Raw genomic sequence first — 55,365 nt, forward strand, 5'->3', positions numbered from 1 at the left:
GAGCTTTCGTTATATCGAACTCACGTTATTTAAGGAAGCTGAGATCTGCCTCGCTTTTCTGTAGGTTTTCGTTTTCCTTTGCGAGCCCATAGGCGGTCTCCCCTAAGGAAGTAGTAAGCGCTTTGTTGGCACCTTTGTCTATAAGGAGCTTTAGTAGGGAGGTGTCTTTGGCAGTAAGAGCCGCTTTGATAAGGGGCGTTTCCCCCTCTTCGTTCTGTGCATTGATATCTATAGATGGCCAAGAGCATATTTTCTCTACAAGCTTAAGGTTTCCCTTTACCACAGCCATATGTAGGGCAGTATCTCCGTGAGCATTGGCACCTTGTAGTGCAACCAAATACTGTTTCAAGAGGGCGGCTTTTTGATCAAAATCTTCATCATTACCCTTCTTTCGGGGATTATAGCTGGCAAGAAGCGCCTCTATTACATTGACCCCTTTCTTACTTACCGCACGAGTATCAGCCCCTTGAGCTAATAATAGCGCAACTACTTCACTACTGCTGCGTTGTAGGGCGATAAGCAGAGCAGTTTCTCCTTTTCCATTGGCCTTGTTGATGTGTTCTTTGCCCTTAAGCAAGAGTTTTACCAGCTCTAAGTTGTTCCCATAGCAAGCGTTCATCAGGCAGGTATTACCGTCCTTGTCTGTAGCCTCTATGTTAGCCCCATTCTCTATAAGATACTGGGCAGTGGGCAGGTCTTGGCGACGCGCTAAGTAGTGCAAGGCAGTCCCCCCTTTGTAGTCGGTGGCAGTGGCGGGGATCTTTTGGTTTTCAATCAGGTATTGATATACCTCTATAGGATTGTTGGGCTGTCGTATTACCCCTTCGGCGGCCATAGGCAAGGCTTGGTGGGTAGGTTTTACTTTCTTGCGCAAGGTCTTGAGCAGGTTTACATTGCCCTTTCGGCTAGCATAGTCAAAGGCGGTAGCGCCACTAAGGCTCGTCTGCTTGAGCTTGAGTCCCTTGCTGATAAAGTATTGGGTAAGTGGTAGTTGTTCGCTATCGAAGGCGATGGTCTTGAGAAGGAGACTCTCCCCTTGGTCATAGGTAGCCTTAGGGTCTATACCTGCACGGAAGAAAGCCTCATACACTTTGGGATTGGTATTGCCAAAGAGAGCGGCAAAGGTGACAGGGATATAGCCCTTGGTGTCCTTGGCATAGATATCACTGCCTTGCTCTAATAGGTAGTGGATAAGAGCTACATTTCCACTACTTGCAGCCCAAAAGAGGTAAGTGCGTCCGTCATGGGTGGTTTTGGTGATGCTATTCCCCTCTTGTTCTATCAAGTAGATAGCCGTTGGGGTAGGCGCATTACCTAAAATGGCCAGAGAAGGCGCATCAAAGGCAGCTTCATTGAGTGCTGAAGGACTATTGCCTGCCTCTATAGCGGTTTTTACTTGGCTAACAGAGGTGTTTTCATTCCAAAAACTACGGTCAAAGAATACATTTTGCTGGCTCATGGCGGATATGCTTGCCAAAAGTGTTATGACAGAGAACAGTTTTTTCATAAGTGAAAAGTTAATAGGCCGAATTCAAGTTACAAATGCAACTTTTCAGTTAGACATTGATTTGATTTTGCAAAGTTATTAGAAAAGAATTCTAATGGTGTTAGGTAACCGAGTCTTTTTCTCGGTCTGTTATTTAGTTTATCCTGTATCATTTTGACATCTTCCTCTGTTAGATCCTCAAATGAACTGCCTTTGGGTATAAACTGCCTTATAAGACCGTTCAGGTTCTCATTTGATCCTCATTCCCAACTATGATATGGACGGGCAAAATATACATCTATTTTAAGGGAAGAAGCAATCTGCTGGTGATCTGAGAACTCTTTCCCATTGTCAGCCGTTGCTGTATGTAGCAAGTCTTTAATAGGGCTAAGTATATCCACCATAGCTTTGGTAAGCGGTTTGGCTTCTTTCCCTTCAAGTAATGCCAACCAACATATTCCAGTTGCCCTATCGTTTATCGTAAGCAAGGCTCCTTTATGGTTCTTTCCAATCATGGTATCAATTTCTAAATCCTCAAAACGGCTTCTTTGCTCCACTATAGCTGGGCGATTTTCTATGCCTACTCTATTACTGATGATGCCTCTATTGTCCCTGGAAGCACCACATTTTCGATACCGCCTACCTTTGCGTCGCAGGTGAGTATATAGGTCTCCGCCACGCTTCTTATCCTCCCATATATGCTGATAGATACGCTCATGGCTAATACATTCCAATCCTTCCAATTCGCATCTTCCAGCGATCTGTTCTGGACTGAAGTCCTCTCTGAGTAATTCTTCAACACGTTCACGTACAGCTTGAGTAAAGTGGATTTTTTTTGGTTTTTTTGCATTCGCTTCTGGTATTTTCGCTGTGCCAAATCAACATTGTATTGCCCGCTTCGCTTGTCACAATTACGTTTAAGCTCACGGCTAACAACGGATTTGTCTTTACCTATGGCAGAGGCTATAAAATTAATTTTACAACCTTGTTGCTTCATCACAAAAATTGTGTACCTTTGCTCTTTGGTTAAATGACCCATTCTTTTGAACTTTTGGACGGAGGCAAAGATAGTCATTTTCCCCTGCTCAGACAAAGGGAGGATCTATTTTTTTCCTCTCTTTTGTTTGAGTAAAGTTTTTTATTTACTTCCTACCTCCGAAAAAGTTGCATTTATTAGTTGAATTTAGGCAATCTAAAACAATGCTTACCCTCATATTCATTCCTATTGCCATAGGGGTAGCTCAGAAAAACGGGTATCCGATTATGAGTCTTGCTTTCCCGGTGGCAATGCTTGTGGGACATGTGTATGTACTGCCTTTTAACAGTAAACCTGCTGACCTACTGTACACTACCAATCAATACAGCTGGAGCGACACCTTCAAGTTTGGTATTACGATGATGTTTATCAGTTGGTTGATGATACTCTTGTGGGGCGAAACGGTATTGCGGTGGTATGGGTTTACCAATAGAGTATTCTTTTAATACCACAAAGCCAATAATGCCAATTACTTGAAGATAAAAGATAAGATAAAGATAACTCTTAAAAAGAGTGCTGGATATTGAACGTAGGCGCGTCAATTATAAAATCATAATATACCTCCAAAGAGTATTTAATTCTTTGGAGGTATTTTCTGCAAAAAAGCACTATAGCTCTGTAATCATAGGTATAACTATAGACTTGTGCCAGTGGTATTTTGCTAATTTGCTGTTATTTCGTAGCTTCTTTCACTTCTTTTTCGAGGTCTTCTATGCGGTTCTTTAAATCATCTGATAACTTTTGAGCAGAACCTTTTAACTTTTTCAGATTGAACGAAAGTATTACAGATGAAATACCTGTGAAGATAAATGCTAAACCTGTGAATACTACTAATGAGATACCTGTAAAGATAGGATTAGCAATCAAAATGAACGAGAGGATAATACTCAATACGCTCACTATGGCTAAGTTCCCCCAATTCAGTACGCCTGCTTCTTTTTCTTCGAAGGCAAAACCAAGTAGCTGAAACGAACGGAATAGCAACGTAAAACCTACTACCAATGGTAATATAAACATTGATAGGGCAGGATACATAAGTAAAAAGATACCCATTATCAATGAAATAAGTCCGCTTACCAAATACCAACCCCAACCATTGAGATTTTTAGTATTCTGTAGAGCAAAGAAGGATTCAGTTATCCCCGATACTAAGAACGAAAGACTAAAGAGTATTGAAAGGGTAAGATAAGAAGCTTGTGGTGATATAATTACCCCTATACCACAAAGAATGAACAAAATCCCTAAAATAAGGTGAATGTACCAGTGTTTTACTGATCTTCTGATGGATTTGAAAAAATACAACATAACTTTATCATTTAAAAATTAACGACGCAAAGGTAAGGATATTTTTTTGATTAGCAGAATATTTATAAATAAAAATGCGAGTTCGGGATAAGAAAAGGCTTGTAAAAGTTGGTAATCTCGTCAAAAATTCGTATCTTTATAGATGAAAATCAATAGATTACGAGATTTTTGAACGATGATTACCAAGGACAAAGTTACTGAAATTTACTGTATAATCGACGAGTTTGATAAGAATTTGAGTGCCGAATTTGCGAAAAACCTGCGTCTACCGTCCCATAACTGTGACGGCAAACGCTACCGCAACCGCAAGGGTAGGCTCTCGGAAAGTGAGATTATGACCATTTTGGTATGCTATCATTTCGGCGCATATCGCAATTTCAAGGAGTATTATTTGAATTGGGTCAAAGGGGTAATGCGTCAGGATTTTCCCGACGCGGTTTCCTATAACCGCTTCGTTGAACTCATGCCAAGAGTGTTCTTTAAGATGATGCTGTTCATGAAGCTCTATGCCTTCGGCAAGTGTACGGGTATAACATTCGTTGACAGCACAATGATACCCATATGTCAGAACGTACGACGATATTATAACAAGGTCTTTACCGGCCTTGCCAAGGACGGAAAGGGTACCATGGGCTGGTGTCATGGATTCAAGCTGCACCTGCTATGCAATGATTCTGGTGAAGTGATAACATTCTGTCTTACAGGAGCAAATGTGGATGACAGGGATAGCAGGGTATGGACGGTGTTTGCAAAGGTCTTGTATGGGAAGGTCTTTGCTGATAGAGGATACATCAAGCAGGAACTCTTTGAGAGCCTGTTCGGTCAAGGTATCCAACTCGTTCATGGGCTCAAGGCTAAGATGAAGAACAAATTGATGCCTATGTGGGACAAGATCATGCTGAGGAGAAGATACATCATCGAGTGCATTAACGAACTACTCAAGAACAAGGCCAACCTTGTTCACTCAAGACACCGCTCGATACACAACTTTATCATGAACTTGTGTTCTGCCCTTACAGCATACTGCTTCTTTGAGAACAAACCAGAGGCACTGCCAGTGTATGTGCAAAAATCAAGGCAGTTGGAACTTTTTTCATGCTAAACTTATCCCGAACTCAAGTATCTATTGCACAAGCAGTAGGTAATATGGCAAATACAGCCATAAATGCAGCCGAAGAAATCATTTCCGCAGCAGGCGGGTTCATCAACCCACAGACACATGATGATGATTATGCCGAGACTGCATGGCAGCACAGGCTCAGAAACCAAGCCAAGAAAAAGAAGAAAAGAGGGAGAGGATTGTAACCACTTTTCTCTATTCCCAATCTCTATCCCAAAACGAAGACAAAGCAAAAGAGAGAAATCTTCATCAAAAACGCTTATTATTCAAAGCAAATGATTATCTTTGCAAATAGAATAACAAGCGTTCTTTGTTAATGCAGAAACCCGCGACTAAAAGCAGTTCGCTCGTTTCCAAATCGTTACCTGTTTAGTTTATGCAATAAGGTAACTTCTTTATTCTCAATTAGATACGTTTTGAAAATTGTCTTAACTTGTATCTAAATAATACTATTTTTAACAATTAATGCCAACAATGAATCATTAATCATTGCTGGCATTAACCATAGACAATTAAAACTCTGGTCGTATAGCGAATCTCACCCCGAAATACGGGTTGTCTAGTCCGTTATGTGAAGAGAAAGCGTTGCGCCAGATGAAATCCACACGGATAGGGCGGAGGTTCTTGATACCAATGTTTTCTATACCAAAGCCATATTCCCAATATATTTTTTCAGGTGGGTTATAAGCAATATTGGATGCGCTAACGGCTCTATTCTCTTCGCTGAGCGTACCATAGGCCATTCTAGCTAAGATAAGGCTACGCCATTTGGTCTTTTTCAGCAGGGGAATTCGGTTGAATATCAGTCCGTTAAAATGGTGTTCCAAATACACATTTATATAAGCATCGGTAACGAAGTCGTAGTAGTTAAGTAGTTGGAAGGTTCTATTGAGCGCAAATCGGGAAGTTCCATAGGCCTGGTTGGCAGGGGTAGGGGTTAGGAAGGGGAGGGGCACAGTGCCGAATACCTTTCCGACCTCTATCATAGGGTGGAAAATTCCTATGTTCCACAAGGGGATAGGGTGGTGTACGAAAGCCTCCAGACGGCTATAGTCAAAGATACTGTTGCGAATGCCAGAGAAGGCTTGGGTGTATTTGATACGATAGGTAGGGAATATATTTTTCCCGAAGAACTGTTCTACTCCGTAGCCATAGACGTTTCGTCTGGGGGTATAGGTAAGCGAAAGGGAAGCATAGGCATCGGAATACTGGTGGAGAACCTCACCCGAAGGCATGCGATAACCAATAGAAAAGCGTTCAGGGTCGGCCGATTTCATCTGTTGGTAGCTGCCAGAAAGCGTTAGGTGTAGGTTGCTCTTCATAAGGCCGAAATCTACCATACCCAATACTCGTTTGTTACGGGTTACAAAGTAGTTTTCCCCTCTGGAGAAAAGGAAGTTGGAGGCGTTTTTTAGATCCATTTCGGCCTCATTGCTCTGGAGATAGGTGCCTAATTGCACATAGTCGTCTTGGTATAAACCTCCTATAGTCATGCGTATCTTAGGAATGACCAAGTATTGCCCGCTGATACCTCCTTTGAATTTCTTATCTTTGATTCCATACGCTCCATAGAGATAGGTACGGAAGCGGTCATCATTGCTCATAAAGGAGCGTGCTCCCATTCGGCGAAAACGGTTGCCCTCTATATCATTGTTAGAGAAAGATTCCCATATGGAACCTATCTGGAAGTAGCGCCCTACGGGGATATAGCCAGAGGATAGGATATTTAGCCCATTGGAAATCCCCTTGATACGCTTGTTATCACTGACTTTCTTAATCAGCTCTTGGGTTTCACCAAGGGAGGAATGCGTCTGGGAGAGGTCGTCCCAATAGGGTTTGTCTTGGGCAAATTGGTTAGACTTGTATTTCTCTACCTTCGTCAGGTAAAAAGCCTCCTCCTTGGGCTGGTCAAGTACAAAATCCGAATAGAGAATCCGTTTTTTTACATAAAGTCCCTTTTCTTCATCACTCTTACTCAAGGCAGTAAAGTCACCTTCGTAATAGTCGCTCTTAGGTAAGATAAGGCTATCGTTAACGGTAAAGTTCTTTTCAATGGAGAGATTGCGTACAAAGTTCAGAGAGGCTTCCTTGATGGTGAACATCTGTATAGAGGCGATGGCATAGGTCTGGCTATCCACTGAGAAGTTCCCTTTGAAGAGCAGGTCTTGGTCTTCCTTTGGGAAGAAGTAAATAGAATAGAGCTTGCGGCCGTCGCGCACTATAGAGTCGTTGAGCACATAGGCATATACTCCATAACCATATTCGGACAGCGGACTTACAAAAGCCTTGTCCAAGAAATAGAACGAGTTGTCATAGATATCAAAGTCCCGAAAGTTGCGGGTGAAGCGCTCCATACCGAAGCCTGTCTGCATCACCCCTTGGGTGCGTTCGCCCTCAATATCGGTACGGGTAAGCGAATGGGTGTTGTCCCCATATACCTTTGAGACTTCTTCTCTAAGGAACATAGGTAGTGAGTAGTGGTCACCTATCTCTCTGGAGGAGAGTAGCTCACGTATATTCCCATATTCTTTCTTCATGGATTTCTTGAGGAAGACCGTATCTAGGTTGTTCAGCCCCATTTCCACAGACTCATAGCGCTTGTATTCGTAGGATTTGGAAGTGGTAAGGCTATTTTTGTGTTTGTTAGCCCATATTTTTTGCAGAATAGGATAGGCAGGATTCTCTTTTTTGGAAAGGAACTTGGTAGGTTTTTGTACGATGACCACTTCTTCAAGCATCTCCCCTTCGGTAAGGACGATCTTAAGGCCGGTACTTTCTCGCTTGAGTAGCGTAATTTCCTTGGTTGTGAAGCCAACGGAGGAGACTTCCAGCGTGTTGTAGTTCTTCTGAGTGTAGAGGGAAAACTTACCATTTTCGTCGCAGGCAGTACCTACTTTGGTGTTTTTGAAAAGGACACTAGCAAAGGGAACTGGTTCCCCTTGTTCGTCTACTACTTGTCCCGATACACGTGTTTGGGCATAGCTCCAACTGCTTATAAAAAGTAGTGAGAGCATACATAGCCTTTTGAATAACTCTATCATTTAGTATATTTCTCAAGGGGCAAAGATAAACAATTTTTATGAAAAATACTTATCATAAGGATAATTTTTCAAGTGTATTTTCTATAGGAGTGTAAGAAAAAGGCAGTGTGTGGGTAATCTTGCTGCCATTATAATAGGTTCTGTGCTGTAGGGTGTGCAACATCTTGCCAGTTAGGAGCCTTCTTTTGCCAAAGAGGGAGAGCAAGGCTTCTCCATAGCTTAGCATACGTAGAGCAGTGGGGGAAATAAGTTTCTTTTTAGGGAGTGTAGGATGGCTCTTTCGTAAGCGCTCGAAGAACTCGGCATAACTCAGGTTCGCGCCATTGAGTATAAAGCCTTCATTCTCAATGGGAGATTCCATAAGCAATTGCATAGCCCTTGCTACATCTTGGGCAGCGACAAAGCCTGTGCCGCCAGAGGTTACATAAGGGCTGCGGCAGAGCTGTTTTACGTTCATAGCAGGGTGCGACTCTACCCCTACGCCTATGATGACCGACGGATAAACTACCACAGCAGGAAGACCTTCTTGTACGCCGCGCCAAACCTCCATCTCGGCACTATACTTGCTCAGGGCATATTCGTTGTCCCGATCACGACTTGGCTCCTGCTCGGTCTGCTCACTGACTTCTGCCCCTTCCTTGGGAGAGAAAGTGGCAATACTGCTTACATAACAAAGCTTTTTCACGCCTAAGTGTAAGGCCATATTCACAACATTGGCCGTACCTTCTATATTAGTTTTTAGTAGTAATTCTGCTTCACCAGGGGTAAAGGAAACTTTGGCCGCACAGTGATAAACATGTGTAGCATCTCTGAAAGCCTCCTCAAGAGCTGGTATGTCCAAAATATCAGCCTTGACCCACTCTATACGAGAGAGGAGGTCTCTTTCAGTAGGGTTATAGATTTGGAAAAGGCGTTCTAAGAGGGAAGTATCCTCTCGGCGGTAGAGGGCGCGGATCGTGTCAGAGGTGTGACAAAGTAGCTGGTAGAGCAGGTGTGCCCCCACAAGCCCTGTGCCTCCTGTAACAACAATCATAGCAATACGTATTTGGTAAAGATTTCTTTTTCGGAAACGCCCTCAAAGATTTCAAAAAGTAGTTTTTGAAGATCAACGATTTGCACCGTTGTAAAGACACATAGGTACTTGCCCCCGCAGAAGGTAAGAATCTCTATACCAAGTTCGGAGTAATCAAAATGGGAGGTGAGGTCTATGGCTTGTACCTTGCCGCGAAACTCTAACAACTCACAGAAGCGAAGCTCCAAAGTCTGTTCGGGCATCTCTACATAAAACCTGCGATCTCCTGGTTTTTGATAGATAGTATAATATTTTGAAGTTCCTATGATTTTCACAAGGGCAAAATTAAGGCTTTTCTGTGACATATGAAAGAGAAAGGCAAAATAAGTTATTAACAATTTTTGGTAAAAACAGTTTTTCCTTGTCTCCTATAGTGCATTACAAGCGATAATGCCTTTTGAGCAGTCGCTCAAAGCACTTGCTGGGAAGTATTTTTTTTAGAAATACTGACAGGCGTTCGAGGGCTTTTCCCTTTATATAATGTACCTTGGGGTGCTTTTTTTGCAAAAGAGAGTAGATAGCTTGGGCTAAGTCTTGGGCGGGCAGGCCATTATCCACATCGGTGTTCATAAGGGGGAGGGCTTCGGCGTATTGCTTGTAGGGAGATCCCTCGAGGGTAGGGGTGTGGAAGCGCCGTGAGGCTATGTCGGTAGCTACATCACCGGGGGCTAAGGTGCAAAAACAGATACCAAACTGCTCGGTCTCCATGCGTAGGCTCTCTGAGAGTAACTGTAAGGCACCCTTGCTTGCCGAATAGCCCCCCCTAAAGGGCAATCCCATATAGGCCGCCACAGAGGTGATATTGATAACCTTGCCTTTTTGCTGGGCGCGCATATGTGGTAGTACCGCTTGGATGACGCGTATAGCTCCAAACACATTGGTCTGAAAAGCGTTCTCCAAGGCCTCTATTGGGGTTTCCTCTATAGCACCTGTGATGCCCACTCCTGCATTGTTGATAAGCACATCTATACGCTTTTCTAGAGCGATGATCCGCTCCACTGCTTGGGCGACGGAAGCCGTGTCCCTTACGTCCATCGTAAGTAGGGTATAGCCTTCGGGCTGAGCTTGTATATGGCGGGCAGTGCCATATACCCTATAGCCTTTTTGGGATAAAAGTTCAGCCGTGGCACGGCCGATGCCTGAAGTAGCACCTGTGATGAGAACCACATCTTTCATAAAGGGATATTTAAGGACTGCAAAAATAAGGTTTAATAGGTAGATATGCAAACTTTTTTCTTTTTTCTCTTTACTTTCTCCGTGAAAAGTCGTAATTTTGTACGATATTATAAAGATAAAAAATTGTAAAACAATATGAATATACATCTCTCCGATCGTGTCAATAATATGGCACTTTCTGCTACTTTGGCTATGGCCGCCAAAGCACGCGAGCTAAAGGCACAAGGCAAGGATATTATTAGCTTGAGCTTGGGCGAACCTGATTTTGCAGTACCTGACTTTGTAAAGAAAGCAGCCATTGAGGCTATTGAGCAGAATTATAACAAATATTCTCCAGTGGACGGTTATTTGGAACTGAAAGAGGCCATCTGTGAGAAATTCAAGAAGGATAATGGACTGACCTATACGCCCTCTCAGGTGATTGTCTCCACAGGGGCTAAGCAGTGCTTGTCCAATGTAGCCCTGGTGATGCTCAACCCTGGCGATGAGGTAATCCTTCCCACTCCCTATTGGGTAAGCTATTCCGATATTACTAAGATTGCAGGAGGGGTACCCGTGGAACTACCTACTTCGCTAGAAACGAATTTTAAGATTACTCCAGAGCAGTTAGAAAAAGCCATTACCCCACGTACCAAAATGATATGGCTAAGTAACCCTGGTAACCCCAGTGGTATGATCTATTCCAAAGAAGAATTGGAAGCGCTGGCAGAGGTCTTGAGAAGGCACCCTAATATCTTTTTCCTCGCCGATGAGATATATGAGCACATTAACTATACAGGTATGCCAACTTCCATGGCCTCTATAGAAGGAATGTATGAGCGTACCATCACTGTCAATGGACTATCAAAGGCTTTTGCGATGCCAGGCTGGCGTATGGGCTATATGGGAGCTCCTGAATGGATTACCAAGGCTTGCAGCAAAATGCAAGGGCAAATCACCAGTGGAGCCAATACCATCGCACAGCGAGCAAGTATCACTGCACTAAGAGCCCCTTTGAGCCAGATACAATATATGTTTGATGCCTATCGCAAGCGTAGAGACCTTGTGCATGAACTGCTCACCCAGATAGAAGGTTTTAAGACCAATCTCCCTGAGGGAGCATTCTACTTCTTCCCCGATGTGTCCTACTATTTTGGAAAGACACTCCGTGGGAAAAAGATAGAAACAGCCAGCGACCTTTCCCTCTATCTCTTAGAAGAAGCCCATGTAGCGACAGTAACAGGAGAGGCTTTTGGTAATAAGAATTGTATCCGCCTTTCCTATGCCACCAGTGAGGAGGCGCTTCGTGAGGCCTTGCGCCGAATCAAGGAGGCAGTAACTTGTTAATCAATTATATATGGCAGAAATAATACATGTTGCTCCTAAGGAGGCTTTTGCCCTTAGTCAGCAAGGGGTCTTATTGGTAGATGTACGTGAGGCCGATGAAGTGGCTCAAAAACGCTATGAGGTAGCTCACTACCTACATCTCCCTCTTTCCAAGTTGGCCGAAACATATGGTCAACTACCTGTAGGACAAAAACTTATTATAGCTTGCCTTTCGGGCGGACGCAGCCAAAAGGCTATAGCTTTTCTTCAGAGTAAAGGCTATGATGACCTACTTAATCTAGATGGAGGAATAAAAGCATGGGAAGCCGCAGGTCTCCCCGTATACAGTGCTATTTGATTACATAAATGATTTTAGAGTATTGAGCTACCCTAAAAGCACCTAAGGGATTTTCCTGAGGGTTGGCACGATTAACAATGTTGCCTCTTACTCGGTTGGGTATGCTAAACAGACCTGCATTGTTGGAGGTGTTGTTCGAGAGTACCCGAATATAGTTCATATAGGTTTCACTCACACGGAAGAGGGTAATTTCAACAGTATCACCTGGCTTGAATTTCTCCTCTTCCTTGTTACTACGGCTAAGGATTTTGCTAGAGAAACGACCGTCAGGAAAATAGCGATCATTAAACCCATAGATGCGAGTTACGCCATCGGAAGAGGCCTTGATGCGTAGAACAAAATTATTTCGCTCATTAGGATTGGCATCAAAGCGGAGGGTGAGCATGATCTGATCACCAGTGAATCCTCCATCATTGCTTTGCGTGATATTATCCTCAGTCAGTTGAGGTACTTCCTTTAGGATATCCGAAGCTACATATTCTTTCCCTTGATATTGTACTATAAGTGCATACCTTCTTCCTAAGGCAGGGGTGAAGTTGACATTTTTGTAAGTGCCTGCTATGTGCTCTACAAATGGGAAGATATTTCCTTGGTTATCAGCCACTAATACAGTAGCTCCTGAAGCGCCTTCGGGAGCTTCTTGGCTATAATAAGGTTGGGTATAGCTCAGCAGAATAGTCTGCTCTTGCCCTGTAGCGCCTTTCTCCCAATCAATATGGGCATCAATCACCAATTCTTTCTCTTGGGTGTCTAAATCCAGTTCTATTACCTTTTCACAGGCGGTGAAAAGGGGAAATGCCATAATAAGGAATGATATAGAGTAAAGTAAAGTTGCTTTTTTCATCGTTTAAAAAGAAAAATTATAGGTGAGACTTGGGACTATACCAAAGATAGAGAGTTTAACGGCTTCGCTCTGTTGGGTTTCTCGGTTGTTTCTAAAATAAATAGAGGCAGCATTGTAGCGGTTGTATAGGTTATATACACCGAATACCCATTCCGATTTCCATTTTCTTTCAGGGTGAGGGGTATAGGAGAGCGATACATCTAAGCGGTGATATACAGGCAGGCGATAAGCATTGCGGGCGCTATAATTGGAGATGGATACACCAAAATAGCTGTATTTACCTATGGGAAAATTGGCAGGAATCCCCGATTGTAGGGTGAATACAGCACTTGCATTCCATTTCTTATTGAAAGTATAGGTGCCCGTAAGCGATAGGTTATGAGGCTTGTCATAAGCAGAGGCATACCACTGGCCATTGTTGATACCTGTTTCATAATCAGTTCTTCCTGGAGTCTGTTGCTGAGATTTGGAATAGGTATAGGAGAGCCAACCGGTGAATTTACCCGTGTTCTTTCTCAGTAGGACTTCCCAGCCATAAGCACGCGTATGTCCTGCAAGCACTTCCCGCTCTATGGATTCGTTGGCAACAAGGTTGGCACCATCTATATAATCCAAGCGGTTTTGTACTGTCTTGTAAAAGACTTCAGTCTCTAGGCTATAATCACCGCCCTTGAGGTTGGTAGTGTAGCCCAAGGCTACTTGGTCAGAATATTGAGGCTTGAGATAGCGATCGCTGGGAGTCCATATGTCCAAGGGGGTAGGGGAGGCAGTGTTGGAAATCAGGTGCAGGTATTGTGTCATACGGGCATAGCTAGCCTTGATAGAACGATGGTCATCAAAGGCATAAGCAAGACTTAGGCGTGGTTCGAGGTGTGCATATACATCTATCAGTTCACCGGCCTTGTAGCTCTTTTGTCCTATAGGAATGCCGCGCTCATAGATACGCTGTAAAGGATTGAATATCACCGCTTGGTCAGCGTAATACTTGTCCATAGTGCGCTTGCCTAAGTGGTAGAAGTTACTCCAGCGAAGGCCATAGGAGAGCGTCAGTGGCTCGCTGAGTTTGTGTTCGGCCTCCGCATAAAGTCCCAATTCTACAGCGTATTTGTGTGCTAAGGCCTTATAACTAATAGTAGATTCGCCTATAGGGGTGATCTTGCCGGGGTTAAAATCGTAATAAGTACCTTGCAGGCCATAACCTACCTTAAAGCGGTCAGAGAAATAATGCTTGAAGTCATACATTAGGTTCAGATTCCTCACCCACGAATCCCACTTAAAGCCTGAAAGGGGTACATTTAGCCCATAATAATAGTCACTATAGATAAGTGATAAGTTGGAAAAAAGTTGGTCAGAGAATAGGTGATTCCATCTGAGATTTACCAGCGCATTCCCATAGCTATTACTAATGGTCTGCGATAGGTCAAAGACATCTCGGCCGAAGTAGCCCGAAAGGTAGAGGCTATTTTGGTCATCTATCTTGGTGTTGAGCTTGGTATTGAGATCATAGAAGTAGGCAGAGTTGTTATTATCTGTTAGTTTCAAGAACAGATGTGCATAGGAAGCACGTCCGCCAATAAGGAAAGAGGACTTATCTTTTACAATAGGCCCTTCGGCCAAAAGGCGGGAGGAGAGTACCCCTATCCCTCCTGTGGCATGAAACTGAGTATTATTTCCATCTTTCTGATATACGTCCAAAACCGAGGAAATACGTCCGCCATAGCGAGCAGGCATGCCCCCCTTGTAGAGCTTCATATCACGAATAGCATCGGCATTGTAGATACTTAAGAAACCAAAGAGGTGAGAAGCGTTGAAGATAGTGGCCTGATCCAGCATGATAAGGTTCTGGTCAGCGGCACCTCCACGTACATTGAAGCCTGAAGAGGCTTCCCCTGCATTGCTTACCCCTGGGAGCTGTTGTAAGGACTTGATGATATCCACTTCACCCACTAGCACGGGCAGTTTCTTGATGGTCTGTATGGGGATACTGGCTACACTCATCTGGGGGGTGCGGATATCTACCTTTGGGGTACTATGGGCGGTGATTTCTATTCCCTCAAGGGCTATATCTTCCTCCAAGAGCTTGTAGTTGCGACGCAGGTTGCCCTTTAGGTGTAGGGTTTCTTCTATGGTCTTGAAACCCAAATACGCCACTTGTAGGGTATAGTCCCCTTGGGGTAGGGTTAGGGAGTAGAAGCCATAGGCATTGGTAGTAGCACCCTTTTGGGTACCTTTTATAATAACATTCACTCCAAGGAGTTTTTCCCCGCTGGTACCATCGGTAATAGTACCACTGAGGGTATATTTGCGCTGTGCCCATAGGGGGGAGAGGCAGAGCACAGATAGGAGTAAGAGAAGGTGTTTATTCATCAAGCAAAAGGTTGTATCTCAAGGCACAAAGATACAAAAAAGTAAAGAGAGAAGCGTGGAAAGAGAAAAGTTTTTATCTCTTAATAGATTATTCTTGACTTTGCCTTGAAAATATCGTATTTTTGCACAACTAATTAGCAGATTAAGCTTATGAAATATTATTTGTATGCAACCGCAAGTCTGGTTTTTGCCTTGATAGGCTGTAATCACAAGCAGCAGAACAGCCCAGAGGCTGCTGTAGAAGGATTTATTACAGCGGTGAATAAGAATGATTTTGCCCAAGCCAAGCTTTATGGTGATAGTACTGTCATTGCCCGAATGACCCAAATAGAAGAGATGTTAGGGGTCTATAAAGGGGAAATCCCTCAAAATCCGAAAATAGACTTTAAGATCATAGAAGTAACCCCTACCGACCCGCAGAGTGCCATAGTAACCTATAGTATCTCTGCAGAGGAGACCTATAAGCAACTCAAGGTACGCCAAATAGAGGGGCAGTGGAAAGTTACGCTAGACCTACAAGAAGCAGCTCCGACCCAGCCTTAGCGAGAGGTTTGGTAAGTACCGAAGTTAAAATTTTGATCTACCAATCGCTCACCATTCTCGTTGGTGAGCACAAGGTCGCGAATACGAATTAGGTGGTTGTACTTGACCGTTCCAGCAACAGTATCTCTGACCTCACGGGTGGTGATAATCACCGTACCGCCTTGGGCTTGTATCTCTGAGGTAACCTTAGGGGTTGTCTGTGGGGGAGAGGTACAGAAGTAGGTGGCTGTAGGAGCACTATCAAAGGTACGGTATAGTAGTGTATAGCCATTGCCTATGTTGCCAGAGATAGAATCTACCTTGTTCTTCAGTAGGTTGGCTCTGAACTGTAGGATAAGAGCTTCATTTCCTTGAGTCTTATAGAGGAAAGTAGTGGTGGTATCTTGGGTACAAGAGTGAGCCTCTGTACCAGTGAAAGTGATACGTTCTACTGTATAATCGCCGTCATTGCAGCCTATAAGTAGCCCTAAACAGAGGGATATAAATAAGAGATAAGTGCGCATGTTTTCTTCAAAATATGCGGCAAAGGTACAAATAAATAATGATTTTTTTCTAAATGATGTGGGAATATTTTCGTCGTAATAAAAATTAATTCGTACATTTGTGCCTAAAAAATCACAGCATGAGTGGAGAAAAAAAAGTCTATTTTGACAATGCGGCCACAACTCCTATGCGAGAAGAGGTCAAGCAGGCAATGATGGCATCGCTTGACAGCTTTGGAAATCCGTCCTCTATACATAGTTTTGGCCGTGCCAGCAAGGTACTTATTGAAAAAGCACGCAAGAATATAGCCAAGGAATTGGGCGTTACTGCCTCGGAAATTATCTTTACCTCTGGCGGTACGGAGGCAATCAATATGATTCTCAAGGGAGCCGTACGAGACTTGGGCATCACCCAGATTATCACTTCCCCTACGGAGCATCATGCGGTATTACATACAGTGCAATCTATTGAAAACGAATATGGTATACAGGTCTCCATGGTGGAGCTGGAGCCTAGTGGCACCCCAGATATAGAGGACTTGAACAAGCTCCTCTCTCAGTTCCTTCCCGATGAGAAAGTGCTAGTTTCCCTCATGTACGTCAATAATGAGATCGGCAATATACTCCCTGTGGCCAAGGTAGCCGAGATATGCAAGAAGCATAAAGCATATTTTCACTGTGATACGGTACAAGCGGTAGGACACTTCCCTATAGACCTCTCTTCTGTTCCGATAGACTTTATTTCGGTCTCTGCTCATAAGTTCTACGGACCTAAGGGAGTAGGATTTGCTTTTATTCGCAAGGGAGTGAATGTCAAGTCATTACTCTTTGGAGGCGAACAAGAACGCGGCCGGCGTGCAGGCACCGAATGTATCCATAATATAGTGGGTATGGAGGAGGCTTTCTCTTTGGCCTATCAGTATATGGATAAGGAACGCGCCTATGTGGAGGGGATTAAGAAGTATTTCATACAGCAGATTACCCAAGAGATTCCCCAAGTACATTTCAATGGCCTGAGTGCCAACTTACAGGAAAGTTCTTATGCGATAGTGAATATTTCTTTTCCGATAGAGCTGAAGAAGACCGAGGTGCTGATGCTTTTTTTGGATATGCGAGGGATTGCCTGTAGTCAGGGCAGTGCCTGCCAAAGTGGTAGTGCTCAGGGTTCCCATGTACTCAGGGCGATACTCCCCGAAGAGCAGTGGCCAGAGGCACATATACGCTTTTCTTTCTCTATCTATAACACAAAAGAAGAGGTAGATTATGTCATAGAAACACTTAAAGAATTCTTAGCATGAATTTGAATAATTTATTTCGCATCGCTTGGCGAGCTATATTGCTGAACAAGACCCGTACCTTGCTCACTATGTTGGGGATTATCATCGGGGTAGGTTCAGTAATTACCATGCTTGCCATAGGAGAGGGCTCAAAGAAGAGCATCAAAGAGAATATCTCCAAAATGGGCACCAACATGCTCAATATACGTCCAGGAGCGGGTATGTTTGGCGGGGTGCGCAATAATACCGATATGCAGTCGCTCAAGATGACCGACTACTTAGCCCTAAGGAATGAAGCCACGCTACTTAAGTATATTACCCCTGTGGTCAGTGGTAATGGGCAGGCCATTGTAGGGGCAAATAACTGGCCAACTTCTATCTATGGGGTCAATACGGAATATCTCCCTATCCGAGAGTGGGCAGTGGAGGAAGGTGCTATGTTTGGCCAAGATGAGATAGACAACCTATCGAAGGTAGCAGTTATAGGACGTACGATCCAGAAAAATCTCTTTCCTGAAGGGGATTCGCCTATTGGGCAGACGATTCGTTTTAAGAATATTCCTTTCAAAATCATAGGGATATTGTCCGCCAAGGGTGAAAGCAACTTTGGTCAAGACCAAGACGATATCATCATTGCTCCCTATACTACAGTACAGAAGCGCGTTCTGGCTCAGACCTATTTACAGTCTATCGTCGCCTCAGTAATTACAGAAGACCAAGCTGAAAATGCCGTTAATCAGGTGAAGACCATACTGGAGCGTACCCATAATATTGCTGCTGACCAGGAAAATAATTTCAATGTATTTTCCCAACAGGAGCTCATTTCTACTTTTTCCTCAACTTCTGAGATGCTTACCATACTCTTGGTAGCTATAGCAAGTATTTCGCTGATTGTAGGAGGGATAGGAATTATGAACATTATGTATGTATCGGTCAAAGAGCGTACCAAGGAGATAGGTTTGCGCATGGCCATCGGGGCTAAGGGTAAGGATATTTTGGCGCAGTTTTTGATAGAGTCTGTATTGATCAGCATCACTGGTGGGGTAGTAGGAGTAGTGATTGGGCTTTTAGCTACCTATGTAGTAAATACCTTTATCGGCTGGCCTGTGAGTATCACTTTTTACTCTATAGTACTGTCCTTTTTGGTTTGTACCGTTACAGGGGTATTCTTTGGTTGGTATCCAGCCCGCAAAGCCTCTGATTTGGAGCCAATTACTGCACTAAGATACGAGTGATAATGACAAATGACAAATGACAAATGACAAATGACAACAGTAGAACAAAATATAGTAAATACTTATGCTCGTTTGTTTGAGGGACTTAGTAGGTTTGCTCGTTTAGAACTTATTGAGCGGATTACCTTATCTCTTAAGGAGGAAGATAGAGCAGCACATAAAGAAGATAAAAAGGCAAAAGAAGACACGGATTTCTTTAATCTCTTTGGCGCTTTTCCTGATGATAAAACCACAAGATTTGAAGACTAACTGCTGAAAATTGGATTGTAAAAGAAGAATAACAATTAACAATTGATAATTGACAATTAAAACATGGATTTATCAACTTATTATAAGCAACACCCAGAAGAACGTTACGAACATATTCGCCGTATGGGTGAGATACTTAGCCGAGTGGAACAGACCCTTGCTAAGGCCGAAGCTGTCTTGGAGGAATGGAAGGCCTTACAGGACGATTTTAAAACCTTGGTAACCTACTATGATAGCCCCCTATGGCGAGACGATTATTTTGACAGCAATGATGGGAAAATACCCGATGAGGTGCCCCAATGGGTACTGACCCAAGATGCTATCTTCGACGCTATAGGCACTGAGTTTGACTTGGCTGATGGCTATAAAGAACTTATACAAGCCATTGATGATAAAAAATGGAAAGAATAAACTTAAAAAACATATGAATAAAAAGAAATTAGGTCTACTTATTATTGCTGCTATTATGATGCAAGCCTGCGGAAACCAAACCTCTCAAAAAACTGAAGATGCCTCAGCCGAACCTGCTGTTTCAGCTGAGCAACCTGCACCTATCCCTCCCCTTGATGGACAGTGGAAGGCCGACTATATCAAGGGAGTAAAACTTATAGAGAATACCCAGAGTATCTATCTGAATATTGATTTGAATAAAAAAACGATATCAGGAAGTGATAGCTGTAACCTCCTTTCAGCTCCTATAGCGACCCTTACCGATAAGGAGCTTTCTTTCGGAGAGATAGCCTCTACTCTTAGATACTGCCCAGAGATAGAGTACCAAGAAGCTTTCCAATCAGCCTTGCGTGAAGTAGCCTCCTATAAGTTAGACGGAGAACACCTACACCTATTCGACAAACAAGGAGAGAAGCTCTTAATCCTTGACAAAGGAACAAGACAATAACAGCAGTCAGTGGTTGGGAACTGACCACTGACTATTTATCACTCATTACTTATGAAATACCTATTGCCACTACTTTTATTTTCTTGTACTGCTACACAGCAAATGGAAAAGGAAAAAGATACCCCCTTGCAGATACAAGGAGAATGGACTTTACAGACCCTACGAGGAGTAGCCCCTGCTACTTCTATTCCCTTGCCTAGTTTACAGATAGATCTTAAGGAAAATCGCATTTCAGGTAATGGAGGCTGTAATAACTATTTTGCCTCCATAGAGCATTATTCCTCTACAGCACTCTCCTTTTCTGCAATTGGAGCTACTCGAATGCTCTGCCTATCGGATAATATAGAAAATGCTTACTTCCAAACCCTACAAGAAGTAGCTACCTATAAAATACAGGAAAATTCCTTATCGTTGCTCAACGAACAAGGCGAGGAAGTCGTAAAGATGATTAAAAAACAATAAAGATTAATACCGTTAAACAGCGGATAACGAACAAAATAACTCATGAAAAGATTATTCTTGGCTGTAATAGCCCTTTCCTTGCCCATAATAGCGCAGGAGAAACCAACCTTTACCCAAGCGAAGATAAAGCAGGCAACTGTCTATTTTACTGGGGCAGCACTTACCCATACCGCTTCGGCTAATATTCCTAAAGGAACGAGTGAATTGGTGATTAAGAATGTGGCCAACGCACTCTCGGAAGAGACGATCCGTGTATTGGCGCCCTCCAGCGTAACGGTACTCTCCGCACAATTTACCAACCAATATATGGAGGAATACGATACCGAAAGATACGCTCCTGCCCTCAGGCGGGTACAAGATAGCTTGACCCTCCTAGATAACCAACTTAAAAAATGTCGTAACGAACGCTATTCCAAGGAGAAGACCATTAGTTTCTTGGACGGTAATAATGCCCTACAAGGTAATCAAGATGGTATTGCTCTCTCTGATATTCCCAAAGTGATGGACTACTATACCTCCAAGCGTATAGAGCTGCTCAATAGCATAGATGAAATCAAGACAAAGGAAGAAACACTCTCAGCTGCCATAACTAAGCTCAATGCCAAGTTGGATACCAATCTCTCCAAGCAAGAGCATCTCTCCAATGGGAAGATTATTCTCCAGCTGATGTCGCCTGTGGCACAAAAGGCTGATTTCCAAGTGAGCTATATCTCTACACAGGCTACTTGGTATCCCTCCTATGAACTACGTGGAGAAAAGCTCGCCGAGCCTATTCACCTGCTCTACAAAGGGCAAATCGCCCAAAACACAGGGGTAGATTGGAAAGGGATCAAGCTCTCCCTCTCCAGCGGCAACCCTAACAAAAGCAACCAATTTCCTGTGCTAAAAACTTGGTTTGTACAGACTGGACGTCCTCGTGATTTCAGTAATGCTAGAATGGAATTGCGCTCTAATGCGGCTCCTTTGGCTGACCTCTCTAGAAAGAAAATTGCCAAAGATGAAGAGGTTAATATGGAAGAATCCACTATGGCACACTATACAGCACTTTCAGAAAACCAACTCAATATTTCCTTTGATATAGATACGCCTTACGATATCCTTTCCAATGGTAAGGTACATAGTATCTCCCTACAAGAGTTACAGCTCAAAGCTGCCTATAAGTACTATACTGCCCCACGAGTGGATAAGGAAGTGTATCTAGTGGCTGCGATAGAGGATTATTCTAAGTATAATCTCTTGCCAGGGGAGGCAAATATTGTCTTTGAGGGCTTATATGTAGGAAAAACCTATATAGACCCCAATCAAACCACCGAAACGCTCAACATCACCATGGGTAATGATAAAAAAGTGAGTGTAAAACGAGAGAAAGTAGCCGAAAAATCCCAGACTAAGTTTATTTCAACTAACAAAGAACAGATATTTACCTATGATATTATCTTGCGTAACAACAAGAAAGAGCCTGTAAATCTTGTTCTCAAAGACCAATATCCAGTTTCTATTGAAAAAAGTATAGAGGTAGAACTTTTAGAAAGTTCTCATGCTTCTGTAGCTGAAGAAACCCATATCCTCACATGGGAGGTCTCTCTCAAGCCCAATGAGACCAAAACTTTCCGAATCAGCTATAAGCTAAAATACCCTAAGGATATGATAGTGAATTAGTCAGGGATAAAGTCGGCGAAGCAAAGTAGGTGAGACAATTTGCCCTTATATAGAATTAGTCGTCAGTGAGTATTGACCACTGACGACTAATTTTTAATATGAAAAAAACAGCCCTTTTTTTCCATGTTAGTTTTATCATTTATACGAAATCATGTTTTTGCATAAATGAGAAAGGTGTCATTTATACGAAATAGGGTTTTTGCATAAATGAGAAAGGTGTCATTTATACGAAAAGGCGTTTTTGCATAAATGAGAAAGGTGTCATTTATATAAAATGGCGTTTTTGCATAAATGAGAATTTATATTTTGCATTACCAAAATTTCAAAAAGAGTATGATAAAGGCACTGATAAAGGTGGCGATCAGCACACCCTTGGCACGGGAATCTTGTCTTAGGCGGATAAAGGCAAAGAAGGCTAAAAGGTTCAAAAAAGCACCCAAACCTATGATAGCCCCTAGCATACCTTCCTCATAGGCATAGACAAACGTGGACTCTAAGTCCGATTTGGAGAAGAATAGCCACCAAAGGAGCATTCCTAAGACATTGACAATCAGTCCTACAGCAATACCGATGAGGACATCTTTCTGGCTTCTATGATATTTCATTGAGTTTCCATGTGTTAAGTTGTTCTACAGTAGGGTAATGGGTAAGGTCGGCATGAATGGGTACAACTGAGATGTAGCCGTGATCCAGTGCCCATACATCAGTGTCAGTGCCTTCGTCTTCACAGACGAACTTGCCTGTAAGCCAATAATAATTGCGGCCATGCGGACTGACGCGATGGTCAAAGCGCTCTTCCCAGTGGGCACGCGCTTGGCGGCATACCTTCACTCCCTTGATCTCTTCACGCTTGAGCTTGGGAATATTTACATTGAGCACTACCCCATGAGGCAGGCCATTTTGGAGTACATTTAGGGTAATATCGCGTACAAAATCAGTACATTGGGAGAAATCTGCATTCCAATTCATGTCCAATAGGGAGAAGCCAATGGCGGGAATCCCCCCCACGCCTGCCTCTACCGCTGCACTCATGGTGCCAGAGTAGATCACATTGATAGAGGAGTTTGAACCATGATTGATGCCACTGACGCATAGGTCGGGGGTACGCTTAAGCAGTTCGTGCTTGGCTATCTTCACACAATCCACAGGGGTACCACTACAACGGTATTCTAAAGGAGCGCCACTTTGGGTATGTACCTGTTCGCAGAATAGGGCAGAGGTAGTTGTAATAGCATGTCCCATACCACTCTGTGGTGAGTCGGGTGCTACTACTACTACCTCTCCTAAAGGAAGCATCACCTGAATAAGGGCACGGATACCAGGGGCAGTAATGCCATCGTCATTGGTGATAAGAATTAAGGGCTTTTGCATATCATCTTAAAAATAATGGTGCAAAAGTACAAAATTAATGTTTAATGCCAATAATGATTAATGATTAATTTTTATCATAGGTCATTGCCCTTAGTTGTTTTTGCTTTTCTTTACAAACCCTATAATAGCCCCAACGATCAGGCCTCCTATAGCACCGCCAATAATACTATAGATGAAAGTTGCCACAACAGAGGGTTTTGCCTTAAGCATCTCTTCGTGCATGATAGCTACCTGATCTTCAGACATGTTCTCAAGCATTGGGCCTAACTTCTCAGTAGCTAAAGCCATTACTTGTTCATAGTAATCAGGAGCAATGACAGTGGTATAGAGAACATTGTAGACACCTAGTAGTACCCCTGCAATAACTCCTACAACAGCTCCTACTTTTAGACCATCAACTACAGTGAGTTGGTCGTTGTTAGAGGCTTTGTATTGGCCTACTGCCACAAAGATAAAATAGGCATAAATAGCTACACTGACCAGCCATAAGAGGATACTCAAGCCTGTATTGCTTGTATAGAGAATCCCTGTGGCATACTTGATAAGCTCAAAGGCGATTAAGGCAGCACCTAAGAAAAGCCCATTTTTGATAACGATGTTTTTGAATGCTGTATCCATAAATTATAAATTTTACAGCACAAATATACGAATTATTTTTGAATACCAAATAATGTCATGAATAAAGTTTGATAATTAATACTAATTAACTCAAGTTTCGTAAGTCCTATAACCTAAATAGTTACTTAACTTGCGAAACTTGAGTAATTAATCATTAACCATTAATCATTGATTCCAGTCTATTTTTCTAGAGGCATACATCACCACTGCCAAGATAGCAAAAAGCCCTAAACTACCTACCAATAAGGCATAGTTTTCTAGCTGGATAATCACATAGATAAATCCGTACAAGGCGGCTAAAGAAATACCAATGAAGGCTGGAAACCTCTTATTCTTGAGAATCGCTACCGAATACAGAGAGATAAGCCCAATGGTCATCACCGAAGAGATGAGGTACGCCAAGGCGAAACTACTATGTTCGGTAAAGGAAATGAGCAAGGTATAGAAAAGCACTAAGGCTAGGCCTATCATGGCATATTGGAAAATATGAATCTTTATCTTACTGATACTCTGCAATAAGAAGAAGATAAGGAAAGTCAGCCCAATGACTAAAAAGCCATATTTGGCAGCTCGCTCATTCTGCTGGTACTCATCAACAGGGATTACAAAATTTACCTGATAGGCATATTCGCTGATTTGGGGTAGCTCTCCGAAAGCCTGCTGGGAGAAGGGACGGTTCAGATATAGTACACGCCAAGAAGCACTAAAGCCTTGGGACGTGATCTGCTTCTCATAGGGAAGGAAGTTTCCTACAAAACTCGGATTCTGCCAATTGGACGAGATAGTTCCTTCGGTCGTCTTGCCTATAGGGGCAATAGCGATGTGCTTACTACCATCATAGGTGATAGAAAGTGAGAAATCTAATGGTTTGTCTAACTCTCCCATAGAAATAGAGGTGGTCTGTAAGGAGGAGATACGACTACTTTGGCCTTCGTAGTACTCGTTGTCATCTCCTCGGTAGGACATGGAGTTTCTCCAAAGGTAGTGTTCAGGGTTCTCTTGGTCATAGATAGGCTCAAAGGGATAAGGCTTTCCCGCCAAGGTGATCGTTACGATGTTCTTGATACTGCTTAGGTTAGTTGTGCGAATAAGAATGGTAGCTTTGTCCCACTCTATATCCTCCTGAGCGATTCCTTTGGAAGAAAAATCAGGGGCTACATAGCGACCAGTAAAATCCATAGTAGCATTGAAAACCGAGGATTCATAGTTACTACGCTTCTTCACTTCGGTTTTTACCTGAGCGTGGCTCTTGAGTTCTTCAGGGAAGAAGTAGGCATAGGAAGTGGTGTAGGTAGTGTGTTTTGCATCCAAATAGGCCTTGTAGGGAACCTTTAGGATAGGCCCATAGAAGTAGATCGCACCGCCCCATTTTTCGTCAATTTCCTCTATGACACGCTCTTGGCGGTCGTTTCTCTCTCGCACCAAGTCCTTGACAAAGGATAGTGGAATGAGCAATAAGAGGGCTAAGGTTCCAATAAGGAACATACGGAAGGTGTTGGATTGCAATAGGTTTGCAAAAGTTGATTTCTGAGTGTTCATTTTTATAAAGAATTTTAGTTAGTTACAAGTCATTAGTCGTTAGTCATTAGTCGTTAGTCATTAGTCGTTAGTCATTAGTCATTAGTCATTATTAAAAAGCGCTTTGTATTTCAAAGTAAAAACCTAAAAAAATAATAGGAGCAGTTCGTCACTAATCACTCGTCGTTAGTCACTATCACTGGTCACTACAATGATTTTCTCAAGGGCTTCTAAGTGTTCTTGGAAGGCTTGGCGGCCTTTGGCGGTAGCTTTGTAACGGGTATTGGTTTTGCGACCGATAAAAGTTTTTTCCACGGTGATATACTCCTCATTCTCAAGGGCACGGGTATGGCTGGCCAAGTTGCCGTCCGTAACGCCCAAGAGTTCCTTGAGGGTGTTAAAGTCGGCACTTTCATTGACCATTAGTACAGACATGATTGCCAAGCGAATACGATGGTCAAAAGCCTTATTGATATGTGCTAAAAGAGACTTCAATTTATGGTGTCTTAACTAATTCCTTTTTGGTTTGATATAGAAATTCTTATCACTTAAGATATTGGTAATCATGTATTTTCCTTGACTGTTTTTCTTCAATTGATAATCTACGCAAGTTTTCTTCTTTTCCCAGTCAGAAAGCAAAAAACATACTCTATATCTATCATTACCTAAAGAGGTAATTTTCAAACTGCGATTAAGAGTTTTTGCTTCATAGTCTTGTGCTTGTATAAAAGGGTCATATTCTGGTGAATTATCTTCGCGAGAGGGAGGAAATACTTTATTGAACAATTCCTTAGATACATATTTTAAAAATTGCTCTTCTTTCCATGAATTATCATCATATATTACTTTGTAAAACTCCTTCAAAGTAGCGATAGCCTTTTGGGTATCTGTATCATTGGTTTGTGCTCTTAGGGCTACTCCTCCCATGAGAAATAATAGAGTTGTGATAAAAATTTTCATAATATATTTATTATCCGTCCCATCCTATGTGGGTAATTTCTTTTCCTTCAAAGTCTATATCTAACAAATGATCAGGGGTAAAAATATCCCCAGCACTTATATGAGCAGCAACTCCTGTACTCCCAATATACATATGACCGCTATATACCTCCAAAGTATTATACCAATTATCATCAGCCTGAGGGGTATATTCCCTACAATGCTCATTGTAGTAGTTAATGAGTGTCATTTTAGCATCCGAAAGCCATTCTAAATACTTATTTATACTATGCAAACAACTTTCTAAAGGAGTTTCTTTATTTATAAAGAAAGAAAAATCCTCTCCTTCTACCTCTTTGCCCAAAATAACTACTTTCTTCGTTGAGAGCACATATTCGCATTCTGACTCAAAATCTTCTACTTTCTCAAAATCAGCCACTTTAAGAGTTTTCTGCTTTTTCTTTGCTTTCAATTTGCGAATGTCCTTGATACAAAAAGTATTTTTATGCGTTTTGGCTTTGTCTTCCAAAACTAATAGTTTGCTTTTCTCCTTATAATTGGTAGGGTCAGCAATGCGTAAGAAAGTCTCATAAGCCGATAGATGGTATCCTAGTAAAGAGTAAGTGTCAGTAAGGATACGCTCCTCTTCCTTAGTACGTTCTTCTTTGGCTTGCAAGTCATATAACAAGTCGTAAAGAGCTATCGCTCCTTCATGATAGTCTGTTGCTTTGCGGAAAGCATTAGAAGCATCAATATAGCGCTTTAAAACTTCTGTCATTACTTTATTTCTTTCTATTACGTTCGTATTTGAAGTGCATAATACCTCCATAAAGGATATGGCATAGGCCAAAACCTAAAGTCCAGAACAAAAGTCCATAACCAGGGAAATATGCAGCTAATAAACCTAATACGATTTCAGTAATCCCAAGGTAATGCACATCACCAAAGGTGTATTTGCTTACATTCACGCACGCCAATCCATAGAATATCAGGGTCATAGGAGCGAGCAAACCATAATGGCCATTCCTTAGAAGCAGCACACAGAGTACGCCTCCGGTGAGCAGCGGAAGAGCAAAGTTATATAAGGCACGCTTGGAAGTGGTATTGACCAGAGTTTCCCCATTGCGTTTGGCCTTGTAGGAGGAAAACAAATAAGCGGTAACTATGGAAGCGATAAGTACCCCCAAGGCAATCGCTATCAATTTCTTAAAGGTGTAGCTCTCCAAAATCACATAAGGCTCCTGTAGGTGGTGTGCTTCCAAAATCTTAAAAGCAGAACCAGCCCCAATAAGTGCATACACTCCTGCCAATACCCCAGAGAGTCCGCTCAAGGAGAGAAATTGGGTGGAGCGACGCATCATCTGGCGTATTTCCTTCAGATCATCTAAGTATTTATGCTCTTCCATAAGAAAGTACTTTGAGCTGCAAAGTAACGATAAATAATTGATATAACCAAATGTTTTTTGATTTTTTTATTTATCAAAATTTGAGGCGATTCTTTGGAGTTCTTCCTCGACATGCGAGGGAGTTAGTAGCGTGGCATTTACTATAGAAGTACTTTTACGGATAAATACATTTCCTTCTCGGGGTTGGTAAAGTGTTTCTTGCACACTATTTTCATAGTTAGGAGGAAAGTGAATATGACGTAATCGGACAAACATCTCTCGGATATCGGTAGCGGAAGGAGGAAAACTTATTATCATGGCTTTTCGTTCAAGTACTTTTCTTATGTGGGTATAGAGAAATAAATCAAGAGTTTGGCTTAGAGCAATAAGACAATTGGCTTCCAATCGATTGTATTTGTAGCAAGTTATCCTGATGATGGGTAGTTGTGCCTCCTTAAGAAGCCGTTCTAAGGAGGAAAGCCTTGCCTTTAAACTTTCTTTTATGAGGTCTTCAAGAAGTCGGTTAGGGGTACTGAACATATCTAAATGTAATAAGGGTTTCATAAGCTCAATGTTTTTCGGCAAAGATAAGGTAAGTAAAATATCATTCTTTGACACCCGATTTAAAACTATAAAAATTTGTTTATCTCCTTATAAAAACCTAATTTTGCGCTCAAATATAAAAAGAAGTATAATATACTTCTCGCAAAGACAGAAGATAGTACTATGGACGAACTTAAGTGTATAGAAATCAATAACTTTACTACCCTGTTGGGGAAAGAATATCCTTGCTTGGAACTGACCTATCAACTTTTTGGGCAGCCTTTGGGTAAGGCTCCTGTAATTGTAGTGAATCATGCCCTTACAGGAAACTCTCAGGTCATCGGTAAGGAGGGCTGGTGGAACCAAACGGTAGGGGAGGGGAAGCCTTTTGATACGCTTACCCATACGGTGATTTGCTTTAATATCCCTGGTAATGGCTATCGCAATGGGGCGCTGATTGCCGACTATAAGCTATGGACAGCCCGCGATGTGGCGCGGATCTTCCTCTTGGGCTTGCAGCAACTGGGAGTGGCGCATGTGGATATCCTTTCGGGGAGTTCCTTAGGGGGCGGTATTGCTTGGGAGATGCTGGCCTTGGCACCCCAATATATAACCCACTTCTTCGCGGTGGCTACCGACTGGAAAACTACGGACTGGGTAATAGCCAACTGTCTTGTCCAAGAACGACTCTTGGAGGGCAACAATCCCTTGCATGATGCCCGTATGCACGCTATGCTCTGCTATCGTACCCCTGCTTCGCTCAAGGAAAAATTTGACCGTAGTGTCAATATAGAACGCAACCTCTTCAATACGGAAACTTGGCTGCTCCATCACGGAGAGAAACTCCAAAACCGATTTACCCTTGAGGCTTATAAGCTGATGAATCAGTTGGTTAAAACGATTGATATTTGCAAGGATAGGGGAGGATTCGAGCAGGTAATGGCACCCGTAACGACCCAGATACATATCATAGCCACTGATACAGATTTGTATTTTGTACCTCAAGAAAATAGGCTTACTTACCAAGCTTTAAAGCAAATGGGTAAGGAAGTAACTTACCATGAGATACACTCCATACATGGGCATGATGCCTTTTTGATAGAGTTTGACCAGCTGGATAGTTTTATTCGCCCTTGTCTTGGTGATGTTGTGGCATAGTTATTGCTAGAAGATCTACAAAAAACTATTTATGAGAGCGATATACTTTCTTTTGTTCCTACTTGCCACTACAGTGTTGTGGGGGCAGCAACCACTTTCCCAGACACAAGCTACGGCTTTTAAGGAGAAGGTGATGGCAAAGAATAAGACAATCAAGACCATGCAAGCGGCTTTCACTCAAAAGAAGCATTTGGAGTTCATGTCCAACGATATAGAGACCAAAGGGAAGATGTTTTTTTCGGCTCCTGATAGGCTCAATTGGCAATATACAACGCCCTATCAGTATCAGATTGTCTTTCAAAAGGATCAAATCAAGGTCAATGATGCGGGGAAGGTTTCTCAAATGAAGGCGGATAATAAGATTTTCAAAAAGATTAATAGCCTGATTGTAAGCACGGTAAGTGGCAATATGTTTGACCAAAAAGAGTTTGCTGTCACCTTATATAGTGAAGGGAGAGATACCAAGGCGCAACTGTTGCCCAAGGACAAGACCCTGCTCAAGTACATTAAGGAAATACATTTGTTTTTCTCCCCCGATGCCACTGTAGGGCGTGTCAAGCTCATAGAACCTACCGACGACTATACCGAAATTACCTTTACACACCAACAACTCAATGCCCCTATTGATGAAGCGGCTTTTACACTATAGTATCTTTTTCCTATGCCTCAGTTGTGGCACTTCCTACCGCTTGCCTGATACTTACCAGAAGGAAAAGACGGGGGAGTATATAGCCAATCCCTATTTTGGCATAGGTGAATACCAGCTAAGAGCCACTATTGAGGCCTATGGACATAGCTTCAATGGGGTATTGGCCATAAAAACCGCTACTTATTTTCATATAGTTGCCCTGACTACCGATTTTGGTAATACACTTTTAAAATTCTATTATAAAAGAGGGGAAGGCTGGCGAGTGGATTATATAGCCGAGGCTTTGGATAGGAAGCCACTTATTAAGCTCCTCCAGCGGGATTTTCAGGATTTATTGGAAGCAGATAGGTATGGGGATAAATATATCCATAATCAAGAGGTAGCTTATGTAGTAACAGAGGGGAAAAGTAAGGTGTATCTGTTTGAAAATCAAAATAAAAAAATATATCAGCAACTCAATACAAAAAAGTCAAAACCCTATACTACTTTTACCGCTCACTATAGGCAGACGGGCGAACTCTCACAGATCGTAATTGAGCATCACACCTTGCCTGTAAAGATGACTTTGGACGTATTGCCTTAAAAATAAATACCTTATGTTAGACGACTTTTATACACTCAACCAGATAGCACCTCAGGGCGAGGGGAAATACATTTGTCGTATTACCCTCAATCCTGCTCACCCGATTTTTGCAGGTCATTTCCCTGGTAATCCCATTACCCCTGGGGTGTGTATGCTCCAGATTATCAAGGAACTCACAGAAAAGATTACTCAAAAGAAACTTTTCTTGAGTAAGACCTCCCAAGTGAAGTTTATGACCCTGATCAATCCCCATACAGCGGGCGAACTCTCCCTACAGATGGAACTTACCGAGCAACCAGAGACGATTGTAGTGAAGAACATTACTTCCTTTGGTGATACCATAGCCCTAAAACTAACCAATACCTATAAGATATGCTAAGATTTTGTTTGTTGTGCTGTCTTATACCACTTTTTGTACATGGACAATCAGTGGAGGAGATACGCAAGGCCTATACTTCTGCCTCCACTACCAAGGAACATACAGCACAGTTCTACCAACTGATGCAAGGAGTCAGTACAAATACGCCCCTTTTGCAGGCTTATAAGGGGGCTGCCCTGATGATGTACGCCAAGCAATCGGGGAAGCTCCGACAGTCTCTCAAAGAGGGTAAGGCACTCATAGAGAGCGCAATAGAGAAAGAACCTGAAAATATAGAACTTCGTATGGTACGCCTCAGTGTACAAGAACATCTTCCTAAGATAGTGCCGTACCGTTCTGATATAGAAGAGGATAGAAAGTATATTCACGAACATATTGCCCAGCAACCACAACCACTGAAAAAGTATATAGAAAACTATTTTAAGGACAAGTAACAAGTGACCAATTCTTGATTTTTTTGTTTTTTTATTTTTACTTTTTTTTGTATATTTGCCCCCACAATTAGTTTTAATCAAAAATTTTATATTATTAGACAAATGAAAGTATCGTATTTTTTAACAGCCCTGTGTTTCTGTACCGCTTTTTTTAGCTTTGCCCAACCCAAGTTGGAAGATTCTTGGAAGGATAACCACTTGAACGAAACCTTAGAAACGCCCCTTGGTTTCCTAAGAAAGGAAAAAACTACTGTGGATAAAGTAGATTATTTCTTAGGAGTGGATAAGAGTAACAAAATCAAATATATAGAAACCAGTAGCCCAACTTTTAAGGTAGGTACTTACAACCTTGCCACTAAGCTATTTGACTTCAAAAACTATACTTATACCCGCTATTTCGACGGTTGGGGCTATTATCTTAGGATAAACCCATCTTGGTGTGCTTATTTCGGAAAAGGAAAACCAACCAAGGATAGCCGCCCTATCTTCTATTTCAACTATAATTTTGGAAAGGCAGAAGGTAAACCTATCTTTGATGCTAATTATGAGGAGGTACTTGCCGCTCAGCAAAAAGCAGAAATGGAAAAAGCAGAGAAAAAAGCTAAGGAAAAAGAGGCTATAGCCAAGAAAAATGCAGAATATGAAAAGGAAAAAGCGCGCCTGGAAAAGGAAAAAGCAGAGAAAGAAAAGGCGGAGCTAGAACGCAAACTTGCTTTGCAGAAAGAGGCAGAAAAGCGTAAGGCTGAAGAGGAGGCTAAGAAAAAAGCTGAAGAGGAAGCCAAGCAAAAGTATGCCCGCGAGGTAGCTGAGTACAACGCTAAGAAAGAGGCCGAAAGAAAAGCAAAAGAGGAGGAGAGAAAACGCAAATCCGAGGAGTTCCGTACCGGTCAGCGTGTGGTAAATACAGAGTTGGCCGAAACAGGTAGCGGTACGTCCACTGAGGCGCTACAAGGCGGAGAAAAACTCTTGGACGAAAACCTAAAGACCAAGATAAAGAAGTCCCTACGCGACTATCAAGCCTATATCAAGAAAAACCAAAAACGCACAGAGGCCTATCCGTTAGTGCTTATCAATTACAAAGATGTAATGGACTACCCACAGAGTGAGTTGGCCAAAATCAGTAAAATCGTTTCCACTACGGTTTTCAAAAAAGGTGCTCCACGTACTACCGACTTTAAGGAAAAAGGGGCTAATGGAGTAGTGATTATCAAAGTAGAGTTTTAAAATTGAGTTTATTGTTTTTTTTATTTGACAAGAAAAGGTATCGCTTTCGGGCGATACCTTTTTACTTTATCGGGTGAGTTTCTTGTATTTGATACGTGTGGGAGTAACCTCCTTGCCGAGGCGTTTTTTCTTGTTTTCCTCATATTCTGAGAAGCTGCCCTCGAAGAAATACACCTGAGAATCTCCCTCAAAAGCCAAGATATGAGTACAGATACGGTCTAAGAACCAGCGGTCGTGGGAGATCACTACCGCACAACCAGCGAAGTTCTCCAAACCTTCTTCTAAGGCACGTAGGGTGTTGACATCCAGGTCATTGGTAGGCTCGTCCAAGAGGAGCACGTTGCCTTCTTCCTTGAGAGTCATGGCCAGATGCAGGCGGTTGCGCTCTCCTCCAGAAAGGGTAGCTACCTTTTTGTTTTGGTCACTACCAGAGAAGTTGAAGCGACTTAGGTAGGCACGGGAGTTCACTTGGCGACCGCCCATGAGAATGAGGTCTTGTCCGTCGGAGAAGTTTTCCCAAATACTCTTTTCGGGGTCTATATTCTTATGGGTCTGATCCACATAGGCGATTTTTACGGTATCTCCTACGAGGAACTCCCCACTATCGGGCTTTTCTTCCCCCATGATCATACGGAAGATAGTGGATTTCCCTGCACCATTGGGACCTATCACCCCTACGATACCCGCCTGTGGGAGGACAAAGTTCAGGTCATCATAGAGGAGCTTATCACCGAAAGCCTTGCTTACATGGCGCGCCTCTATCACATTGGTACCCAAGCGAGGCCCATTAGGGATATAGATTTCGAGCTTTTCCTCCAATTGTTTTTGGTCTTCACTCAGTAGGCGGTCATAGTTCTGCAAGCGCGCTTTCTGTTTGGCTTGGCGCCCTTTGGCGCCTTGTCGTACCCACTCAAGCTCTCGTTCGAGTACCTTTTGTCGCTTGGTCTCTGCTTTTTGCTCTTGGGCAAGGCGTTTGGCCTTTTGATCCAGCCAAGAGGAGTAGTTGCCCTTCCATGGGATTCCCTCCCCACGGTCAAGCTCTAAGATCCAGCCCGCTACATTGTCCAAGAAATAACGGTCGTGGGTGACAGCAATCACCGTGCCTGCATACTGTTGGAGATGCTGTTCGAGCCATAGGACAGATTCGGCATCAAGGTGGTTGGTAGGCTCGTCCAATAGCAATACATCGGGCTGTTGCAATAGGAGACGGCAGAGGGCTACTCGGCGGCGTTCTCCTCCTGAGAGTACCTTGATAGGGGTATCAGGGTCAGGAGTACGGAGGGCATCCATAGCTACTTCCAGCTGATTGTCAAGCTCCCAAGCATTCAGCGCATCTATCCTGTCTTGTAACTCCGCCTGCTTGTCCATCAGTTTTTGCATCTTCTCTGGATCGGAGTAGTTCTCCTCTAAGCCAAAAAGGTCATTGATATGGTTGAACTCGTCCAAGAGCTTCACCGTCTCGGCTACCCCCTCGCGAACGACCTCAATAACCGTTTTTTCCTCGTCTAATTTGGGTTCCTGCTCTAGGTAACCCACTGTATAGCCAGGGGCAAAAACCACTTCGCCCTGATAGTTCTTGTCTATCCCCGCGATGATCTTCAGTAGGGACGACTTACCCGCCCCATTAAGCCCCAGAATACCAATCTTAGCCCCATAGAAGAAACTCAGATAGATATCCTTAAGCACCTGTTTGTTGGTAGATGAATAGGTCTTACTGACCTTATTCATGGAAAAGATAATCTTTTGATCGTCTGCCATAATAAAGTGAAAAATTAAGGGCAAATATACGAATTATTTTGTATATTTGTCGGCAAAAATAGGATTCAAGCATGTGCCATATATGTCATAAATCTCTCTTAGCCTCCATTATTTTAGGGATAACTTTGCTTATCTCGTTCTCTTGTTCAGCACAGAAGAATAGCACTTATCCCACAGAAAAGGGTATATTTGATCAAAACGGAGAGTATAAGGGAGACACTTTCCTTCGTCTTGATGAAATAGAGACACTTGTGGATACAATTATAGCAGAAGGGAAAAGAAAGAGAAGGCATTATGTAATGCAGTATCCTGATGGAAAAGGAAACGTATACAGATTTGGGAAAAGTCATAAATACGCAGGTTTGTATTGGTTTAACTCTTATAACAGATATCAAGTATATCGTGGGTACTATTTAGATACAGGTACCATATATACCAAGAAAACAGCGTTAGGAGATACTCCTATTGGCAAAGAAATCACCTATATAAAAGAGGGTAAGGTAGAAAGTATCATAGATTATGAAGCTGATTTTTCTACCCCTTTGGAAGAAATAATAGCTTTATGTAGAGAAAAATTCAATGTAGATTTAGAATACAAAGTACCTACTAACCCTTCTAATCTTGATTTTAAACGTGTGATTTATAAGGAGCATCCCGATTGTCCTAAGGCTTACATACTATCATTTTCTTCCAAGGAGGAAAAGGAAGATAATAAAAAACGATTTATAGTTATTAAAGACGGAACTAAAGAAGTTGTAATTGATAAATTAATTAATAGATGGGAAGAAACTCCTGTAGGAAAAGATCTTATCAAAATAGAAGAAGCATCTATATCTGATGAAGAAATTATAAAAGCACTCCTTTTTCATTATAAATAAAAGTGCTTAATCCCAGCGGGGGTAACACATACCGAAACCAAAACTGAATTTTAATATTTTTTACTATGACAATAATAGAACTTATAAAACTTATTAAGCCTATTCCGGAATTATTTATTGGAATTCACAATATATTTTGTTTAGAAGCTTTTATTAATGGTTGGCATTATCGTGATACCAAGGAAGATGTAAAAGCTAGTATCTTATACAAAAAATTTTATGAATGGCTAAGAAAAAGGTATAATATGAGAGACTCTAGAGGTTGGGCTAATATACTTTATTATAAATTTGAAACTGAAGAAAAGGCTTTGGATGAATTCTTTATTTTATTTAATATGTTTTATAAAGAAACTTATGGAGAAGAATTATGGTAATGTATCAGATGTGTTGTTAAAATTCCAACAACCTACTAATCAATACAATACAAAAGAACTAAACCTTTATTTTCCTTTACCCATTATAGAGAAAAGCATTTTAAAAGGCTATAATACGCTCTAAATAGAGTAAAGGAGCATCTAATGTTTCAAATATGTCGGTGAATTTATTTCTCTTAAAAAATAAAAGTGCTTCATCTCAAGAAAAAAACGTATCTTTGTATAAAAGAAACTTACATGAAAAAAAACTATTTATTATTATCAATCTCATTGATATTCACTAGCTTATCTTTGCAGGCGCAGACCAAGCAGTACAAAGTCCGCACGGTGGCTTTCTACAATGTGGAGAATTTGTTCGATACCATCAATGACCCAAAGAAGTTTGATGACGAGCGTACTCCTGAGGGCAAAGACCACTGGACAAGTGCCAACTACTTTGATCATATCCATAAGATAGCCTCTACTATCGCCAAGATAGGACGAGATGTTACAAGTACAGCGCCTGATTTTGTGGGACTTTCGGAGGTAGAAAACCGCAGTGTGGTGGAGGATTTAGCCCATAGCGAAGCCCTCAAGGATTACAATTACGGCATCGTACATTATGATTCTCCTGATGCCCGTGGGATAGATGTGGCCTTTATGTACAAGAAAGATGTATTCACCCCTACCCATACCTCCAAGCACTTTTTGGATATCAAAGACCCTTCTACAGGCAAGCCTCGCTATACACGCGACCAAATTCTTGTCTCAGGACAGATGGAAGGGGAGGAGCTACATTTTATCATCAATCACTGGCCTTCACGCTCAGGAGGAGAGGCTGCCTCTCGTCCCTTTAGGGAAGCCGCAGCAGCTCTGAACAAACATATTTTTGATTCTTTGACAGCGATAAATCCCAAGGCAAAGGTCATTAGTATGGGCGACTTCAATGATGATCCTACCAACTCAGCTTTCAAGAAGGTACTCAAGACCAAGGCAAATAAGGAAAAAATAAGCCAAGGCGACCTATACAATCCTATGGAAAACCTCTTCAAGAAAGGAGTGGGTACTTTGGCTTATCGCGATAGCTGGAGCCTTTTTGACCAATTCATCTTGACCTATGGCTATATAGGTAAGCAGGTGGAAGGGTACAAATATTGGAAAGCAGGCGTATTCAATAGCCCAGAGCTAGCCAATCCTTCAGGACGGTTTGCAGGCTATCCTTTCCGCAGCTATGCCAATGGTAGCTATACAGGGGGCTATTCCGACCACTTCCCTGTGTATCTCTTCCTGATTAAATTAAGTGAATAACGAAAAGAGAATTAAGTGAATAACGAAAAGAGAATTAAGTGAATAACTAAAAGTGAAGAGTGAATAGTAACAATAGTTACTCACTCTTCACTTTTTACTTATCACTAGTCATTAGTCACTAGTCATTAGTCATTAGTCACTTTTCACTTATATATCTCTCGTCCAGAAAAGAAAAATGCTATTTCTCTTTGGGCGTTTTCGTTGGAGTCGGAGCCATGTATGGCATTTTCTCCTACGCTTTCCCCATATTTGGCACGAATAGTGCCTGCTTCAGCCTTGGCAGGATCGGTAGCTCCGATGAAGGTGCGGAAGGCTTCCACAGCATTGTCCTTTTCCAAAGCTATGGCGACAATAGGACTGCGCGACATGAAAGCGACCAACTCTCCAAAGAAGGGACGTTCCTTGTGCACTTCATAGAACGCTTCAGCTTCTCTTTGGCTTAGCCAAACATATTTGAGGGCTAAAATGCGATAGCCTCCTTTAATAATTTGGTCAATAATAGCTCCTGTATGCCCTTTTTCTACGGCATTGGGCTTAATCATGGTGAATGTTTGGTTGGTTATCATAAGGTAAAGATTAAATAAGTTGCTGTATTTCAGTGTTTTGCTAATCTGTTTTTGAATAGAAGAGCAAGGGGTGAAAATTTTTGTGTAAAAGTACAAAAAAAATTCGTGATAGGAGTTGGAAGTTATAAATTTTTTTGTACCTTTGCACTCGGCAAGTCCTACACGACCAGCTCCCTTAGAATCCTCCAGGGTGGGAACGCAGCAAAGGTATAAGGTTGTAGCGGTGCGATGTAGGTAGCTTGCCACTTTTTTTTTGCCTATACTTTATCATAACTACTTCATAGATAAATAAATAAAAATTATGACAGAGCAACAAATCCTAAAAAAAATAGACAAATGGAACGAAGATGACCATATACAGGCCATCATCGATTTCATAGAGAAACTCCCCGATGAGAGTAAAACCACTGAGGTACTCAGTGAGTTAGGACGTGCCTATAATAATTTGTATTGGTTAGATCCCTCTGAGGAGAACGAAAAATACTTGCGCCGTGCGGTGGAGGTGTTCAAATATCTGGAGGAAGAAATAGGAGATACCGAAAGTTGGAATTACCGTATTGGCTATTCTTACTTCTATCTCAATGATATAGACAATGCCCGCAAATACTTAGAACGTGCCCCTTCACTTTCTGGTACACAAGAATTGCTACACTATATAGCCTTGGCCGATGAGAAAGGCATCTCACTTCGTGAGGCGGTCAAGGGTGGCCGTGGTGAGGTGGAATATATCTTGGAGGACTTTGTAAAAACCCTTAAGGAATATGCCCCCCCAATGGCATCACGCCTAGGTGCTCCCGCTACAGAGCAGCAGATAGAGCGCTTCGAACAGCGCTTAGGTTTTGAGCTGCCTGAGGAGTTCAAGCAGCTACATAGAACCTTTAGCGGACAACAGGGCGATGGGCCTTTCTTTGGAGTAGGGCAGCGCTTTTTAAATCTTGACCAAATAGAAGAAGCCCAAAGAAATATCGTCACTTTCTTAGAGAACCACTTTGGAGGAGATTGGCAGAGCAAACAAATCCCAGAGGAGGAGTTCGTAGACGAAGGAGAGGTGAAGAATCAACTCTTTAACCGCAAATGGGTGCCTTTTATGATGCAGCATATAGAGGGAGAAAAGGATAGCTACTTGTGCTTTGATTTTGATAATGATGAGGATGGTATCTTCGGGCAACTCATAGGGGTAACCCCTCATGAGAATTTAGAGGAGTACGATGTGTCTTTTGTTTTCGCAGGACTTTTCCAATGGCTATCGGCCACTATAGAAGGTATAGAAACAGGACGTATGGCCTATTCAGAGCAGAAGGATGCCATAGAGTTCCTCTCTAGCAACTTTGAACCTGCTTACTATGATGAGCAGGAACGAGAGGCCTTGGAGACTTATATCAAGGAAAATATAGGTGAGTTTGACGAGGTATTCCACGAGTTGGTTTCCCCTGATATTCACTGTGATATCTATATTGTAAAACCTACTCCAGAGCGTAATTACTACACTTTGGTTACAGGAGGTATGGGGGCTTATCATATGAATATCCCTGAAGACTTCTCCGGCAGTCCTTTTGCAGAAATGGTCATTCACCTACCAGCCACTTGGAACATCAAGAGTGAAGAGGAGAAAGATTATTGGCCTATACGTTGGCTTAAAATCCTCTCTCGCCTGCCTATAGAACAAGATACTTTCTTGGCTTGGGGGCATACCGTACCTACGGGAGAGCCTTTGGAAGGGACAAAGTTTACTTGTATGCTTCTTATCGGTACTGATGACAAGCAAGGGGAGGAAGCCATCGCAAAACTCCCTACAGGCAAAGAGGTGAATTTCTACACCATAGTGCCCCTATACGAGCAAGAGATGTTGTACAAGCTCGAGAATGATAGTTCAGCTCTCTTAGAACTTTTCTCTGAGAAGGATATCCCTTACCCTCCTGTGGTAGATGTCAATCGTCCAAATGTATGCCAGGACTATGCTCCTATGCAGAATACAAGCCTTTTAGACCAAGTGTATTGGGCATTTACCCAAGAACACTTCCCTGGGCTGATGATTTTCTGGGAGGCTGTCAAGGACTATAATTCTGATATGGAAAATAGCCTAAACAACTTCAATCCTTTTGGTACCATATTCAAAACGCCTAAGGTGAAGATTATGTATGAGGCATGGATCAAGAGCAAGCGCGAACTCCATGATTTTGAGATACTTGCCAACGAACATCTCTTAGAAGGCGAACCCGATGCCAATGGTCTCTATCAAGCTCTTATCGTCTCTGAACTCTTTTCAGGAGATGGCGCGTCCTTTGGTGCTTTAGAGCTGCTTTGGCTGATACATAACACCTTAGCCAATAAGGATTTAGGAGATCATATCTTCTTTGAAGGTTTTGATATAGAAGGCTATGAGGAAGATGGTACGCCAGTGCTCTTTATTAATTGTGGCTCTTAATAGATTGATTTTTAAATAATGAAAAAAGGCTGTCTCCAAGTGGGAACAGCCTTTTTTCTCTTATGCTATAGGTTTAGTGATGACTCTTCACTACCTCTTCATCGCGGTACTTGCAGCAGTCGCTTACCTTGTTATAGTCTTCTTCGGTAGCTTCTACCTTTTCGGAGCCATCGGGAAGGCTATTGGAATGACCGACCTTAGCAATAGCCTCCTGTACTTGGTGGGTAGAGGTCTTGCGCTCGTCAAGGAGAAGGGATAGCTGGTGTGTATCCACATTCCACTGGGCGTACTTGACACCCTTTACTCCCAAGGCTGCTTTTTCTATACGAGCCTTACAGGAATTACAGATACCTTCTACATTGAGTTGTGCTTTTGCATTTTTACGCTGCGCTACGACAGGCAAAGTAAGGGCTAAGAGAGCCAAAAGTATAAATCTTTTCATGATAAATATAAATATATTAAGTTGTTATTTCAGTTTAAAGCGCAACCCTGCATAGATCATACGTCCTTGCACGGGTGCATAGGCCATAGAAGCATCAAAATAAGTGCCAAAAGGGGCATCAGTGGCGATGATAGCGTGTTTTTGATAGTAATTAAATAGATTTTCTGCTCCTACATAGGCCTCTATCATAGGGGAAAAGACACGGGTGAGCTGTGCTTGGGTAGTGGTATAACTAGGCGCGGTATCTCCCATTTGATAAGCCAAAGGATTGGCAGCGGTATCGGGTAGGCGTTGGCTACCTATAGCATTGAAGGTAGCGTCAAACTTCCATTGGCGTCCCTCATGTGGTATGGTTTCATAAGAGAGATTGACCATCCAGCGTTCTTTGGGTTGCAGGGGCTGAGTACGTCGGCCACTGCTGTAGTCTGTTTGCACATCAAACCACTTATAGGCTACCTTTAGGTGGGTACGCTTGAGAATCTCATAGTTGGCTTCTACTTGGAAATTGGTAGAAAAGCTCTTACCCGCAAGGTTATAGAAAGACACCTCTCTAGGGTTGTCCCAATCTACCACTACCTGATTGGTAAAATTGGTATAATATAGGTCGCCCACTAGCTCTAAATCTCTACCTCCCAAGGGTAAGTATTGGGTAAAGGAAAGTCCATAGTTCCAAGCAATCTCAGGGGAAAGTCCATAGGTCTTGTTAGCGTCAGTGCCCATAAGGCGTATAGCTCTGGCGGTAGAGAAGAGTTTTTGGTTTTCTGAAAATATACTCGCCAAGCGCTCTCCACGACCTACAGCAAGGCGTAGGGTTCCCTTCTTCCAAGGCATATAACGCAAGTGGAAACGAGGGGTGATGAAGGCACCCATACGATTGTGGTAGTCAGCCCTTGCTCCAGCGGTAAGCCCGAAGCTGTCTCCTGCCGAAAGACTATACTCGAAGAAAGCCCCAGCGGAAAAGTCGGTACGGTTATAATCCCCAGAAAGAGAAGCGGTACCTAAGCGTTCTTCTATCACATCGGTAATACTATTAACTCCAGTGGTAAAGGTATGGTTGGTATTGGAGATGATAGACTTAAAGAGCGCATTTACATAGATGGTCTTCTGGGAGATATCATATTGGTTAAGCCCGAAATGACTATCTTGGTCATACTGCTTATAGTCGGCCTGAAAGCCCAAACTCTGGTAAGGCATATCCTCCCATATATAACCGAGCTTAGCAGAGGCGTTGAACTGGTGGATCTTATTGGTACTCTGCCAAAGGGAAGGCGTAGTTATGCTGCTGAGTTGTCCAGCCTTGCGATCATCATAGAGGTAATGTAGGGAGAGGTTGGACATCCAGCCTGTATTGGGATTGGCATACTGCCAACGGTTCATCAGGTTGATTTGGCTGCCTGTGGGTATGTCCATAAAGCCATCGCCATTGTTGTCCATCTGCATATTGCGGGCATTACCATGTATGTAAAGGCCTGTGTGCCAATGATCATTTACCTTAGTATTGAGGTGATTGTTAAGCTCAAAACGGCCATCATCACTACCATATACATTTAGGTAGATAGGTGTATCGAGTATTGGTTTGACCAATTCGGTGTTTATCTGTCCTGCGATGCTTTCGTAGCCATTGATGACACTCCCTGCTCCCTTGATAATCTGAATGTTATCTACCCAAGAGCCAGGGATAAAGGTCATACCATACACCTGTGAAGCGCCGCGTATGCTGGGTACATTTTCCTGAGTAAGAGACAGATAAGGACTGGCCAAGCCAAGCATCTTTATTTGCTTAGTACCTGTAACAGCATCGGCTACAGCTACTTCTGTATTGGAGCTGGTCTCAAAGCTATCGGAGAGGTTGCAGCAAGCCGCCTTGAGTAGCTCTCCTGAGTTGATATTGACCATACCTACGGTGCTCAGTTGTAGGCGTTCGGTAGGTTTGCGCTTGGCAGCAGTTACCTCCACAGCATCCAATTGGTTAGTATCCTCCAAGAGGGTGGTGGTAACAAACTTCACTGGATCGGTAATGGTCAGCACTTTGGTTTTAAAACCTACATAGCTGATAACCAATTTCTTGAGTTCTGGCTTATACAATAGTTTGAAGTGACCATTCTCATCGGTAGTAGTACCAATGGTAGTATCTTCCCAATAAATACTCACTCCCGCTTCGGCAAAGGTGCTAGTGGCGTCTTTTAGTGAGATTTTCCCTTGCACCATGGTTTGTGCCAATAGGGAGAAAGGTAGCATAAGGAATGCTAAGTATATATATTTTTTCATTGTTAGTTTTCTTTTGATTTTTAATACTATGGTAGAGACGCAATTTATTGCGTCTTAGACAAATACATAGGTATTACGTCTTAGACAGATACATAGATTATACCCTCTTAGACATTATAGTTACACTCTTTTAGGCAGATACAATTAATCATGCCTATTATAGCGACAGCAAACCACAATACCTAAAAGAAGTAAAATCTTTAGATAAGCTAACAAAGAAATTGCTGAAAGAGGATAGGGATATTCCTCACCAGCAGTAGCGTAGTAGTGTTATAAGAGGACGTAAGCGCTCTTTCTGTAGGAAAATCTACAAGCGCCACAGCCCAAGGTGAAACAATAGTAGGAAGTACTTGTTTTTTAACAAACTGATAGGTAGAGATTACTTCTGTCTTCTCTAATTTTGCATAGGAAGCCATAGGCACTGCTTGGCAGCAAGCATGCTTGGGGGCTGCTCCATTTTTCTTTTTACAGCAGTCAGGGACATCCTCCTTATGGCAAGCCTTGGAAGCTTTACCATGGGTCATATGAGACTGTTTTTGGCAAGCATGAGGTGCCGCCTCACTTGTTAGCGGTAAGGCCAACAAGCAAAGAGCCATCACAAAAGCTACTATTTTTGCCATTACAGTTTTCATGCTGTATTAAAGAATATAGAAGTAATTTTTCGGGGCAAAGGTACAGCTTTTTCCTGAAAAAACAAATATTTTTTTGGAAATAGTAATTGAGAGGAATAAAGTGTATTTATAAGTAGTTGATAATTAGTTGATAAATGGTAAAAACTAACTGCTAAAAAAAATTAAATCAAGACTTGTTTATTTAAAAAAAATTCGTATCTTTGCCCTATCTTAATAATAGACTAAAGAATCCGTTGTGAAGCGCACTGTAAGTTTCTTCCTATCCTTACTCATACTGCTGATAGCCTTTCAGCAGACGCTTCTTATTGTGCATTACCATATCAATCGCGACTTTATCGAGAAAGCCTATTGTGTGAATAAAGACAAGAAAGAAATGGACTGCCACGGAAAGTGTCATTTGAAAAAAAGCATAGAGGATACCTCTAAGACTTCCGATAAGCTCCTCAACCTCAAGGATATTGATATAGTATTGGTACAGCCTTTCTCTTTTGAGGCTTCTATAGTACCTGTAGCAGAGGAGCTACCTGCTTTCTTTTTCAAGGAACAATTGCTTCTTCATAAAGTGATAAAAAAGCAAATGCGCCCTCCTATCGCATAATTTCTTCATTTTCTATAAGTCTCTTATATCCACATAAGAGCATTATCCTAATGTTGTTTCCCAATAGGATGCCCCTTGCTATACTTTAGATAAGGGTACATTTCCACAGAACAAAACCTTTCCACATCTTTGTTCGTAGCCTTGTCATGCGCTGAGGCCATCTACCAACATTAGTATAAAAATAATCACAATTTATTTAAGAAGATATCTCTCAAGAAATACTCATTTTTTAAGAGATAAAGAATGAGTATTTCTTTTTATTCTCATTTTAACCACCTAATATTTTTTCCCCTGATGTCTTAGGGTCAGACAACCACGCCCTAAAATACCTTAATTTTTAAAAATTTAATCCGTATAAAAATGAGAAAAATCAAAACGATCCTCATGGCTATCACTACAGTGGCCGCACTCTCTTCATGTAGTAAAAAAGACGATAATAACGATTCAACTCCAGCAAAGGTCACCCTACAGTTTGACCACTATGTAGGAGCAGAGAAACTCACCTTAGGAACTGATGCAGCAGGTGCCAAAGCCTACACTTCCAACGGACAAACCCTCAAATTCTCTGAAGTAAAGTATGTAATTACCAATGTAGTCCTTGTAAAGGCTGATGGTACTAAAGTGCCTTACCACACCGAAGATTTAGACAAAGGAGGCTTTTTAATCAACCAAGCTGATGCGGCTTCTCTAGCGCCTGTTCTTAATGAAATTCCTTCGGGAGAGTATAAGGGTATAGAATTTGGTTTGGGTGTAAAGAAAGAACTTAACAACCTAAAACTCCAAACCCAATTTCCTAACTTCTACCGTCTTACAGGAGAATTTAAGCATTCGGGAATCATGCACTGGGAATGGGCTAATGGCTACCGCTTTGTAAAACTTGAAGGCTGGTACTCCAATCCTACTCCAGGAAAGGACAAAGAAGGAAACCCTCTCCCTGCTATCACAGATGGAGAACTCTCTATCCATATAGGTAGTGCTTTCAAAGGTACTAAGGTCATAGGTGAAGACAAAAAAGTAAAAGGAATTGAAAATGAAACTCTTAATATTGATAGAGATGCTTTCCGCTTTGTTTCCTTAGACTTCCCTAAAAACCTCTCTGTTAAGGGCGGAGCTACCGCTAAGGTAACTATCAAGGCTGATTTTGATAAACTGATCAATGGTACTAACAAAATCTCCCTAAATGGAAAAATCCCTGTAATCCATCACCTTAATAATATGTTCCCTTTCGTTAATAACATAGGAGGTAACCAAGACCTTGAAGGTAAGAAAATCATTGTAAAGGACATCAATGATCCTCAGAAAGCCCAAAAAGGCTTTGACAATTCAGAAAGCTCTGCCTTAGACAAAGCAGGTATGTTCTCCGTTCTTAATGTGGAATAATTGCTTTCATACTATACTAATTATTTAAAGCCTGTACTTAAAATATAGTTGAGTACAGGCTTTTTAAAATCTAACTTTATTTTTCCTATGAAAAACATACTAATCATTATACTTTTACTCTCTCTCTTGGCTTCCTGCAACAAAAACAACCAAGAAGAAGCTCAACAAATCACCAATCCGAGGCTTTCACTGGCTATTCCTACTAATTTCCCGCCGCTAAATCCGCTGATAGAGACGGCTTATCCTACCCAGTATGGCGTAGCCTTAGGCGACAAACTCTTCCATGATGTACGCCTTAGTCGGGACAACTCCATCTCCTGTGCTACCTGCCATATCCGAGGACAAGCCTACGGAGATAGAAATCCACGTGCTGTGGGAGTGGCAGGTAGGATAGGCCTACGCAATACCCCTCCTATACAGAATATGGCCTTCCTCACCCAATATATGTGGGACGGAGCGGTGGTTGATCTTAAAGAACAACCTGTAACTCCTATCGTTACCCATGAGGAGATGGACTCCTCCCTCTTGGAAGTTATCAAGAAGCTTAAGGACGATGCTTACTACAAAGAGGCTTTTGCTAAGGCCTATGGAGATAGCCGTATCACCTCTGAGCGAGTGTTGGGAAGTATTGCCCAATTCATGTATACCCTAATCTCGGCCAATAGCAAGTATGACCATGTGACCCGCGACCATACGGCTACTTTCACTCCTTTGGAACAACAAGGATATACCCTTTTTGAGGCCAAATGTGCCTCCTGCCACAAGGGAACGCTCTTTACCGATGAATCTTTTAGAAATATAGGTTTCCCTGAGCACCCCGATACGGTAGAGGAGTCAGGGCGAGGCCGTGTTACAGGTAGTGAAGATGACCTTTATCGCTTTCGGGTACCTTCCTTGCGCAATGTAGCATATACCGCCCCCTATGGGAGTTTTGGGCAGTTTGCAACACTCAAAGAAGTCTTGGATTATTTTGATAGGGGTGTAAGGGATTATCCCAATTTAGACCCTATACTGAAGAATAACGGCGGGAGAATCCCCCTTACCGAACAAGAAAAAGAAGCCCTCATTGCTTTTATGAAGACCTTAAGTGATCCCAAGTTTATCGGCCGAGAGTAGTTACTTGGCCAAGACGGTTTTCATCTCTCCTTGGGCAATACATACCTCCTCAAGGAAGGTTTCTATACGAACCAAGGTAACATCCATAAACTCTTGAAGAATTGTTATAGACGTCTTTATACAAGCTCCCACCGATGGGAGCTTATATATTTCTATATGCTTGATGGCACCTATATAGCCCATGGGAGCAGGCTGATGATTAAGATAATAGCCGTATCCCTTATGTAGGGCTGTGCTCTGTGCCATATGTTCTATAAGGCCAGAGGCGGAAAGGCAGCCCTTGTGAACAAATATATTGTCCTGCAAGATAGTAAGCCCTACCACAGCTGTGGTAGGGCTATATTCCCATAGCGTATCCACCATGACTATAGGGGCACGCTGAGGTATGAGTTGAGTGATAGGTGGTATATTAAGCATCTATATTGGCATACTTGGCGTTTTTCTCGATGAACTCGCGGCGAGGCGGTACATCATCACCCATGAGCATAGAGAAGATTCTATCGGCCTCTACAGCATTTTCTATATTTACCTTTCTTAGAGTACGGTGAGCTGGGTTCATAGTGGTATCCGCCAACTGATCAGCATTCATCTCTCCCAAACCTTTGTAGCGCTGTACAGTTACCTTAGTTTGTGCTTGCTCGTAGAACTCCTTGGTAAGGGTATCACGTTCTTCGTCCGACCAAGCGTATTGTTCCTTCTTGCCTTGCTTGAGTAGGTAAAGGGGAGGGGTGGCAATATACACATGCCCTTCCTCTATCAACTCACGCATATAGCGGAAGAAGAAAGTAAGAATGAGGGTGGCGATGTGCGAACCATCTACGTCGGCATCGCTCATAATAATTACCTTGTGATATCTGAGCTTGCTTATATTAAGTGCTTTAGAATCCTCCTCGGTACCTATGGTTACCCCAAGGGCAGTATAGATATTCTTAATTTCCTCGTTATCAAATACCCTATGCTGCATTGCCTTTTCCACATTGAGGATTTTACCTCTTAGTGGTAAAATGGCTTGGAACTTCTGATCACGTCCTTGCTTGGCGGTACCCCCTGCAGAATCCCCTTCGACTAAGAAAAGTTCGCAGTTGGCTGGATTTCTGTCTTGGCAATCCGCCAATTTGTTAGGCAATCCAGCCCCTCCCATAGGCGATTTACGCTGTACTGCTTCACGGGCTTTCTTAGCAGCCAAGCGAGCTTGAGCGGCTAGTATTACCTTATTGACAATCGTTTTGGCATCTTCAGGGTTTTCCTCTAGATAACTCTCTAGCATATCGGATACAGCCTGAGAGACTGCTGCGGTTACCTCACGGTTACCGAGCTTGGTTTTAGTTTGTCCTTCAAACTGAGGTTCGGCTACCTTCACCGAGATAATTGCGGTAAGCCCTTCGCGGAAGTCGTCCCCAGAGATTTCCAAAGGATTCTTTTTGTCCTTGCTGGCTTTCTCAAGCAGACCCGACTTATCAGCATAGTTCTTCAGCGTACGGGTAAGTCCCATACGGAAGCCCTGCAAGTGGGTTCCCCCCTCGTGTGTATTGATATTATTGACATACGAATGGAGGTTCTCATTGAAAGAATCATTATAGATCATAGCTACTTCCACAGGAATATCGTTCTTTTCCCCTTCCATAGCAATGATTTTTTTGATGATAGGGGTACGATTGCCATCCAAGTATTGGATAAACTCTTCCAAACCTTTCTCAGAATAGAAGACTTGGCTTATGGGTTCGCCTTTTTCGTTCTTATTGCGCAAGTCAGTTAGGGTGATGCGGATTCCCTTGTTCAGGAAAGCCAATTCACGCATACGATTGGCCAAGACATCATAACTGAACTCTATAGTCTGCTGGAAGATCTCCGTATCAGGAAGAAAAGTAACTTTAGTACCGCGCTTATCGGTAACGCTTTTTTCTTTGACCTGATAGAGAGCAACTCCACGTTCATATTCCTGTTCCCATATCTTTCCATCACGATATACAGTGGCGGTTAGGTGCGTAGAAAGGGCATTCACAACGGATACCCCAACCCCATGCAGACCACCAGATACTTTGTAAGAACCCTTGTCAAACTTTCCTCCTGCCCCTATCTTTGTCATTACCACTTCAAGGGCAGAGACACCTTCTTTCTTGTGTATATCCACAGGGATACCACGCCCGTTATCCTCTACAGTTACCGAATTATCAGGATTGATAATCACCGATATAGTGTCGCAATAGCCAGCCAAAGCCTCATCTATGGAGTTGTCCACCACCTCATATACTAAGTGGTGTAAACCTCTTACGCCTACATCGCCTATATACATAGAAGGGCGCATGCGTACGTGCTCCATCCCCTCTAAGGACTGGATATTATCTGCCGAATATTTGTTTGGGTCTAATTGTTCGCTCATTACTTTTGCTAATAAAAAATCGGACAAAGATACAATCTTTTTTTGTCATTTACAAATGTTTTTGACCAAAGTTATTAAGAATTTAGGGGTGTAGGATTATAGAGAATAACCAATACAAATAAATAATGAAAGATGTAAAAATAAAAATAACCTACATTTTGTAGGTCATTTCTTCTTTTTGTATAGGTGTTTTCTCACTTCATCTGTAGAGATAAAAAAATGCCCATAGCCTCTCTCTGTTAATCCATTTATTAATTCTTCATCACGAGACCAGATCTTATGTTTATATTGTAAATGCATAGCTATAAAAGCATAATCATCTTCATCTACATCCTTTACAATAGAAAAGGCTTTTTGTATATTTTTATTGGATAATTCTTCTAGGGGAATAATAGTGATATTTTTCAACAATAAGTCTAAATCAACTGAAATTTGTCGCTTTGTTTTATTCTTTTTCCGTTTCTTTTGTATGATATCTATATGATCTTTTACCTCTTCTATCATATAATCAGGGGCTAGAAATTGCATATTCTTATCTTTTAAGATAGTTGCTATTTCTCCATTTGGGGTGATCAATGAAGCAAAAAATATATTACTGTCGGCAATTACAATCATACGACTTTATTTTTGAAGGGTAAGTCTAAGTTTTTTGCTTTGGCTAATTTATGAGCTATATTTCTATTTGCTATTTTTGATAACTCCATTATAGCTTCATATTGTTCTTCGGTTTCCTCCTCAAAAGTAGGCATAGATTTTTTAACCTCTTTCTTTGTTTTGATAGGATCTTTTTCTTTAATCTTGGTTTCTTTAATTTTTGTAACTTTCGCAAAATCAAGTTTTTTAGCTTCTTTCACAAAAGCTAAGGCTTGAGGACTGTCGCTAGTGATGGTAATAGTGTAAGCCATAAGATTCTTATTTTGGGTACAAATATACAAAAATTATACCAAAGCACAATAAATTAACGATTTAGAAGTATCAAATGTAAATAACACATTTGTCATTAATCATTAAAAGTTGTATCTTTGCCCCCAAAAAAATACCATTATGAAGTGGCAAGGAAGACGACAAAGTGACAACGTGGAAGATCGCCGTGGGGTGAGTACCACAGGAAAAATAGCCGCTGGTGGCGGTCTATTAGGAATCGTAGTTGTTCTACTCCAACTCTTTGGAGGAGAAACAGGGAAGGCTGTAGCTCCCCTCTTGGAACAGTTCAACCAAGTAGGACAAACTACCCAAGTGGCCAATGAGGCTGACCTAACCGAAGAACAAAAGGAAATTAAAGCCTTTACTGCCACCGTATTGGCTGATACAGAGGATGTTTGGGAGAAAATATTTGCAGAAAATAACTTAGGTACTTATCAGAAACCTACCTTGGTTCTTTTCACCGACGCGGTACAGACTGCCTGTGGAAACGCCAGTAGCGCCGTAGGGCCTTTCTATTGCCCAGGTGATCATAAACTGTATATGGATATGAGTTTCTTCGAGGAACTTCGCACGCGCTTTGGTGCCAAAGGGGGGGATTTCGCTATTGCTTATGTTATGGCTCATGAGGTAGGGCACCATGTCCAAACGCTCTTGGGTACCTCCAAAAAAGTACGCCAAGCCCAACAGGGACTCAGCCAAAAGGAAGCCAACAAACTCTCAGTAGCTCTTGAGCTCCAAGCCGATTTCTATGCAGGCGTATGGGCACACTATGACAAGCAATACCTTGACGCCGATGATATAGATGAGGCCATAAGCGCTGCCAATGCTGTAGGAGACGATGCTATTCAAAAGCGTATGCAAGGCCAAGTAGTTCCCGATTCCTTCACCCATGGCACCTCTAAACAACGCGTAGAATGGTTTATGAAAGGCTATAATACGGGAGATATCAATCAGGGAAATACTTTTGATAGTGTAAAGTGAAAAATGAAGAGTGAATAGCTTTTCGCTCTTCACTTTCCACTTTTCACTTAATAAGGTTGGGTAAATCAGCTTATCGCTACCCTTTGGGTAGAGGAAAGTCCGGACACCACAGAGCGCTATAGCGGGTAACGCCCGTCCGCCGTAAGGCGAGGACTAGTGCAACAGAAAGCAAGTACAGTTCGGCTGTAGTGAAATCAGGTAAACTCTATAGGGTGCAACGCCAAGTAAACCGACAACTAAGAGTGGCTCGCTCAATGTCGGAGGGTAGGCGGTTAGAATGGTCTGGCAACAGCCCATCCAGATAAATGATAAGCACTTTCCCCCAAAGGAAAGCACAGAATCCGGCTTATGATTTGCCCAACTTTTTTAAATGAATTAGTAGTAAATAGTGAAAAATAAAAAATGCGAGATTTTACAAGAATCTCGCATTTTTTACTACAACAGTTTTTATATCTTTTCCCATTCAATAAAATCAGGTCTTGTCTGTGTCTCGAAAAAGGATTGTGCTACTTTGTAAAACTTATCAATAGGGAGCACTTTGTTTTTGCTAAGGAATACCTCCGTCCCATGTATATCCTCAACAAATACTTCTATACCTTCTTCAGTTCCTCCTTTGCTTATATATTGTACTTCTTCATCCAAATAGTAAATAACACACTTATTCCCCTTGACAAAAGCAGATAACTGAGGAAATCCATTTTCCTTAAAAGTTAAAATAAAAAAATTGATCTCCTCTAAAAAACGTTTTTTTAGTAATATTTCTAATTCTTCCAAAGAATCTACAAGGTATTCTTGACTAAAATCATTTAAGTACATCATTCTTACTAATTTTCAATATTTTAAAAAGGCTACAATAGCTATGCGATTCACCGATTTCCCCTCTTATAATTAAGATAAGATATACAAAGGAATTTGTTTTTGCTGAAAAAACTCTTTGAACAACATCAATACCAATCCATAGTCATAGCAAATGGTATTTTCATCATAAAAGTTTCCCCTTATCTCTACTTTTTTATGAGTTTCAAGTCCTCTATGATAGCTGCGAGGATATTTCTCAGTAGGGTTATCAAGATCTGTAGTATAATAAAGCAACAAATATTTGCCCTTATCTATTTGACAAGAGATTGCATCCGAATCCCAACTATCCTCCAAAGATAAATGAAGCACTGCTTCTGTCTTCTTAGAAAGGGGAATAAGGTGATGTATTAATTCTTCCACAGAATTAACCATATACAACTGATTATCAATTGTTAGCATCATATATTTTCCAAAATATCTATAAGTGGTTCCAATATTTTCCCCTTAGGAGTAAGTTCATCATTGGCGTCAAATCCTTCTATATCAAGCTCATATACAAGCCAGTCTATAGCATTTTCTATATCTTTTTCTTGCATTTCGACACATACTTCATCCTCTTTAGAAGATAAGAGAGTACAGCAAGAAGAAGTTCCTTTTATGACCTCAATCAATAGGTTATATTGTGCTTGTGTTAGTACTATCTTCATTATCAAATATTTCTCTTTCGCAAAATCCTAAAGATAAGAGTTTTTCCCTAAAAGCTGTAATAACACTAGGTGGTGTCGCTGATTCGTGTTTGATATTTACCAGTAATTTTGCTTTCTCCTCTTCCTCTATATAAGCTTCTCCCTCTTTATAAAAATACATCCAAGAGAAAAAACCATGATAAGAAATCGTTATTTCATCATATTCCTTATCTACTCGCACTATTTCTTCTTTGAGTTTTTCTTTTAAGTTACTAAAAGAAGTCTCTATCATAAAAAAACTCTCTATTGCCATCTTACTTTTTATTCACATACCCAGCTGTGAGCCCTCGCAGGCTTTACCTTTTACCTGACTCACTATAATCGCTCCCGCCATAGCGACATTAAGGCTTTCTGCCTGTTGTAGCTTGCCAAAGCGCGGTATAGTAATAGCTTCATTGGCCAAGGCAGCAACCTCTGGGCTAATACCATTGGCTTCGTTGCCTAAGACAATTACACAATCCTCTGGAAAAGTAGTTGTATAGAGGTTTGTCCCCTCCAGGGTCGCTACATATACAGGCAAGGCACAAGTAGCCAAGAAACCCGCCAAGGGCACATAATGCACCTGTACCCGTGAGAGTGACCCCATAGAGGCTTGTACGACCTTGGGGTTATAGCAATCCACAGTCTGCTCGCTGCACAGGAGCGTCTCTATCCCAAACCAATCACATAGGCGAATGAGTGTGCCTAAATTACCTGGGTCTTGGATATTGTCTAAGGCCAAAATAAGTCCCTCTTGGAGTATACCTTTCCTCTTAGGTTGATGGAAGATAGCAACCCCCTCATCGGGGTGCTTGAGCGCACTGAGCCGTTGGAGTTCCTCTGGACTTACAAGGGTTAGTGGCTGCTTAGATAGTGCAGGAGAAAAGGTGTGAGTAGCATAGATAACTTCGGCCTTATAACCTGCTTGGACGAACTCTAAGATACCTTTCTTACCTTCCACTACGAAAAGACCTGTCTCACTTCGGTATTTCTTCAGGGAGAGCTTCTGTACTTGTTTTAGTTGGTTTTTGCTTAGCATAGGAGATGGATAATTGTAAGGCAAAGATACATATTTCAGGGAAAAATGAAAAGTGAAAGACGAAAAAATTACTTAGGAGTAGAGTAGACACCCTAATCATCAAAAAAGAGGCAACCCCGAAGGTGCCTCTTTTTCTACAGAAATGATATTTGGGTAAAAGAATTTTTCTTTTTCAGTAGTTAATGGCCAGAAGTCAGTTTGTCTGACAATTGACAATTGACAATTAATCCAGTGATAATGTTAGCCCGACAAAGAAAGTTCGTGGGTGTTGAGGCCCGTAGATATAGTCAGCATCACGGTCTTTGCCCTTGTCAAAATCTTTTTGGTATTGGTCAAAGATATTTTTCACACCTGTAAATACTTCCAGTTTGTAATTGTTTTTTAGGGTGAAAGCATAGGCAGCCCTTAGGTTTTGTTCGTAAAAATTGGGTGATTTTACGAGAATTTGCTCACCAGATTTAGCGTCAATTACATGGGGCACATACATCTGTCCTGTGAAAACACCATTGTAGCTGAGCTTAAGAGCTGCGATAGGGTTATAGGATAGGGTAGTGTAACCATATAGGTCTGGGGAGCGCATCACGTGGTCGGAAGTAACTTTTTTCGGAGAAGTTGCATCTTCATTCTCCCAAATGGTTTGTTCCTTGGTAAAGCGAGATTGCTGATAGGTAAGCCCTGTCTGCCATACCCATTGAGAGCCAAAGGCAAAGTTAGCTTCTATATTGGCTCCGATGATATGGAGCTGGTCAGTGGCATTGGTCTTTAGCTTGTGCTTAATGTTGCCTATATCGGTAAGGTCTTGGTTGATAAAACGGTCGTTGATACGGGTGTAAAAGCCTTCCAAGATCAGGTTGGCTTGTGTATTACCTTCTCTTTGGGTATAGTTCAGTGAGGCGGTATAACTATTGGAGGTTTCGTTGCTAAGGTCTTTATCTAATTCTACAAAGATAGGTTCGCCGTCCAATACTTCAGTATGTAAATCTTCATCAAAAGCCTGTGGAGCACGATAGCCTTGGGCAAAGGAACCACGGAGCTTAAGGGTTTCACTTAGATCATACATAGCAGTAAGGCGAGGGACAAACTTGCTTATCTGCTTATTAGAATTCTTATCTACTCCGGCAAAAAGGTAGTCTCCCTTTATATCCACATAGTCATAGCGGCTACCCCCCAATAGAGTGAGCTTTTTTATAGGATTCCATTCCACTTGTAGGTAGTTGCCATAGGTGCGTACAGTCTGATCCACTGCGCGGTTTTGGCCTACATAGTTGTCATTTACCTTATCATACTTATATTCGCTTCCCAAAGAAAGATTTAGTTCAGGAGAAAATGTGTAGGCATATTGAACGCCCCCTACGCCCACTAGCTCGGTAGTATGACCATATTTGGCCAAAGCCTTGAAATAGTCTTCTTTGTCTTCCGCTCCTAGCACGTCAAATTCGTCTTTGCTATTGACTGCATAACCTAAGCCGCCTCCATAATAGCTATCTCGGTCAGTATATTGGGCTGAAGTGTATAGGGAAAACTTATGGGCAAGATCATCAGAGAATCGTTCATAGGAGAGGTCTCCAGCCATGATACGATGGCGTAATTGCTCGGTAATATCAGACTGGTGTGGCAAGAGGTCGAACTTGTTTCCTCCACGACGAAACTCGTTGATACTGTTCAGGTTGAGCTTTATCTTGCTGTTTTCTGCAGGATTCCAAAAAGCATCAGCCCCGAAAGTGGTATTGTGCAGCTTAGTGATTTCGGAATAGCCGTCATCGTTAGCATCGTATGGCTTGCGGTTGCGCTGATAGGCAAAGAGGGTTAGTCCCTTGTCAAAATCCTCAGCCACAACCGAAGTGTTGGCAAAGAGCGTGTTATCAGGGCTTCCGTCCTTCATTAGAGAGAGGCTGTTGCCTATGATAAAGGTATTATGTGTAGGGTCTTTGGTGAGAATATTTACCGTACCTCCTATGGCATTACCTCCATAGAGTGCCGAGCCGGCCCCTCTGACTACTTCCACACGGTCAATCATATTGGCAGGAATCATCTCCAGGCCATAGACCCCAGCCAAGGAGGAGAATACAGGGCGGCCA

The 55,365-nt window shown here is 42.1% G+C and carries 60 protein-coding genes, 2 other RNA genes and 1 pseudogene (1 of these 63 only partly in view); 29 read left to right on the top strand and 34 right to left on the bottom strand.

Features of this window, described 5'->3' with window-relative positions; translation table 11 throughout:
- Positions 1-25 precede the first annotated feature (25 nt).
- Together HMPREF1154_RS00910 and HMPREF1154_RS00915 are read right to left on the bottom strand one after the other, a co-directional pair.
- Positions 26-1,507, bottom strand: a complete 1,482-nt coding sequence (locus HMPREF1154_RS00910; RefSeq protein ID WP_009640665.1) for an ankyrin repeat domain-containing protein — start codon at positions 1,505-1,507, stop codon at positions 26-28.
- Positions 1,508-1,536: 29 nt separating this feature from the next.
- Positions 1,537-2,525, bottom strand: a pseudogene (locus HMPREF1154_RS00915) (IS30 family transposase).
- A 161-nt stretch (positions 2,526-2,686) separates the two neighbouring features.
- Here HMPREF1154_RS00915 and HMPREF1154_RS00920 point away from each other — a divergent pair.
- The gene (locus HMPREF1154_RS00920; RefSeq protein ID WP_009640696.1) at positions 2,687-2,968 is read left to right on the top strand and encodes an anion permease; all 282 of its coding nucleotides are present in this window, start codon (positions 2,687-2,689) and stop codon (positions 2,966-2,968) included.
- A gap of 226 nt (positions 2,969-3,194) precedes the next feature.
- Here HMPREF1154_RS00920 and HMPREF1154_RS00925 read toward each other — a convergent pair whose 3' ends face one another.
- Positions 3,195-3,827: an HdeD family acid-resistance protein gene (locus HMPREF1154_RS00925; protein WP_009392446.1), complete on the bottom strand. Its 633-nt coding sequence runs from the start codon at positions 3,825-3,827 to the stop codon at positions 3,195-3,197.
- A gap of 175 nt (positions 3,828-4,002) precedes the next feature.
- Between HMPREF1154_RS00925 and HMPREF1154_RS00930 the strand changes: the two genes are divergently transcribed.
- On the top strand, positions 4,003-4,929 hold the full coding sequence (locus HMPREF1154_RS00930; protein WP_009640716.1) for an IS982 family transposase: 927 nt from the start codon (positions 4,003-4,005) through the stop codon (positions 4,927-4,929).
- A gap of 44 nt (positions 4,930-4,973) precedes the next feature.
- On the top strand, positions 4,974-5,132 hold the full coding sequence (locus HMPREF1154_RS00935) for a hypothetical protein (RefSeq protein ID WP_198004465.1): 159 nt from the start codon (positions 4,974-4,976) through the stop codon (positions 5,130-5,132).
- Between the two features lie 327 nt (positions 5,133-5,459).
- Here the strand turns inward: HMPREF1154_RS00935 and HMPREF1154_RS00940 are convergent, their stop codons facing one another.
- The 4 genes from HMPREF1154_RS00940 to HMPREF1154_RS00955 form a co-directional block, all read right to left on the bottom strand.
- Complete coding sequence (locus HMPREF1154_RS00940; RefSeq protein WP_009640655.1) at positions 5,460-7,988, bottom strand: DUF5686 and carboxypeptidase-like regulatory domain-containing protein; 2,529 nt, start codon at positions 7,986-7,988, stop codon at positions 5,460-5,462.
- A gap of 52 nt (positions 7,989-8,040) precedes the next feature.
- On the bottom strand, positions 8,041-9,021 hold the full coding sequence (locus HMPREF1154_RS00945; RefSeq protein ID WP_009640705.1) for an NAD-dependent epimerase/dehydratase family protein: 981 nt from the start codon (positions 9,019-9,021) through the stop codon (positions 8,041-8,043).
- On the bottom strand, positions 9,018-9,335 hold the full coding sequence (locus HMPREF1154_RS00950; RefSeq protein WP_232211951.1) for a hypothetical protein: 318 nt from the start codon (positions 9,333-9,335) through the stop codon (positions 9,018-9,020). The genes HMPREF1154_RS00945 and HMPREF1154_RS00950 overlap by 4 nt, the downstream gene beginning before the upstream one ends.
- A gap of 103 nt (positions 9,336-9,438) precedes the next feature.
- Positions 9,439-10,236, bottom strand: coding sequence for an SDR family oxidoreductase (locus HMPREF1154_RS00955; RefSeq protein ID WP_034566649.1), 798 nt, complete (start codon positions 10,234-10,236; stop codon positions 9,439-9,441).
- A gap of 135 nt (positions 10,237-10,371) precedes the next feature.
- Here HMPREF1154_RS00955 and HMPREF1154_RS00960 point away from each other — a divergent pair, with 135 nt between their 5' ends.
- Both HMPREF1154_RS00960 and HMPREF1154_RS00965 read left to right on the top strand, forming a co-directional pair.
- Positions 10,372-11,562 (top strand): pyridoxal phosphate-dependent aminotransferase, encoded by a 1,191-nt coding sequence (locus HMPREF1154_RS00960; protein ID WP_009640728.1) that lies wholly within the window; start codon positions 10,372-10,374, stop codon positions 11,560-11,562.
- 10 nt (positions 11,563-11,572) lie between these two features.
- Positions 11,573-11,899, top strand: coding sequence for a rhodanese-like domain-containing protein (locus HMPREF1154_RS00965; RefSeq protein WP_009640734.1), 327 nt, complete (start codon positions 11,573-11,575; stop codon positions 11,897-11,899).
- Here the strand turns inward: HMPREF1154_RS00965 and HMPREF1154_RS00970 are convergent.
- Positions 11,892-12,701, bottom strand: a complete 810-nt coding sequence (locus tag HMPREF1154_RS00970; RefSeq protein WP_232211952.1) for a DUF4249 domain-containing protein — start codon at positions 12,699-12,701, stop codon at positions 11,892-11,894. The two genes, HMPREF1154_RS00965 and HMPREF1154_RS00970, sit on opposite strands and share 8 nt — an antisense overlap.
- A 45-nt stretch (positions 12,702-12,746) precedes the next feature.
- Positions 12,747-15,110 (bottom strand): TonB-dependent receptor, encoded by a 2,364-nt coding sequence (locus HMPREF1154_RS00975; protein ID WP_009640677.1) that lies wholly within the window; start codon positions 15,108-15,110, stop codon positions 12,747-12,749.
- 150 nt (positions 15,111-15,260) lie between these two features.
- On the opposite strand from HMPREF1154_RS00975, the gene HMPREF1154_RS00980 reads away from it, so the two are divergent.
- Positions 15,261-15,653: a DUF4878 domain-containing protein gene (locus tag HMPREF1154_RS00980; protein WP_009640654.1), complete on the top strand. Its 393-nt coding sequence runs from the start codon at positions 15,261-15,263 to the stop codon at positions 15,651-15,653.
- Here the strand turns inward: HMPREF1154_RS00980 and HMPREF1154_RS00985 are convergent.
- The gene (locus HMPREF1154_RS00985) at positions 15,650-16,156 is read right to left on the bottom strand and encodes a hypothetical protein (protein ID WP_009640676.1); all 507 of its coding nucleotides are present in this window, start codon (positions 16,154-16,156) and stop codon (positions 15,650-15,652) included. The two genes, HMPREF1154_RS00980 and HMPREF1154_RS00985, sit on opposite strands and share 4 nt — an antisense overlap.
- Before the next feature lie 119 nt (positions 16,157-16,275).
- Here HMPREF1154_RS00985 and HMPREF1154_RS00990 point away from each other — a divergent pair, with 119 nt between their 5' ends.
- From HMPREF1154_RS00990 to HMPREF1154_RS01020, 7 genes are all read left to right on the top strand, one after another.
- The gene (locus HMPREF1154_RS00990; RefSeq protein WP_009640662.1) at positions 16,276-17,433 is read left to right on the top strand and encodes a cysteine desulfurase family protein; all 1,158 of its coding nucleotides are present in this window, start codon (positions 16,276-16,278) and stop codon (positions 17,431-17,433) included.
- On the top strand, positions 17,430-18,647 hold the full coding sequence (locus HMPREF1154_RS00995) for an ABC transporter permease (protein WP_009640683.1): 1,218 nt from the start codon (positions 17,430-17,432) through the stop codon (positions 18,645-18,647). Before HMPREF1154_RS00990 ends, HMPREF1154_RS00995 begins: the two co-directional genes overlap by 4 nt.
- A 30-nt stretch (positions 18,648-18,677) precedes the next feature.
- A complete protein-coding gene (locus HMPREF1154_RS01000) occupies positions 18,678-18,896 on the top strand; it encodes a hypothetical protein (protein WP_009640673.1) in 219 nt (72 codons plus the stop codon).
- Positions 18,897-18,959: 63 nt separating this feature from the next.
- Entirely contained in the window at positions 18,960-19,307 is a 348-nt protein-coding gene (locus HMPREF1154_RS01005) for a DUF4298 domain-containing protein (protein WP_009640733.1), read from the top strand.
- Between the two features lie 13 nt (positions 19,308-19,320).
- On the top strand, positions 19,321-19,794 hold the full coding sequence (locus HMPREF1154_RS01010) for an META domain-containing protein (protein WP_009640719.1): 474 nt from the start codon (positions 19,321-19,323) through the stop codon (positions 19,792-19,794).
- A 51-nt stretch (positions 19,795-19,845) separates the two neighbouring features.
- The gene (locus HMPREF1154_RS01015) at positions 19,846-20,256 is read left to right on the top strand and encodes an META domain-containing protein (RefSeq protein WP_009640727.1); all 411 of its coding nucleotides are present in this window, start codon (positions 19,846-19,848) and stop codon (positions 20,254-20,256) included.
- A 42-nt stretch (positions 20,257-20,298) separates the two neighbouring features.
- Positions 20,299-21,915, top strand: coding sequence for a DUF4139 domain-containing protein (locus HMPREF1154_RS01020; protein ID WP_009640704.1), 1,617 nt, complete (start codon positions 20,299-20,301; stop codon positions 21,913-21,915).
- A 311-nt stretch (positions 21,916-22,226) separates the two neighbouring features.
- On the opposite strand, the gene HMPREF1154_RS01025 is transcribed toward HMPREF1154_RS01020, so the two are convergent.
- From HMPREF1154_RS01025 to HMPREF1154_RS01065, 9 genes are all read right to left on the bottom strand, one after another.
- A complete protein-coding gene (locus HMPREF1154_RS01025) occupies positions 22,227-22,520 on the bottom strand; it encodes a hypothetical protein (RefSeq protein WP_009640720.1) in 294 nt (97 codons plus the stop codon).
- Complete coding sequence (gene surE / locus HMPREF1154_RS01030; protein ID WP_009640740.1) at positions 22,507-23,286, bottom strand: 5'/3'-nucleotidase SurE; 780 nt, start codon at positions 23,284-23,286, stop codon at positions 22,507-22,509. Before surE ends, HMPREF1154_RS01025 begins: the two co-directional genes overlap by 14 nt.
- A gap of 90 nt (positions 23,287-23,376) precedes the next feature.
- Positions 23,377-23,904: a DUF4199 domain-containing protein gene (locus tag HMPREF1154_RS01035; protein WP_009640736.1), complete on the bottom strand. Its 528-nt coding sequence runs from the start codon at positions 23,902-23,904 to the stop codon at positions 23,377-23,379.
- Positions 23,905-24,069: 165 nt separating this feature from the next.
- The gene (gene creD / locus HMPREF1154_RS01040) at positions 24,070-25,443 is read right to left on the bottom strand and encodes a cell envelope integrity protein CreD (protein ID WP_009640732.1); all 1,374 of its coding nucleotides are present in this window, start codon (positions 25,441-25,443) and stop codon (positions 24,070-24,072) included.
- Positions 25,444-25,608: 165 nt separating this feature from the next.
- Positions 25,609-25,917 (bottom strand): winged helix-turn-helix domain-containing protein, encoded by a 309-nt coding sequence (locus HMPREF1154_RS01045; protein ID WP_009640688.1) that lies wholly within the window; start codon positions 25,915-25,917, stop codon positions 25,609-25,611.
- A gap of 15 nt (positions 25,918-25,932) precedes the next feature.
- A complete protein-coding gene (locus tag HMPREF1154_RS01050) occupies positions 25,933-26,382 on the bottom strand; it encodes a hypothetical protein (RefSeq protein WP_009640686.1) in 450 nt (149 codons plus the stop codon).
- Between the two features lie 10 nt (positions 26,383-26,392).
- Positions 26,393-27,139 (bottom strand): hypothetical protein, encoded by a 747-nt coding sequence (locus HMPREF1154_RS01055; RefSeq protein WP_009640713.1) that lies wholly within the window; start codon positions 27,137-27,139, stop codon positions 26,393-26,395.
- 4 nt (positions 27,140-27,143) lie between these two features.
- Positions 27,144-27,767, bottom strand: coding sequence for a hypothetical protein (locus tag HMPREF1154_RS01060; RefSeq protein WP_009640715.1), 624 nt, complete (start codon positions 27,765-27,767; stop codon positions 27,144-27,146).
- A gap of 66 nt (positions 27,768-27,833) precedes the next feature.
- Positions 27,834-28,310: a hypothetical protein gene (locus HMPREF1154_RS01065; protein ID WP_009640663.1), complete on the bottom strand. Its 477-nt coding sequence runs from the start codon at positions 28,308-28,310 to the stop codon at positions 27,834-27,836.
- 162 nt (positions 28,311-28,472) lie between these two features.
- Here HMPREF1154_RS01065 and HMPREF1154_RS01070 point away from each other — a divergent pair, with 162 nt between their 5' ends.
- From HMPREF1154_RS01070 to HMPREF1154_RS01095, 6 genes are all read left to right on the top strand, one after another.
- Positions 28,473-29,447, top strand: coding sequence for an alpha/beta fold hydrolase (locus HMPREF1154_RS01070; protein ID WP_009640653.1), 975 nt, complete (start codon positions 28,473-28,475; stop codon positions 29,445-29,447).
- Between the two features lie 31 nt (positions 29,448-29,478).
- Positions 29,479-30,096 (top strand): LolA family protein, encoded by a 618-nt coding sequence (locus HMPREF1154_RS01075; protein ID WP_009640697.1) that lies wholly within the window; start codon positions 29,479-29,481, stop codon positions 30,094-30,096.
- Positions 30,074-30,679, top strand: coding sequence for a hypothetical protein (locus tag HMPREF1154_RS01080; protein ID WP_009640737.1), 606 nt, complete (start codon positions 30,074-30,076; stop codon positions 30,677-30,679). Before HMPREF1154_RS01075 ends, HMPREF1154_RS01080 begins: the two co-directional genes overlap by 23 nt.
- Positions 30,680-30,692: 13 nt before the next feature.
- On the top strand, positions 30,693-31,058 hold the full coding sequence (locus tag HMPREF1154_RS01085) for a 3-hydroxyacyl-ACP dehydratase (protein ID WP_009640695.1): 366 nt from the start codon (positions 30,693-30,695) through the stop codon (positions 31,056-31,058).
- Complete coding sequence (locus HMPREF1154_RS01090) at positions 31,052-31,492, top strand: hypothetical protein (protein ID WP_009640657.1); 441 nt, start codon at positions 31,052-31,054, stop codon at positions 31,490-31,492. The genes HMPREF1154_RS01085 and HMPREF1154_RS01090 overlap by 7 nt, the downstream gene beginning before the upstream one ends.
- Positions 31,493-31,594: 102 nt before the next feature.
- On the top strand, positions 31,595-32,716 hold the full coding sequence (locus tag HMPREF1154_RS01095) for a hypothetical protein (protein ID WP_009640706.1): 1,122 nt from the start codon (positions 31,595-31,597) through the stop codon (positions 32,714-32,716).
- Positions 32,717-32,782: 66 nt separating this feature from the next.
- On the opposite strand, the gene ettA is transcribed toward HMPREF1154_RS01095, so the two are convergent.
- Positions 32,783-34,474, bottom strand: a complete 1,692-nt coding sequence (gene ettA, locus HMPREF1154_RS01100) for an energy-dependent translational throttle protein EttA (RefSeq protein WP_016420778.1) — start codon at positions 34,472-34,474, stop codon at positions 32,783-32,785.
- Between the two features lie 251 nt (positions 34,475-34,725).
- On the opposite strand from ettA, the gene HMPREF1154_RS01105 reads away from it, so the two are divergent.
- From HMPREF1154_RS01105 to HMPREF1154_RS01115, 3 genes are all read left to right on the top strand, one after another.
- A complete protein-coding gene (locus tag HMPREF1154_RS01105) occupies positions 34,726-35,352 on the top strand; it encodes a hypothetical protein (RefSeq protein ID WP_232211953.1) in 627 nt (208 codons plus the stop codon).
- A 65-nt stretch (positions 35,353-35,417) separates the two neighbouring features.
- Positions 35,418-35,726, top strand: coding sequence for a hypothetical protein (locus HMPREF1154_RS01110; protein WP_034566623.1), 309 nt, complete (start codon positions 35,418-35,420; stop codon positions 35,724-35,726).
- A 237-nt stretch (positions 35,727-35,963) separates the two neighbouring features.
- A complete protein-coding gene (locus HMPREF1154_RS01115) occupies positions 35,964-37,013 on the top strand; it encodes an endonuclease/exonuclease/phosphatase family protein (RefSeq protein WP_034566624.1) in 1,050 nt (349 codons plus the stop codon).
- Positions 37,014-37,156: 143 nt separating this feature from the next.
- Here the strand turns inward: HMPREF1154_RS01115 and HMPREF1154_RS01120 are convergent, their stop codons facing one another.
- Entirely contained in the window at positions 37,157-37,579 is a 423-nt protein-coding gene (locus HMPREF1154_RS01120; protein WP_009640703.1) for a nucleoside-diphosphate kinase, read from the bottom strand.
- 149 nt (positions 37,580-37,728) lie between these two features.
- Between HMPREF1154_RS01120 and ffs the strand changes: the two genes are divergently transcribed.
- Positions 37,729-37,827: signal recognition particle sRNA small type (gene ffs / locus HMPREF1154_RS13060), an RNA gene on the top strand.
- 53 nt (positions 37,828-37,880) lie between these two features.
- The gene (locus tag HMPREF1154_RS01125; protein ID WP_009640738.1) at positions 37,881-40,004 is read left to right on the top strand and encodes a suppressor of fused domain protein; all 2,124 of its coding nucleotides are present in this window, start codon (positions 37,881-37,883) and stop codon (positions 40,002-40,004) included.
- A gap of 73 nt (positions 40,005-40,077) precedes the next feature.
- On the opposite strand, the gene HMPREF1154_RS01130 is transcribed toward HMPREF1154_RS01125, so the two are convergent.
- From HMPREF1154_RS01130 to HMPREF1154_RS01140, 3 genes are all read right to left on the bottom strand, one after another.
- Entirely contained in the window at positions 40,078-40,446 is a 369-nt protein-coding gene (locus tag HMPREF1154_RS01130) for a heavy-metal-associated domain-containing protein (protein ID WP_034566626.1), read from the bottom strand.
- A gap of 24 nt (positions 40,447-40,470) precedes the next feature.
- On the bottom strand, positions 40,471-42,714 hold the full coding sequence (locus HMPREF1154_RS01135) for a TonB-dependent receptor (RefSeq protein ID WP_009640730.1): 2,244 nt from the start codon (positions 42,712-42,714) through the stop codon (positions 40,471-40,473).
- A 209-nt stretch (positions 42,715-42,923) separates the two neighbouring features.
- Positions 42,924-43,334: a hypothetical protein gene (locus HMPREF1154_RS01140; RefSeq protein WP_009640651.1), complete on the bottom strand. Its 411-nt coding sequence runs from the start codon at positions 43,332-43,334 to the stop codon at positions 42,924-42,926.
- Positions 43,335-43,581: 247 nt separating this feature from the next.
- Here HMPREF1154_RS01140 and HMPREF1154_RS01145 point away from each other — a divergent pair, with 247 nt between their 5' ends.
- The 3 genes from HMPREF1154_RS01145 to HMPREF1154_RS01155 all read left to right on the top strand — a co-directional run bounded on the left by HMPREF1154_RS01145 (position 43,582) and on the right by HMPREF1154_RS01155 (position 46,440).
- Positions 43,582-43,944 (top strand): hypothetical protein, encoded by a 363-nt coding sequence (locus HMPREF1154_RS01145; RefSeq protein ID WP_009640674.1) that lies wholly within the window; start codon positions 43,582-43,584, stop codon positions 43,942-43,944.
- A 360-nt stretch (positions 43,945-44,304) separates the two neighbouring features.
- Positions 44,305-45,324, top strand: a complete 1,020-nt coding sequence (locus tag HMPREF1154_RS01150; protein ID WP_034566628.1) for an MbnP family protein — start codon at positions 44,305-44,307, stop codon at positions 45,322-45,324.
- A gap of 87 nt (positions 45,325-45,411) precedes the next feature.
- On the top strand, positions 45,412-46,440 hold the full coding sequence (locus tag HMPREF1154_RS01155; RefSeq protein ID WP_034566629.1) for a cytochrome-c peroxidase: 1,029 nt from the start codon (positions 45,412-45,414) through the stop codon (positions 46,438-46,440).
- Here HMPREF1154_RS01155 and HMPREF1154_RS01160 read toward each other — a convergent pair whose 3' ends face one another.
- The 4 genes from HMPREF1154_RS01160 to HMPREF1154_RS01175 form a co-directional block, all read right to left on the bottom strand.
- Positions 46,441-46,857, bottom strand: coding sequence for a hypothetical protein (locus HMPREF1154_RS01160; RefSeq protein WP_009640680.1), 417 nt, complete (start codon positions 46,855-46,857; stop codon positions 46,441-46,443).
- Positions 46,850-48,820: a DNA topoisomerase (ATP-hydrolyzing) subunit B gene (gene gyrB / locus HMPREF1154_RS01165; protein WP_034566631.1), complete on the bottom strand. Its 1,971-nt coding sequence runs from the start codon at positions 48,818-48,820 to the stop codon at positions 46,850-46,852. The genes HMPREF1154_RS01160 and gyrB overlap by 8 nt, the downstream gene beginning before the upstream one ends.
- A 165-nt stretch (positions 48,821-48,985) precedes the next feature.
- Positions 48,986-49,435, bottom strand: a complete 450-nt coding sequence (locus HMPREF1154_RS01170; RefSeq protein WP_009640739.1) for a PIN domain-containing protein — start codon at positions 49,433-49,435, stop codon at positions 48,986-48,988.
- A complete protein-coding gene (locus HMPREF1154_RS01175) occupies positions 49,432-49,725 on the bottom strand; it encodes a hypothetical protein (protein ID WP_009640731.1) in 294 nt (97 codons plus the stop codon). Before HMPREF1154_RS01175 ends, HMPREF1154_RS01170 begins: the two co-directional genes overlap by 4 nt.
- Before the next feature lie 139 nt (positions 49,726-49,864).
- Here HMPREF1154_RS01175 and HMPREF1154_RS01180 point away from each other — a divergent pair, with 139 nt between their 5' ends.
- Both HMPREF1154_RS01180 and rnpB read left to right on the top strand, forming a co-directional pair.
- Complete coding sequence (locus HMPREF1154_RS01180; protein ID WP_009640671.1) at positions 49,865-50,725, top strand: KPN_02809 family neutral zinc metallopeptidase; 861 nt, start codon at positions 49,865-49,867, stop codon at positions 50,723-50,725.
- 57 nt (positions 50,726-50,782) lie between these two features.
- Positions 50,783-51,089: RNase P RNA component class A (rnpB, locus tag HMPREF1154_RS12960), an RNA gene on the top strand.
- A gap of 83 nt (positions 51,090-51,172) precedes the next feature.
- Here rnpB and HMPREF1154_RS01185 read toward each other — a convergent pair.
- The 6 genes from HMPREF1154_RS01185 to HMPREF1154_RS01210 form a co-directional block, all read right to left on the bottom strand.
- Positions 51,173-51,544 carry an Imm1 family immunity protein gene (locus HMPREF1154_RS01185; RefSeq protein WP_232211954.1) on the bottom strand — a complete coding sequence of 124 codons (372 nt, stop codon included), beginning with the start codon at positions 51,542-51,544 and terminating at the stop codon, positions 51,173-51,175.
- Positions 51,545-51,613: 69 nt separating this feature from the next.
- Entirely contained in the window at positions 51,614-51,985 is a 372-nt protein-coding gene (locus tag HMPREF1154_RS01190) for a DUF6911 family protein (RefSeq protein WP_232211955.1), read from the bottom strand.
- Entirely contained in the window at positions 51,982-52,230 is a 249-nt protein-coding gene (locus HMPREF1154_RS01195; RefSeq protein WP_034566633.1) for a hypothetical protein, read from the bottom strand. The genes HMPREF1154_RS01190 and HMPREF1154_RS01195 overlap by 4 nt, the downstream gene beginning before the upstream one ends.
- Positions 52,199-52,522: a hypothetical protein gene (locus HMPREF1154_RS01200; protein WP_009640650.1), complete on the bottom strand. Its 324-nt coding sequence runs from the start codon at positions 52,520-52,522 to the stop codon at positions 52,199-52,201. The genes HMPREF1154_RS01195 and HMPREF1154_RS01200 overlap by 32 nt, the downstream gene beginning before the upstream one ends.
- Before the next feature lie 12 nt (positions 52,523-52,534).
- A complete protein-coding gene (locus HMPREF1154_RS01205; protein WP_009640661.1) occupies positions 52,535-53,287 on the bottom strand; it encodes an RNA methyltransferase in 753 nt (250 codons plus the stop codon).
- Positions 53,288-53,510: 223 nt separating this feature from the next.
- Positions 53,511-55,365, bottom strand: partial view of a TonB-dependent receptor gene (locus tag HMPREF1154_RS01210; RefSeq protein WP_034566635.1) — the 3' portion only. It continues 542 nt past the right edge of the window; the window shows 1,855 of its 2,397 coding nt (coding positions 543-2,397); the start codon falls outside the window, past its right edge; its stop codon occupies positions 53,511-53,513.

It is taken from the genome of Capnocytophaga sp. CM59 (genome assembly GCF_000293175.1).
Lineage (GTDB): Bacteria > Bacteroidota > Bacteroidia > Flavobacteriales > Flavobacteriaceae > Capnocytophaga > Capnocytophaga granulosa.

Excerpts from the sequence above, each read along its gene's own strand:
- HMPREF1154_RS00910 (WP_009640665.1), bottom strand. The coding sequence starts at position 1,507 with ATGAAAAAACTGTTCTCTGTCATAACACTTTTGGCAAGCATATCCGCC.
- HMPREF1154_RS00920 (WP_009640696.1), top strand. The coding sequence starts at position 2,687 with ATGCTTACCCTCATATTCATTCCTATTGCCATAGGGGTAGCTCAGAAA.
- HMPREF1154_RS00925 (WP_009392446.1), bottom strand. The coding sequence starts at position 3,827 with ATGTTGTATTTTTTCAAATCCATCAGAAGATCAGTAAAACACTGGTAC.
- HMPREF1154_RS00930 (WP_009640716.1), top strand. The coding sequence starts at position 4,003 with ATGATTACCAAGGACAAAGTTACTGAAATTTACTGTATAATCGACGAG.
- HMPREF1154_RS00935 (WP_198004465.1), top strand. The coding sequence starts at position 4,974 with ATGGCAAATACAGCCATAAATGCAGCCGAAGAAATCATTTCCGCAGCA.
- HMPREF1154_RS00940 (WP_009640655.1), bottom strand. The coding sequence starts at position 7,988 with ATGATAGAGTTATTCAAAAGGCTATGTATGCTCTCACTACTTTTTATA.
- HMPREF1154_RS00945 (WP_009640705.1), bottom strand. The coding sequence starts at position 9,021 with ATGATTGTTGTTACAGGAGGCACAGGGCTTGTGGGGGCACACCTGCTC.
- HMPREF1154_RS00955 (WP_034566649.1), bottom strand. The coding sequence starts at position 10,236 with ATGAAAGATGTGGTTCTCATCACAGGTGCTACTTCAGGCATCGGCCGT.
- HMPREF1154_RS00960 (WP_009640728.1), top strand. The coding sequence starts at position 10,372 with ATGAATATACATCTCTCCGATCGTGTCAATAATATGGCACTTTCTGCT.
- HMPREF1154_RS00965 (WP_009640734.1), top strand. The coding sequence starts at position 11,573 with ATGGCAGAAATAATACATGTTGCTCCTAAGGAGGCTTTTGCCCTTAGT.
- HMPREF1154_RS00970 (WP_232211952.1), bottom strand. The coding sequence starts at position 12,701 with ATGGCATTTCCCCTTTTCACCGCCTGTGAAAAGGTAATAGAACTGGAT.
- HMPREF1154_RS00975 (WP_009640677.1), bottom strand. The coding sequence starts at position 15,110 with ATGAATAAACACCTTCTCTTACTCCTATCTGTGCTCTGCCTCTCCCCC.
- HMPREF1154_RS00980 (WP_009640654.1), top strand. The coding sequence starts at position 15,261 with ATGAAATATTATTTGTATGCAACCGCAAGTCTGGTTTTTGCCTTGATA.
- HMPREF1154_RS00985 (WP_009640676.1), bottom strand. The coding sequence starts at position 16,156 with ATGCGCACTTATCTCTTATTTATATCCCTCTGTTTAGGGCTACTTATA.
- HMPREF1154_RS00990 (WP_009640662.1), top strand. The coding sequence starts at position 16,276 with ATGAGTGGAGAAAAAAAAGTCTATTTTGACAATGCGGCCACAACTCCT.
- HMPREF1154_RS00995 (WP_009640683.1), top strand. The coding sequence starts at position 17,430 with ATGAATTTGAATAATTTATTTCGCATCGCTTGGCGAGCTATATTGCTG.
- HMPREF1154_RS01000 (WP_009640673.1), top strand. The coding sequence starts at position 18,678 with ATGACAACAGTAGAACAAAATATAGTAAATACTTATGCTCGTTTGTTT.
- HMPREF1154_RS01005 (WP_009640733.1), top strand. The coding sequence starts at position 18,960 with ATGGATTTATCAACTTATTATAAGCAACACCCAGAAGAACGTTACGAA.
- HMPREF1154_RS01010 (WP_009640719.1), top strand. The coding sequence starts at position 19,321 with ATGAATAAAAAGAAATTAGGTCTACTTATTATTGCTGCTATTATGATG.
- HMPREF1154_RS01015 (WP_009640727.1), top strand. The coding sequence starts at position 19,846 with ATGAAATACCTATTGCCACTACTTTTATTTTCTTGTACTGCTACACAG.
- HMPREF1154_RS01020 (WP_009640704.1), top strand. The coding sequence starts at position 20,299 with ATGAAAAGATTATTCTTGGCTGTAATAGCCCTTTCCTTGCCCATAATA.
- HMPREF1154_RS01025 (WP_009640720.1), bottom strand. The coding sequence starts at position 22,520 with ATGAAATATCATAGAAGCCAGAAAGATGTCCTCATCGGTATTGCTGTA.
- surE (WP_009640740.1), bottom strand. The coding sequence starts at position 23,286 with ATGCAAAAGCCCTTAATTCTTATCACCAATGACGATGGCATTACTGCC.
- HMPREF1154_RS01035 (WP_009640736.1), bottom strand. The coding sequence starts at position 23,904 with ATGGATACAGCATTCAAAAACATCGTTATCAAAAATGGGCTTTTCTTA.
- creD (WP_009640732.1), bottom strand. The coding sequence starts at position 25,443 with ATGAACACTCAGAAATCAACTTTTGCAAACCTATTGCAATCCAACACC.
- HMPREF1154_RS01050 (WP_009640686.1), bottom strand. The coding sequence starts at position 26,382 with ATGAAAATTTTTATCACAACTCTATTATTTCTCATGGGAGGAGTAGCC.
- HMPREF1154_RS01055 (WP_009640713.1), bottom strand. The coding sequence starts at position 27,139 with ATGACAGAAGTTTTAAAGCGCTATATTGATGCTTCTAATGCTTTCCGC.
- HMPREF1154_RS01060 (WP_009640715.1), bottom strand. The coding sequence starts at position 27,767 with ATGGAAGAGCATAAATACTTAGATGATCTGAAGGAAATACGCCAGATG.
- HMPREF1154_RS01065 (WP_009640663.1), bottom strand. The coding sequence starts at position 28,310 with ATGAAACCCTTATTACATTTAGATATGTTCAGTACCCCTAACCGACTT.
- HMPREF1154_RS01070 (WP_009640653.1), top strand. The coding sequence starts at position 28,473 with ATGGACGAACTTAAGTGTATAGAAATCAATAACTTTACTACCCTGTTG.
- HMPREF1154_RS01075 (WP_009640697.1), top strand. The coding sequence starts at position 29,479 with ATGAGAGCGATATACTTTCTTTTGTTCCTACTTGCCACTACAGTGTTG.
- HMPREF1154_RS01080 (WP_009640737.1), top strand. The coding sequence starts at position 30,074 with ATGAAGCGGCTTTTACACTATAGTATCTTTTTCCTATGCCTCAGTTGT.
- HMPREF1154_RS01085 (WP_009640695.1), top strand. The coding sequence starts at position 30,693 with ATGTTAGACGACTTTTATACACTCAACCAGATAGCACCTCAGGGCGAG.
- HMPREF1154_RS01090 (WP_009640657.1), top strand. The coding sequence starts at position 31,052 with ATGCTAAGATTTTGTTTGTTGTGCTGTCTTATACCACTTTTTGTACAT.
- HMPREF1154_RS01095 (WP_009640706.1), top strand. The coding sequence starts at position 31,595 with ATGAAAGTATCGTATTTTTTAACAGCCCTGTGTTTCTGTACCGCTTTT.
- ettA (WP_016420778.1), bottom strand. The coding sequence starts at position 34,474 with ATGGCAGACGATCAAAAGATTATCTTTTCCATGAATAAGGTCAGTAAG.
- HMPREF1154_RS01110 (WP_034566623.1), top strand. The coding sequence starts at position 35,418 with ATGACAATAATAGAACTTATAAAACTTATTAAGCCTATTCCGGAATTA.
- HMPREF1154_RS01115 (WP_034566624.1), top strand. The coding sequence starts at position 35,964 with ATGAAAAAAAACTATTTATTATTATCAATCTCATTGATATTCACTAGC.
- HMPREF1154_RS01120 (WP_009640703.1), bottom strand. The coding sequence starts at position 37,579 with ATGATAACCAACCAAACATTCACCATGATTAAGCCCAATGCCGTAGAA.
- HMPREF1154_RS01125 (WP_009640738.1), top strand. The coding sequence starts at position 37,881 with ATGACAGAGCAACAAATCCTAAAAAAAATAGACAAATGGAACGAAGAT.
- HMPREF1154_RS01130 (WP_034566626.1), bottom strand. The coding sequence starts at position 40,446 with ATGAAAAGATTTATACTTTTGGCTCTCTTAGCCCTTACTTTGCCTGTC.
- HMPREF1154_RS01135 (WP_009640730.1), bottom strand. The coding sequence starts at position 42,714 with ATGAAAAAATATATATACTTAGCATTCCTTATGCTACCTTTCTCCCTA.
- HMPREF1154_RS01140 (WP_009640651.1), bottom strand. The coding sequence starts at position 43,334 with ATGGCAAAAATAGTAGCTTTTGTGATGGCTCTTTGCTTGTTGGCCTTA.
- HMPREF1154_RS01150 (WP_034566628.1), top strand. The coding sequence starts at position 44,305 with ATGAGAAAAATCAAAACGATCCTCATGGCTATCACTACAGTGGCCGCA.
- HMPREF1154_RS01155 (WP_034566629.1), top strand. The coding sequence starts at position 45,412 with ATGAAAAACATACTAATCATTATACTTTTACTCTCTCTCTTGGCTTCC.
- HMPREF1154_RS01160 (WP_009640680.1), bottom strand. The coding sequence starts at position 46,857 with ATGCTTAATATACCACCTATCACTCAACTCATACCTCAGCGTGCCCCT.
- gyrB (WP_034566631.1), bottom strand. The coding sequence starts at position 48,820 with ATGAGCGAACAATTAGACCCAAACAAATATTCGGCAGATAATATCCAG.
- HMPREF1154_RS01170 (WP_009640739.1), bottom strand. The coding sequence starts at position 49,435 with ATGATTGTAATTGCCGACAGTAATATATTTTTTGCTTCATTGATCACC.
- HMPREF1154_RS01175 (WP_009640731.1), bottom strand. The coding sequence starts at position 49,725 with ATGGCTTACACTATTACCATCACTAGCGACAGTCCTCAAGCCTTAGCT.
- HMPREF1154_RS01180 (WP_009640671.1), top strand. The coding sequence starts at position 49,865 with ATGAAGTGGCAAGGAAGACGACAAAGTGACAACGTGGAAGATCGCCGT.
- HMPREF1154_RS01185 (WP_232211954.1), bottom strand. The coding sequence starts at position 51,544 with ATGATGTACTTAAATGATTTTAGTCAAGAATACCTTGTAGATTCTTTG.
- HMPREF1154_RS01190 (WP_232211955.1), bottom strand. The coding sequence starts at position 51,985 with ATGATGCTAACAATTGATAATCAGTTGTATATGGTTAATTCTGTGGAA.
- HMPREF1154_RS01195 (WP_034566633.1), bottom strand. The coding sequence starts at position 52,230 with ATGAAGATAGTACTAACACAAGCACAATATAACCTATTGATTGAGGTC.
- HMPREF1154_RS01200 (WP_009640650.1), bottom strand. The coding sequence starts at position 52,522 with ATGGCAATAGAGAGTTTTTTTATGATAGAGACTTCTTTTAGTAACTTA.
- HMPREF1154_RS01205 (WP_009640661.1), bottom strand. The coding sequence starts at position 53,287 with ATGCTAAGCAAAAACCAACTAAAACAAGTACAGAAGCTCTCCCTGAAG.